Source organism: Brevundimonas sp. Marseille-Q4549, assembly GCF_976940555.1.
The window spans coordinates 2,560,563-2,614,360 of the sequence record NZ_CDRHXG010000001.1 but is presented as its reverse complement, the minus strand read 5'-3'; the positions used below and the strand labels follow the sequence as shown (position 1 = coordinate 2,614,360).

Sequence of the window (53,798 nt, the reverse complement as noted above, 5' to 3'; positions counted from 1 at the left end):
TCCTCAATCTGGCGTCCGTCCACGATGGCGACCCGGGTTTCCTCCGGGTGGGCCGCGTCGATCAGCATGGTCTTTGACATGGAAAGTCTCTCTCTGGCGCGCGCAGGCCGACCGTTCCGGATCACGGAACAGGGTCATGGCGGCTCGCCGAATAAGGGGAAGGGCCGGCGCGTGCGGCATCCCTTCGCCGAGAACGGCGAAGAAGGCTTGATCAAGCCGTTGGGGAGCGCAGGCGGAAAGGCCCATTGAAGTCGTCGGTCCTGAACCGGGCGCGCCAATCCTTGGGAAGGCCGCGTCCCTGGTCCGCTCTTCGAACCATCGGCAAGGCCGGGGCGGTTCTCGGATAGGTGAAAGTCAACGCCGCGAGGAGGGCGCGCCAGGCTTCGCCAGGGGCGAAATCGGCGCGATCGGTTCGCGAGCGGATCAAATCATAGTCACGCCGGACGCGAATTAAAAGCGCCTCGCCTTAACCCCCTGCATACGAGCGGCGTGCAAAGGTGCCGATCTAGTAGTTTTCGTGGGTTCGGCGTCGCAATGGGCGGTCGCGTTATGACAGATTTGCGGCGCTGGGGCGCGAAGGAATGGGCGATGACCGCCCTGGCCTTCGTCGTCATCTGCGTGGTCGGACTGTTCGCCACGCGGGGTCTGGCCTGGGGCGGGAACGGCGACGTGCTGGGCATCCGCTTCGGCGCCGACGGTGATCGGACCCGCGTGGTCATCGATCTGGAGAAGGCCGCGCAGGGGCGGGTCATCGATACGGGCGCGGACGGGCGCGTCACCCTGGCGTTGAACGGCGTATCGCCCGGGCGCGGTCTGGACGGCGGCGGATCGGGCCTGGTGCGATCCTACCAGGTGTCTTCGTCCGGCGGCGCCTCGCGGATCATGCTGGAACTGGCGCGCGGCGGCGAGATCGAGCGTCGCTTCCTGCTGCCGCCCGGCGACGGGGTGACGCACTATCGCTATGTGGTGGACCTCAAGGCGACAGGCGCGGCAGCGCGGCCCGCTTCGCGTCCGGCCCAGAATCCGCCCCCCCGTCGGGCGGAGCGGCCGCTGGTGGTGATCGACGCCGGTCACGGCGGCCGCGATCCCGGTGCGCAGGGGGCCGCGGTCAACGAAAGCCAGGTGACGCTGGCCGCCGCCCTGGCGCTGAAGGCCGAACTGGAGAAGACCGGCCGTTATCGCGTGCGTCTGACGCGCGAAACCAACACCTATGTCGATCTGTATCGTCGCGTGGCCATCGCCCGTCAGGCGGACGCGGACCTGTTCATCTCGCTGCACGCCGACGCGGGCTCGGACCCGGCGCTGCGCGGCGCCAGCGTCTATACCCTGTCGGAACAGGGCGCCGGGCGCGCGGTACGCGAGTTCACACGGGGCGACAACTGGGGCCGAGACCTGCGCCTGCCGGGCCGCGATCCTTCGGTGGACCGTATCCTGCTGGACATGACGCAGCGCGCGACCCAGAACCGCTCCGCCCAGTTCGCGCGCGTTCTGCTGACGCATCTGGAGGCTTCGGAGCATCCGCTGCTGCGCCGCAGCCATCGCGATGCGGGGCTGGCTGTCCTGTTGGCGCCCGACGTGCCTGCGGTCCTGCTGGAGATGGGCTTCATCACCAATCCGGACGATGAGCGGCTGCTGACCGACGAACGCGCCAGACGGCGACTGATGAAGGCGGTCGCGGACGGAATCGACCGCTATTTCCGCGAACCGTCTGCGCCGATCATGACGGCTTCGACGCCCAGCGCCAACGGCTGAGGCGAGACCCGGTCAAGCCAGACCGGCCTTTTTCAGCGTCTTCCAGGCCTTGATGACGCGCTGCAGCTTGGCCTCGGCGCCGCGATCGCCGCCGTTGGTGTCGGGGTGGAAGCGTTTCAGCAGGTCGTGATAGCGCGCCTTGATCGCCGCCCGGTCCGCGCCCGGCTCCAGATCCAGATCGGCCAGGGCGGTCCGTTCCAGCTTGCCGACGCGACGGTCCTCCGTCGGGGATTGCGGGGCCTGATCGCCCTTGCGGCCGAACAGGCCGAAGCTGTCGCGCCACGAGCCAGAACCGGTGGTGTTGGACGTGCCCATCTTGGCGGCGAAGGCCGCGGCCTCGCGCGTGAACTTGCCGGCCTTCATTTCCCAGGTCGGGCGGCCGCCGGTCATGGCCTCGTTCTCCTGAGCGGCGCGAATCTCGCCCTCGGTCATGCCGGCGTAGAAGTTCCAGCCCTTGTTGTATTCGCCGGCGTGCGCCTGGCAGAATTCGTAGAAGTCGCTCAGCCGCTCGCGCGACTTGGGCGCCTTGGCCGTCGCTGCGCGGCGGCAGTCGGGCCATTGGCAAGGCTTTTCGCCCGGCTTCAGGTGCAGGGCGTCGCCCTGGGCGGCTTCCTCCTCGGCCTTCGGCGGCTTCACGCGAATGTCGGTGAAGCGCGGCTTGTATTGAAAGGAAGCGGTCATCACCCGAAGTGTAGTCCGGAATTGGACCTCTTCAAGGAATCGATCATGTCGAACGGCCCCGTGGCAGCGATTATCCGTGAAAAACTGACCGCCGCCCTGGCTCCCGAACGGCTGGAGCTGGAAGACGACAGCTGGCGGCACGCGGGCCACCATCATGAAGGCGGCATGGACGCCAGGGCGGGCGGCGAAAGCCACTTCAACCTGCTGATCGTATCCCCCGCGTTCGAGGGGCAGTCGCGTCTGGCGAGGCAGCGGGCGGTCAACGCCCTGCTGAAGGCCGAATTGTCCGGCCCGGTGCATGCTCTGTCCGTCAAGGCGCTGACGCCCGGTGAGGCGCAGGCGGGCGGCTGAAGGGAAAGATCAGCGTTCACTTCGTCTTAGAACCTTCGTCCTAGCGTCACGCTTCCAAACCGAACGTGGGGACGCTGGGCAATGGTGGAATCGGATGGCGTCGCAAAAGCGCTTGCTGGCGATCAACGCGCAGGCGATGCGGCCCAATCCCTGACGGCGATCCTACAGACCCAGTATCTGCGATATCTGATCATCGCCTCCTGGGCGTTGGGTCTTTTGGGCACGGTCGGGCCGTGGCAGGCTTTGGCCTGGTTCGTATTGACCATCGTGGCCGGATCGGTGCGCGGCGTCGTCGAACACCGACTTAGCCATCATGTGGAGACGGGCTGGGGGATGCTGTTTCCCATCGTCGCCACCGTGACCACGGCCGCCTGGGCCGTCGCGCCGCTGATGGCGTGGTTCTCGCACAACACCTTCGGCCAGCCCCTGGCTATCGCCCTGCTGATTTCCGGCTATGTGCTGGTGTTCACCCAACTGCGCAGTTCGCCGCGTCAGGCCATGATCATCTCCTCGCCCTACGGCGCGGCGGCCGCGATCATCCTGGCCAGCCTGTGGGGCACGGCCGAGTTCTGGTCCCTGCTGGGCGTTCTGCCGTTCACGGCCGCCGGACTGTTCGTGCTGGTGACGATGACCATGCTGCGCGAGGAGCGGATCCGGGCGTTCCAGTCGCACCAGGCCCATCTGATCGAGGAACTGGAAACTGCGCGCGACAAGGCGGATGCGGCCAATCACGCCAAGTCCAACTTCCTGGGCATCATCTCGCATGAGCTGCGCACGCCGATGAACGGCGTCCTTGGCGCCGCCCAACTGCTGAGCGCGACGCGTCTGGAGACGACCCAGCGCGAATATCTGTCGATCATCCGCAATTCGGGCGACAACCTGCTGTCGCTGCTGAACGACATCCTCGACATGACCAAGATCGAGGCCGGGAAGATGAATTTCGAGGTCGTCGACGTCGATATGGAGGATCTGCACAAGCGGGTGACGGGACCGTTCGAGGCGCAGGCCGAAGCGCGGGGTCTGGACTTCGTCTCGACGTTCGAAGGCGAGATTCCGACGGTGGTGCGCGGCGATCCGCTGCGGGTCTGCCAGGTGTTGCAGAACCTGTTGTCGAACGCGGTCAAGTTCACAGAGAGCGGCCAGATCCAGTTTCTGGTGCGGGGCGAGCGGATTTCCGACAAACGTGTCCGGTTCGACTTCGTCGTGACCGACAGCGGCTCCGGCATTTCCGAAGAGGATCTGACGCGCCTGTTCCAGCCCTTCACCCAGGTCGACGCCTCTTCCACGCGTCGCTTTGGCGGGACGGGCCTGGGTCTGACCATCGCGCGGCGCATGGCCAACATCATGGGCGGCGATATCGGCGTCACCTCCACCCTTGGCGAGGGGTCGTGCTTCACCCTGTCGATCGAAGCAGAAGTGGTCGAATGGGCCAGGCCGGCCTCGACCCAGAAGGCCGACGCCGAGGTGCAGGAGGCGGACTCCCTGCGTGTGCTGGTGGTCGAGGACCATCCGGTGAACCGCATGATCCTGGAGGCCTGGATGGCCTCGGCGGCCCACGTCACTGTCGCCGCCGAAAACGGTCAGCTGGCGGTGGAGGCGGCCGATGCCCAAGGTTTCGATCTGATCATCATGGACGTGAACATGCCGGTCATGGACGGCTTGACGGCTACGCGCCTGATCCGGGCCGGCGACGGACCCAACAGCGACACGCCCATCATCGTCCTGTCGGCCTCGGCCCGCAACGAGGATCACGAGGCCGGCATGCTGGCGGGCGCCGACGCCTATCTGAACAAGCCGATCGATTTCGGCGCTCTGGCCGAACTGATGGCGCGGGCGGCGGGCGGCCGCGAGAGCCTGCGCGAGGGCGAGCACGCGGCCTGTTCGGCCGCCGCCTGATCGAAACCAATGAAGGCGCCGACGCTCCGAAGGGAAACCTCCGGGGCGTTCTTCGTTGAGAGACGGCGCGCGACGGTCGCGCCGGATGGACCCTGAATGCGCGCCTTCGCCGAACTTCTGGACCGATTGTCCCTGACGGCCTCGCGCAACGCCAAGCTGGTGCTGGTGCGCGACTATCTGCGGGCGACGCCCGATCCGGATCGGGGCTGGGCGCTGGCTGCCCTGACGGGCGACCTGACCTTCGACGCCGCCAAGCCCGCCATGATCCGAAAGGCGGTGGAGGGGCGGGTGGACGGCGTGCTGTTCGGCTGGTCCTACGACTATGTCGGCGACCTGGCCGAGACGGTCGCCTTGATCTGGCCCGCGCCGCAGGGCCGCCGCCCGAACCGCGAGCCGGAACTGTCGGAGGTGGTCGAGGCCCTGCGCACCGCTTCCCGCGCCGAGGTGCGGGGGTTGTTGGAAGGTTGGCTGGACGCGCTGGAGCCCAAGGGACGCTGGGCGCTGCTGAAGCTGATGACGGGCGCGCTTCGGGTGGGACTGTCGGCGCGGTTGGCCAAGACCGCGGCGGCCCTCATGCGGCCCGAGACCGCGCCCACGCCGCCCTCGCCGCAGGGTCGCGAAGCGGAGACGGCGCTGGCGCCCGTCGACGTGTCGGATATCGAGGAGGTGTGGCACGCGCTGAAGCCGCCCTACGCCGATCTGTTCGCCTGGCTGGAAGGACGGGCCGAACGCCCCAGTCCGGATGCGCCAGGCCGTTTCCGGCCGGTCATGCTGGCGACCGCGATCGACGAGACGGCTGATTTCCCCAAGCTGGAGCCGACCGACTTCGCCGCCGAGTGGAAGTGGGACGGCATCCGCGTGCAGGCCGTGCTGGAAGGCGAGGCGCGCAAGCTATACTCCCGAACCGGCGACGAGATTTCGCACGCCTTTCCCGATCTGATGGAGGCGCTGGCGTTCGAGGGGGCGCTGGACGGGGAACTGGTGGTGTGGCGCGACGGCGCGGTGGCGCCGTTCGGCGATCTGCAGCAGCGGCTGAACCGCAAGACGGTGGACGCCAGGACGATGGCGGCCTTTCCGGCGGCGATCCTGGCCTATGACATCCTGGCGGACGGGGCTGAGGACGTGAGAGGCCGATCCTTGCGCGACCGCCGCGCGCGACTGGAGGCGGTGGTGGCGAGCCATGCCGGGGGGCGGCTGCATCTGTCGCCCCTGATCGACTACGCAGACTGGGACCAGTTGGCCCGACTGCGCGCCGATCCGCCGGTCGGGGCGGCGGCGGAGGGGATCATGCTGAAACGGTGGGACAGCCCCTATCTGGCCGGGCGCCCCAAGGGCCCCTGGTTCAAGTGGAAGCGCGATCCGCATGTCATCGACGCGGTGCTGATGTACGCCCAGCGCGGGCATGGCAAACGCTCCAGCTTCTATTCGGACTACACTTTCGGCGTCTGGACGGAGGAGGGGGCGCTGACGCCGGTCGGCAAGGCCTATTTCGGCTTCACCGACGAGGAGCTGAAGCAGTTGGACAAGTTCGTGCGCGACCACACGGTGGAGCGTTTTGGGCCGGTGCGGTCGGTGCGGGCCGAGCGCGATTTCGGCCTGGTGCTGGAGATCGCCTTCGAGGGGCTGAACCGATCCACGCGGCACAAGTCGGGGGTGGCCATGCGGTTTCCGCGCGTCAGCCGCATCCGCTGGGACAAGCCGGCGCGCGAGGCCGACACCCTGGAGTCCGTCATGGACCTGCTGGACGCCATCGAAAGCGGCGGCGGGCGTATCGCAAAGGCGTAAAATCGGCCCGGCCGGGGGTTCCAATCGGCGCGTCAGGCGTTAGACCCGGCCCATGTCTTCCCCGATGCCCCTCGACGCTGCTTCCCTGGACCAGGCGGTCGCCGCCGGCCGCAAGGCCATTGCGGTGGACGCGGTGATGCTGACCAAGTTGACCGAATTGGCGGGCGAGTTCGCCGTCAACCTGACCATCGCCATCCTGATCTTCATCGCCACCCTGTTTGCGGCGAAATGGGCGTCAGGCGCTGCGCGAAGGGCCTTGTCGCGGGTGCGCGGCTTCCGTCACGACCCCACGGTGCTGAGCTTTGCGGTCCAGGTGGTGCGGGTCGTGGTCATCATCGTGGGCATGATCGCGGTGTTGCAGCGTCTGGGCGTGCAGACCACATCCATCATCGCGGTTCTGGGGGCGGCGTCCCTGGCGGTCGGTCTGGCGCTGCAAGGCACCCTGTCGAACGTGGCGTCGGGGATCATGCTGCTGGTGCTGCGGCCCTATCGCGTGGGGGACGTGGTGGATGTCGGCGGGATGTCGGGCACGGTGCAGCGGCTGGACCTGTTCACGACCCAGTTGTCGAACGCCAACAACCACAAGATCGTCATTCCCAACTCCAAGGTCCTGAGCGATTCCCTGACCAATCTGACGGGCCAGCAGACCCGCCGGATCGAAATCAAATTCACCGTCGGCTACGGCGACGACCTGACCCAGGCCCGCAAGGTGCTGGCCGGCGTCGCCGCCGCCCATGACAAGGTGCTGGCCGATCCTAAGCCCTGGACCGGGGTTACGGCCCTGTTGGACAGCGCGGTGGAGGTGACGCTGCACGCCTGGGTCAAGGTCGGCGACTGGTGGCAGACACAGGCCGATCTGATGCAGGGCGGCAAGGAGGCTCTGGACGCCGCCGGGATCGAGATCCCGTTTCCGCATCAGGTGGCCGTGCCCTACGACGACGCCAAGGACGACCCCATCGGCGCGACGACGCCCGCTGATCCGCGCGAGGCTGGCTGATGCGTTACGACTTCGGGTCCGACAATACGGCGGGCATGGCGCTGAGCGCCATCGAGGGGCTGGTGCGCGCCAACAAGGGCTTCGCCCGGGCCTATGGCGCGGACGACATCACCGCGCGCGCCGCCGATCAGATACGCCAGCGGCTGGATGCGGACGCCGAGGTGCGGTTCGTCTTCAGCGGCACGGCCGCCAACGCCATCGCCCTGTCCATGCTGGCCCAGCCCTATGAGGCGGTGCTGGCGCACCATGCGGCGCACATCTGCACCGACGAGACCGGGGCGCCCGGCTTCTTCGGCCACGGTCTGGGCCTGATCGGCCTGCCGGGCTTTTCCGGCAAGATCGATCCTGTGGCCCTGCAGGCGCAGCTGGCCGAGGCCGAGGTCGGTCATCGCCAGCCACCCGCCGCCCTGTCCCTGACCCAGGCGACGGAATATGGCGCGGTCTATACCGAGGAGGAGGTGCGCCACCTGATCGAGCCGACGAAGGCGCTGGGCTATGGCGTGCATATGGACGGGGCGCGGCTGGCCAATGCGGCGGCGGCCGGGTTCGACCTGAAGGACATTCCGCGCCTGGGCGTGGATGTTCTGGTGTTCGGCGGGGCCAAGGCCGGGGCCAATTGCGCCGAGGCCATCGTCCTGTTCGACAAGACCCTGGCCCGGCGGCTGGACAATCGGCTGAAACAGGCCGGGCAGACGGCGTCCAAGACCCGTCTGCTGTCGGGGCCGATGCTGGGCCTTCTGGAAAGCGGCGACTGGGAGGCGGGGGCGGCCCACGCCAATCTGATGGCCCAACGGCTGGCGGCGGGGATCGCCACGCGCTCCGCCTTCGTTCTGGCCCATCCGGTCGAGGCCAACGCCGTCTTCGTGCGGATGTCGCCCGAGGCGCATGGCCGTTTGAACGCGCTGGGCTGGGCCTGCTATCCATTTGACGACGGATCGGTGCGGTTCGTCTGTTCCTGGGCCACGCAACAGGCGGCGGTGGACGAACTGATCGAAGCGATCGTCGGTCTGGACTGAACGACGAATTCCCGCCGCCGGCCAGCGTGGCCTTTCCCTGGTCGCATTGGGTTTCCATATGCGGATCATGGCGATGCGTGGTGAGCGCTCAGGCGGCCGGCGCGACCCGATGGTCAAGGCGCAGCAGGCCGGGAGCATGGATGACAAGACAGACGGCCCGGCGACGCTGAAGGCGCTCGTGGACCTGGCGCGGCTGGTGGGACGCTCCGGCGCGCCACAGTTACGATTGCGGCTGATCTCGGCCGTCGCCCTGACCCTGGCGGGCAAGGGGTTGGGCGTGCTGGCGCCGCTGGTGCTGGGTGCGGCGGTCAATCGACTGGCGGCGGGGCAGGGCGCGGCGGCGGCCGTGGGCTGGGGCTTCGCCGCCTTCGCGGTCGGCTGGGCCCTTGTGCGGCTGCTGTCGGCGCTGTCGCCGCTGGCGTCGGACGTTGTGTTCGCCCCCGTCCGCGCCGCCGCCCAGCGCGCCACGGCGGCGGAAGCCTTCGCCCATGCGCTGAGCCTGTCGCTGGACTTCCACCAAACCAAACGCTCGGGCGCCCTGTCGCGGACGATGGATCGCGGATCGCGGGCGGTGGACTTCCTGCTTCGCATCCTGGCCTTCAACCTGGTGCCGACGGGGGTGGAGCTGGTGCTGGCGGCGGCCGTTCTGGGCGGCAAGTACGACTGGCGCTTCGCCGCCGTCGCGGTGGTGGTGGTCGTCATCTACACCGCCGCCACCTTCGCCATGTCCAACTGGCGGCTGGAGCATCGACGCATCATGAACGCCGCCGATTCCGAGGCGGCGGGCGTCTCGGTCGACGCGCTACTGAACTACGAGACGGTCAAGTCGTTCGGCGCCGAGGCGCGGGCGGCCCGCACCTACGACCAGGCGCTGGGCGACTACGCCCAGGCGTCGCTGAAGGCCAACAGTTCGCTGGCCATGCTGAACGGGGCGCAGGCCCTGATCATGAACCTGGGCCTGGGCGTCATGGCGGTGATGGCCGGGTTCGAGGCGGCGGCCGGCCGGATGGGGCCGGGCGACGTGACCGCCGCCGTCCTGATCATGATTTCGCTCTACGCGCCGCTGAACATCCTGGGCTTCGCCTATCGGGAAATCCGCCAGTCCTTCATCGACATGGAGGAGATGCTGAAGGTGACGCGCCAGACGCCGCAGGTCGCCGATGCGCCCCACGCCGTCGCCCTGCCGCGTCCCGCCGATGCGCGCGGCGCCTCGGTGGCGTTCGAGAATGTCGGTTTCCGGCACGACGCCCGGGCCAATGGGCTGGAGAACGTCAGCTTCTACGCCGCGCCCGGGACGACGACGGCCCTGGTCGGTCCGTCGGGGGCGGGCAAGTCCACCATCGTCAAACTGGCCCTGCGCCTGCTGGACCCGCAGGAGGGGCGGGTGCTGATAGACGGTCATGACGCGCGCGACGTCACCCAGGCCTCGCTGCGGGCGGCGGTGGCCCTGGTGCCGCAAGATGTGGCCCTGTTCAACGACACCCTGGCCGCCAACATCGCCTTCGCCCGCCCCGACGCCGACGAGGCCCAGGTCTGGGCGGCGGCCGAGGCGGCGGAACTGGCCGGCTTCATCCGGGGCCTGCCCGACGGGATGCAGACCAAGGTCGGCGAGCGCGGGCTGAAACTGTCGGGCGGCGAGCGCCAGCGCGTCGGCATCGCCCGCGCCCTGCTGGCCGATCCCTGCATCCTTATCCTGGACGAGGCGACCAGCGCCCTGGACAGCCGCACCGAGGCGGCGATCCAGAAGACGTTGCGCAAGGCCAGAAGCGGCCGCACGACCCTGGTGGTGGCGCACCGGCTGTCGACCGTGGCGGACGCGGATCAGATCCTGGTGCTGAAGGCCGGGCGGATCGTCGAACGCGGGGCGCACCACGAACTGGTGGCGCGACAGGGCGGAGAATACGCCGCCTTATGGCGGAAACAGACCCGAGCCGGAAAGACGGGCCAGGCCTGAGACGGCTTGCCCCAAGGCCGGGTCAGCCCTGAGGCTGGCCCGGCAGCTTGCGCTTCAGCACCTCGTGCAGATTGGTCAGTATGGCCGAGCGCGCCGCCGCCTCTTGCGGGGGCAGGGACAGCAGCACCTTCATCGCCTGGGCGTGGACGGTGGCGATGCGCCAGTCGAAACCGCCCTGGCGCGGCGCGGCGTCCAGCAGGTCGCACAGCCCCTTGGCCGCCGTGCACAGGTCGTCCATCTCGAACGGGCTGGCGGCGTCGATGATCTGGCTCGAGGCGGAATAGGCCATGTCCAGCCGCATCGGCTCGATCATGCCGGGAACCGGCTCGGCCAGCAGGGCGGCGATATTGTCGGCGACGATCGTCCTGGCCTGATCCTCCAGCACGGCCAGATTGGCCTTGGCCTGGGCCAGGGCGACCCCGACGCTGACGCCGCCGGGTTTGTCGATCATCTCGGCGAGACGTGACTTGCGCTGCATGTGAGTGATGACGGTCATGCCGCATTCTCCCCGTTCGCACGCCGACGGATCAGGTCGGCCCGACGCTCCTCGCCCTCGTAGTCCTCGTTCCGGAACCGGCGGTCCGGTCCCAGATAGTCGCCCACCTCCAGGAAGGGGCGGCTGTCGCGCGCGACCCACAGGATGCGCTCCAGAAGCAGGGTCGGGCTGAACGGTTTGGTGACGACGAAATTTGCGCCGCAATCGCGCGCCTCGGCCACGCGACCGCGACGGATATGGCTGGCGGTCATGATGACCGGGGTGAAGGCGTTGGGGTTCGGACTGGAACGTCGCAGCCAGCGAACCAACTCATAGCCGTCGATGTCGGGCATGTCGGTATCGATCACCAGGAGGTCGATCGTCTTCTCCTGGAGCAGGCGTTTGGCCTCGACGCCGGCGCCGACGGCGTAGGTCGGCCGGATGCCGAATCCCGCCAGGGCGTTGGCGGTCAGCGTCAACGAGAACGGCGAATCGTCGACGATCATCGTCACCGCGTCGTTGAAGTTGAACACGGCGCTCTCGCGCAGAGACGAGGCGGCGTTCATGTCCGATCAGGCCCGATCATCCGGCCGTTCCGATCATGGCTGACCGTCCGCTGCTGCAAATCCCGAGAATCGAGCATGTCAGCCGAGGATGGACGCGTCGTTAACGCGCCGTCGGTCGATCAGCCGCCCAGGGCGCCGATGGCGTAGAAACGGTCGGCCCGATCCTTGCGGATCTGTTGGGGGGTCATGCCGTCGAACCGCTTCAGCTCGTCCGCCAGCACGTCGCCGACATTGGCGACGGCGGCCTGGCGGTCGGCGTGGGCGCCGCCGACGGGTTCCTCGATCAGGCGATCGACGATCTTCAGCTGCATCAGGTCAGGACCGGTGATCTTCATGGCCATGGCGGCGTCCTTGCCGCGCGAGCCGTCGCGCCACAGGATGCCCGCCGCGCCTTCCGGCGAAATGACGGAATAGATCGAATGCTCCAGCATGATCACCCGGCTGGCGGCGGCGATGGCGATGGCGCCGCCCGAACCGCCTTCGCCCGTGATGGTGGCGATGGAGGGCACGCCCAGCGTCAGGCAGCGTTCGGTCGAGCGGGCGATGGCCTCGGCCTGACCGCGTTCCTCGGCGCCCAGCCCCGGATAGGCCCCGGCGGTGTCGATGAAGCTGAGGACCGGCAGGCCGAACTGCTCGGCCATGTCCATCAGGCGAACGGCCTTGCGGTAGCCTTCGGGGCGCGCCATGCCGAAGTTGTGGGTCAGGCGGGTGGTGGTGTCGTGGCCCTTCTCATGGCCCATGATCACGACCGGCCGGCCCCGGAAACGGGCCAGACCGCCCAAGATGGCCTGGTCGTCGCCGAACTGGCGGTCGCCGTGCAGTTCGTTCCAGTCGGTGAACAGACCCGCGACATAGTCGACGAAGTGCGGCCGCTGCGGATGACGCGCGACCTGGGTCTTCATCCACGGGTCCAGGCCCGCATAGGTCTTCTTGCGAAGCTGGGCCGCCTTCTTGCGCAGACCCGCGATTTCGGTCTCGAAACCGCCCGTGGTTTCGGACAGGGCGGACAGCTCGTCGATCTTGGCTTCCAGATCGGCGATCGGCTTTTCGAAGTCGAGATAGTGCGTGGCCATCAAGGCGTCCGGGACTGCAAACGGGCGAAAGCGCCCTTGGGGAAGGCGGGCGAAACTAGAGAGGTCAACGCCGCCGGGCAAGCGGGGGTTCAGAAGGCCTTGGGCAAACCGGCCTGTTTGAGGACCGAGTTGGCGGTGTGTCGGCTTTTCGAGCGCGGCACGATGACCCCATGCGGCTGATCCGGGTGTCTCCACTTCTCGTGACTGCCTTTGGCGTTGCTGACGCGACGCCAGCCAGCGGCGAAGAGAAGGGCGGTCAGTTCGGGATAGAAGTCCCTTGGGCCTATCCAGATCACGCGTTGTTCTGGAATGTTGATGGCGTCACGATACGAATGAGAGAATGCACCGCTTGTTGTGCGGTACGGCTCTGACAACACCAGATCATGTCAGGCGGCGATGACGTCAAACCCGCCTGCGGCCTCAAAGCGAACCGGAACAGCGCCGTGAATGCCGAGGTTTTCCGCCAGAAGCTCGGGCGCGAAATGGCGCGCGAGGTTCTCGAACTCGCCGAGCGTCGCCGTTTCCAACACCAGCCCCACGATATTCGACTCGCTGCACCAGACCCCCGCTTCGGGGTCCCAGATCGCCTTGACGTAGAACTCTTGAGCCATTGCCCGAATATGCGCCGTCAGTCCTCGCGCGCCAAGGGGTGGTTTTGCTGGACGACCTGGGTCAGGCGGTCGGTGGCGACGTGGGTGTAGATCTGGGTCGTGGCGATGTCGGCGTGGCCCAGCAGGGTCTGGACGACGCGAAGGTCGGCGCCGCCTTCCAGCAGGTGGGTGGCGAAGGCGTGGCGCAGGACGTGGGGGCTGACGCGGGCCGGGTCGATTCCGGCCGTGATCGCGGCTTCGTCCAGCAACTGGGCGAAGCGGCGCGGGGTCAGGTGGCCGGTGCGGCCGGAGGAGGGGAACAGCCAGGGGCTGTCGGGCGCCTCGGGTTTGCGCCCGTCCTTGCCCTTGAGTTTGGCGTCGCGGGCGGTCAGCCAGGTCTTGATCGCCTCGCGGGCGGCGGGATTGAGGGGGGCGAGCCGTTCCTTGCCGCCCTTGCCGCGCACGATCAGATAGGCGGGGTCGCGGCGGACGGCCTCGACCTTCAGCCCCAGCAGTTCCGACACCCGCAGGCCCGAGGCGTAGGCCATCTCCACCAGGGCGACCAGACGCAGGCCCGCCGCCGCGTCGCGCGCGGCCGAAGCGGCCAGAAGGGAGTCGATCTCGGCGCGGCTCAGGACCTTGGGCAGGGATCGGCCCTGTCTGGGCGCGTCCAGGCGACGCGAGGGATCGTCCGTGCGCCAGCCCTCGGCCAGGGCGAAGCGGTAGAACTGGCGTGCGGAGGAGCGTCGTCGCGCGGCAGTGGCGGCGGACAGGCCGCGCCGCGACAGGTCGGCGAACCAGGCCTCCACGGCTTCGGCGTCCGCGCCCATCAGGCCGCCGGCGTCCGAAAGGGCGGTCTCGGCGTCGGCCAGATCGCGGCCATAGGCCGACAGGGTATGGGGCGAGGCGTCGCGCTCGACCGCCATCATCTCAAGAAAGGCCTCGATCTGGGGCGTCATCGACCGAACCTGCCTTCGGACGGATGGCGCACGGTCTGGCTTGGTGTAGAGGTTTCAGGGATCATGCCTGCCTGCGCCTTCGCCTTCGCCGTTCCTTCGACCGTCCGTTCCGCCGGAGCCGCCGGATGAGGCGGCGCGCGAATCCGGCGCCCAGCCGCACCATAGCCCTGGTCGGCCTGATGGGGGTGGGCAAATCGTCGGTGGGGCGACGGTTGGCCAACCGGCTGAAGCTGCCGTTCGCGGACGGGGACGTGGAGATCGAAGAGGCGGCCGGAATGACGGTGTCTGAAATCTTCGCCGCCCTGGGCGAGGAAGAGTTCCGGGCCGGAGAGGCGCGGGTAATTCGACGCCTGCTGGAAGGGCCGCCCATCGTGCTGGCCACCGGCGGCGGGGCGATGATGAACCCCGAGACGCGGGCGCTGCTGAAGGAACGGGCCGACACCGTGTGGCTGAGGGCCGATCTGGCTGTGATCGCCGAGCGGGTGGCGCGGCGCGACACCCGGCCCCTGCTGCGCGGCAAGGACCCGCTGCAGGTGCTGACGACCTTGGCCGAGGCCCGCTATCCCATCTATGGCGAGGCGGACGTGACGGTCGATGTGGGCCAGGGCTCGCACGGCCAGGCGGTCGACGCCATTCACAAGAACCTGCGTCGGCACTGGCGCAACCGACGACGCGCGGAGACCCGGACATGACCACCCTTCCCGTGAGCGGCGGCGCCTTCGCCGCCTATGACGTCGTGGTCGGACGCGGCCTTCTGGCCCAGGCGGGGGCGCGGATCGCGCCGCTGGCGAAGGGGCGCACGGTGATCGTCACGGACGAGACGGTGGCGGCCATCCACGGCGCGACCCTGGCCGGATCGCTGGCGGCGGCGGGGGTGAGGACCGAGATCGTCGCGGTTCCGGCGGGCGAAGGATCCAAGTCTTTCGCCGAGCTTGAGCGCGTGCTGGACCGGTTGCTGGAGATCGGGCTGGACCGCAGGGACGTGGTCGTGGCGCTGGGCGGCGGGGTCGTGGGCGATCTGGCCGGTCTGGCGGCGGCGCTCTACATGCGCGGGATCGACTTCGTGCAGGTTCCGACGACCCTGCTGGCCCAGGTGGATTCTTCCGTCGGCGGCAAGACGGCCATCGACACGCCGCGCGGCAAGAACCTGGTCGGCGCCTTCCACCAGCCGCGTCTGGTGCTGGCCGATATCGACGTGCTGGCGACCCTGCCGGAGCGTCAGGTGCGTTCGGGCTGGGCCGAGGTGCTGAAGCACGGGCTGATCTGCGATCCGGCCTTCTTCGACTGGCTGGCGGACGAGGGGGCGGCGGGCGCGCGCGGCGATCCGGCGGCGCTGGAGCGGGCGGTGATCCGCTCGGTCGAGATCAAGAGCGCGGTGGTCGGCGAGGACGAGAAGGAGGCGGGGCGGCGCGCCCTGCTGAACCTGGGCCACACCTTCGGCCATGCGGTCGAGACCGAGGTCGGGTTCGACGAAAGCGCCCTGGCGCACGGCGAGGCGGTGGCGCTGGGGTGCTGCATGGCCTTCCGCTATTCGGCGGCCGAGGGGCTGTGTTCGGCCGAGGACGCCGCGCGGGTCGAGGCGGTGGTCGCGGCGGCGGGCCTGCCGACACGGCTGGATCAGGCCGGGACGTTCGCGGCGGATCGGCTGCTGGCCCTGATGGCCGGGGACAAGAAGGCCGAGGGCGGGGCGCTGACCCTGATTTTGGCGCGCGGCATCGGCCGGGCCTTTGTGGCCAAGGGCGTGGATGCGGCCGGGGTGCGCGCCTTCCTGATCGCAGAGGGCGCGACGGCATGATGCGGATCGGCGTCGGGCCACTGGAGGACCGTTTCGTGCGGCTGGAGCCGTTCGAGGACGGGCTGAAGGCCGAGGTGCGGGCGGCGCTGGACTGCGATCCCGAGGCCTGGGCGATCATGGTCGGCTCGGCCCAGGGCGAGCATTTCGACGGCTGGTGGACGGCGGCGCTGGCGGCGATGCGGGCGGGCACGCGCATCGCCTATGCGGTGCGGCGGCGGTCGGACGGGGCGGTGGTCGGCACGACCAGCCTGTACGAGATCAATCCCGCCCATCGCCGCTGCGAGATCGGCTCGACCTTCTATCGGCCCGAGGCGCGAGGCGGGGCGATCAATCCGGCGTGCAAGCGGCTGTTGCTGGGCCACGCCTTCGACGCCGGGGCGGTGCGGGTCGAGATCATCACCGACGCCGTCAACGCCCAGAGCCAGGCCGCTATCCGCAAGCTGGGCGCCAGGGCCGAAGGCGTGTTGAGGAAGCACAAGACCACCTGGACCGGCCGCGCCCGCGACACCGCCATGTTCGCCGTCATCGACGACGACTGGCCTCAGGTGCGCGAGGGTTTGGACCGGCGGCTGGCGGCGTTCGGCTGAGCGAGGCCGATTAAAGGCGTATCGCTTATCAGCGCGGCCCGGAGAAGCCCTGATCCGTGCCGACCCGGGGGTTCAAAGGTGCAGTTTCGAGTCCCCACCTCGGGTCTTCCACAGGCTTTGCAGCAGCAAACTGATTTGTGTTCGAGGCGGCGCAACCCGAAAGGGCCAGAACACCGAGAACCAGGGTCGAAGCGGCAACTAACTTGGGGTTGATCATCTACCTATCCCTCTAAGACTGCCGATACGTCACATTTTCATGCGGCAAATTCAAGGTTGTCGTCACTTCTGTCTTGGGTTGTGGTTCGGCAAAAAGCTGCGCCCTGACGTCTTACTTCTGGCAGGTCCAATGCGGCTGCATCTCCGCAACCAAGGCTGCGATCACGTCGGCGGCGGGGAGGGGCCGGGGCAGGGGCGCGTCTTGACCGGCCCAGTGTGCCGCCGCGAAGCTGGATCAATCGACGGCGCGGCAGTCCGTGGGCTGTCGGCCCTCGACGGACCAGGTGGCCAGGACGCCCTTGCCGCGCAGTTCGACGTTGGAGGCGCGATACCAGATGCCGTCGGCGGCGCGCTCCTGATACAGGTCCACGGCCTCGCCGGACGAGTTGCGGACGGTGGCCATCTGGCGCGGATTGTCGAAATCGACCGACAGGCGCTCGCCGTTGTCGCACAGATAGACGGTGTGGACGACGCGGTTCAGGGTGCGGTCCTGGATCTCGGCGCCGGTGCGCTGGCGGGCGGTCTGGGCCTCGATGGCGCGTTCCTTGACCTCGTCGCCGGTGCGGGGGGCCTTGTCGGGGTTGGGGCCGCAGGCGGTCAAAAAGGCCAGGGCCGCAAGGCCGCTGAACACGATGGATTGCGGCAGATCCAGTTTGGACAAGGTCTTTCCCTCCTCGGCGTCGCCCAACGGCGCCGCTTTCGCGGCGGTCTAACGTGCGCGACCCGCCGCCGTTCCCCTCCGTTGACGGAAGAAGGACTTGAGCAGGGCGGACGCCTCCTGGGCCAGAGGACCCGAGTCGGTCGCCGGACGCCAGTGGCATGTGGGTTGTTCGAACAGACGCGGACCGTGGATGACGGCGCCGCCCTTGGGATCGTCGGCGGCCCAGACCACGCGGCCGATGCGGGCGTGGCTGATGGCGCCCGCGCACATGGCGCACGGCTCCAGCGTCACATAGAGGGTCAGGTCGGTCAGGCGATAGTTGCCCAGCGCCGTCGCCGCTCGCCGCATGGCCACGATCTCGGCATGGGCCGTGGGGTCGTGGGCGGCGATGGGGCCGTTGGCGCCGGTCGAAATCACCTCGCCAGAGGCCGGATCGACAAGAATTGCGCCCACGGGCACCTCTCCTGCGTCCGCCGCCGCTTGCGCTTGGTCCAGCGCCATGCGCATGAACCGCTCATCATGGTCCGCCATACAGACGACAACGACAAGAAGCCCCGCGCCCGTCAAGACGAACGGTCGCCCCGGCCCTTTAAATCCTCCGGTCCCCGCAAGAGCGGCGACGGGACGAGATCATTCGGCGACAAGCCGCGCGGCCCTCGCGAAGACGGCGCCAAGCGGTTCGGCGACAAGCCTGATCGGCCCCGCAGCGACAAGCCGCGCAGCGACCGAGGCGGCAAGGACAGCAAGTCCAAGACGCCGGAAACGCCCCTGCGCGCCGAGCGAATCGCCAAGACCATGGCCCGCGCGGGCATCGCCTCGCGCCGCGAGGTCGAACGACTGATCGGTCTGGGCAAGGTGGCGGTCAACGGCCGCATCCTGGACACGCCCGCGACCTTGGTGACGCGCGACGACGTGATCACGGTGGACGGCAAGCCCATCGGTTCGACCCAGGCGACGCGCGTCTGGCGCTATCACAAGCCCGCCGGCCTGTTGACCAGCCACAGCGATCCGACGGGACGGCCGACGGTGTTCGACGCCCTGCCGGCCGGTCTGCCGCGCGTGATCTCGGTCGGACGGCTCGACCTGGCGACCGAAGGCCTGCTGCTCCTGACCAACGACGGGGAGCTGAGCCGGGCGCTGGAGCTGCCTTCGACCGCCCTGGTGCGCCAGTATAGGGCGCGAGCGCGGGGCAAGATCACCCAGGAACAGCTGGACGCGCTGAAGGACGGCGTGGTCGTGGACGGCGTGTCCTATGGTCCCATCGAGGCCAAGCTGGACAAGGCCAAGGAGTCCAAGTCCGAGGACGGCAAGGCGCCGGCGAACCTGTGGATCTCGGTCTCGATCACCGAGGGCAAGAACCGCGAGGTCAGGAAGGTGCTGGAGTCCGTCGGCCTGACGGTCAACCGGCTGATCCGCCTGGCCTATGGCCCGTTCCGCCTGGACGTGCTGCCGGTCGGGTCGGTGGAAGAGGTCGGGCCGCGCGTGATCCGCGAGCTGCTGGCCGACTACATCCGGCCCGAGAACCTGCCGACCGGCAATACGGTCGAGACGCCCGCGCCCATCCCCGGCCGTCGGGTGTCGACGCCCATCGTCAAGGGCCGGTCGGGTTCGGCCATGTCGGACCCGTCGAGGAAGCCCAGCCGCGTCCGCGCCGCCGAAACGGCTCAGGCCGATGCGGTCGAGCGCCGCGAACGTCCGCCCAAGAAGGAAGGCTGGGCCAAGGCCGCGCCCAGGTTCGAGCATTCCAAGACCTTCAAGCCGCGCGAACGCACCGCGCCCGCCGGCGACCGCCCGGCGCGTGAGGCCAACTCCGTGAGGGATGGAGATCGGCCCAAGCGCGCCTTCAAGCCGCGCGATGACCAGTTCATCGACGACCGGCGCGGCAAGCCCGGCGCCAAGCCGACGGGACGCGCCGGTTCCGGCCCCCGCGCAGGCGGCGGAAAGCCGAGCGGCGGCCGCGACTTCAAGCCTCGCACGGGCGGCGGCAAGCCGGCCGGTCCGTCTGGAACGAGCGGACGCGGACCCGGCGGCAAGCCCCGTTCGCCGCGCTGAGGCCAGAGCGAGCGAGGGGACATGACCGACCAGACGGCGGACGTTGTTCCGCACAAGGATCACAGCCTGGAACGGCTGCTGCTGTTCTCGGACGGGGTGTTCGCCATCGCCATCACCCTGCTGGCCATCGAACTGCATGTGCCCGAAGGCTGGAACGGGCAGTGGGCCAGCCTGTGGGCCGAGCGGTGGCCGATGTTCACCGCCTTTGCGCTCAGCTTCGCCATCATCGGCGTCTTCTGGAACACGCACCGGCGGGTGTTCGCCCGCATGACCGGGTTCAGCAACGGGGTGATGCTGTTCAACATGCTGGCCCTGGCCGGGGTGGTGCTGATGCCGTTCGCCACGACCCTGCTTTACGAACAGCCGCGCAACGGCGAGGGGGCGTGGATCTATCTGAGCCTGGTGGCCCTGGTCGGCGTGATGCACGCCGGCGCCTATGGCTGGGCCGCCTTCGTCACCGATGCGATCCTGCCGCGGCCGCACTGGGCGGTGCGCGCCACGGTGGTCGTGACCCATGCCCTGATGCCGGGGCTGGCCTGCGCGCTGAGCTTCTTCCTGATGGCGCGAGGCGTGGGGCTGCTGGCGGCCGTGACGGCGCTGGCGCTCGGGCTGCTGATCGCCGGCCGGGTCTGGGTCGGACGCCGCTTTGGCGGAGCGGCCTGATGCGGATCGTCGCCGGCAGCCTGAAGGGCCGCGCCATCGTCGCGCCGGAGGGGCAGGGCACGCGCCCGACCTCGGACCGCGCGCGCCAGGCCGTGTTCAATGTGCTGGAACACGCCGCCTGGGGCGAGAGCCTTCAAGGGATGCGGATCATCGACCTGTACGCCGGATCGGGCGCCCTGGGGTTCGAGGCGGTCAGCCGGGGCGCGGGCTTCTGCCTGTTCGTCGAGACGGACGACGCGGCGCGCGGCGCCATCCGCGAGAACGCCGACGCCTATGGGCTGATGGGCCGCACGCGGGTGCATCGCAGGAGCGCGACGGACCTGGGCGTGCGGCCCGGTCCGATCGCCGAGGCGTTCGACCTGGCCTTTCTGGACCCGCCCTATGGCAAGGGGTTGGGCGAACAGACTCTGGCGCGGCTGATCGAGGGAAGCTGGCTCAAGCCCGGCGCCCTGGTGGTGTTCGAGCGCGGATCGGACGAGCCGGAGATCGACACCCCCGGCTATGAACGGCTGGACGCGCGCGACTATGGGGCAGCCAGGGTGCTGTTCCTGAAGGTGGCGGACCCCGCCGCCTGAGCGGAAAATGGGCACTGTGAACTTTTACAGTGCACTTTCGTGCAGATTTTTGCGAGCGGATCGCAATCAGTCCTCGGGCGGCGGTCCCAGCAGGGCCTCGTCTTCTTCCTCGATCTCGCGCCGCATGTTTTCCATCGAAGCGGCCACCTCCTCGCGGCTCATGCCCCTGAAGAAGTCCCGGTCGAAGGCGCGCGCCGCGCGGGTCAGTTCGTCGGCCAGGGCGCGCCAGCGGCGGGCGTCCGACGCGCGTCCGCCCTCGACCGCCTCGGCGAAGCGCAGGCGCGCGGTGCGGGCCAGGTCGTCCATGTCCAGGTCGGCATAGAGGTTCAGGTCCAGCTCTCCGGGCGGCGGTTCGACCTGATCGCTGCGCCGCCAGCCGTATTTGCGGGCGCGGCGGCGAAAGGCGGACAGGCCCAGGTCGTGGCGACGACACACGGCCTCGGCGCTGAGACCCGACAGATAGTCGGTGCGGGCCTGGGCCCAGATGCGGGCTTCACGGATGCGATAGGCGTCGGTCATGACCGCAGCCATAGACCGGCGCTACGTCAGATTCGGGCGGGGCTCAAAGTTTGGCGACCAACGCCTTCGCCGCCGCCGTCACCTCGCCCCAGGTGGTCTCGAACCCGGCGTCGTCGCCATAGTAGGGGTCGGCGACGGCCTGACCCTCGCGGCCCGGGACGTGGTCGAGCAGCAGGCTGAGCTCGGCGGTCGCGTCGGCGGGGCGCAGGCGGCGCAGGTTTTTCAGATTGTCGTGGTCCAGGGCGATGACATGGGTGAAGCGGCGAAAGTCCGCCGGCGTCACCTGCCGCGCCTTCAACCCCGAAATCTCCACCCCATGCCGCCGCGCCGTCGCCTGCGCCCTCGGGTCCGGCGCCTCGCCCGCATGCCAGTCCCCGGTCCCGGCGGAATCGACGATCAGATCGAGACGCAGCCGTTCGGCCTCGGCGCGCAGGGCGGCCTCGGCGAGGGGCGAGCGACAGATGTTGCCGAGGCAGACGAAGAGGATGGAGGGCATGGGGAGGTTGGTGTGTTGGTTCTGGTGCTGGCTCGTAGCGGCCTTCTACTAGTCCGCTGTCGGCTCGGTTCAACGCCGCCGATCTTAACAGGCTATCAAGTGTCAATCTAGCGACTGAACGTATGGCGTTCAGTCGAGGTGTTGACTTTCCCACTCGAATCCCTTAGACCAGTTCGTGATGAAGATCGAGTTCGCCGACAAGCGCTTGGCGCTCATTCGGACAGACCGAGCCCATGAGCTCGGCCTGCCCTTTGCAGTGATCAAGGTCGCACGTCAGAAGTTAGTTTTCCTCGAGGCAGCTCCGGACGAACGAACAATACGGAATTGGAAAAGCCTGAACTACAAAAAGCTCGAAGGGTTTTCCGACGGTCGTCGGCAAATTCGGATCAATGAACAGTATCGCATTGTGTTTCTAGTCGAAGAAACTCATCCACCGGTTCTTCAGATTATAGAAATTGGCGACACACACTGAGAATGCCCATGAACGACGCAGCATACATGGATATCGATCATCCCGGCGTCTTCATCAAAGAAGAGCTGGAGGCGCGAGGCTGGAGCCAACGGGACCTCGCTTACATTCTCGGGGTCCCTGAGCAGGCGGTGAACCTGATCATCTCAGGCAAGCGCGGCGTAAGCCCGGAAATGGCAAAGGCGCTCGGCGAGGCGTTCGACGTCACTCCCGACCTTTTCGCCAATCTCCAACGAATGTTCGAGATGGCGAAAGCGCGTGAACCTGACCCCGCAGTTGGACGACGGGCCCGTCTTCAGTCAGCATATCCTATTCGGGAAATGATCAAGCGCGGCTGGCTACAAGATACGGATGCAGCCTTGCTGGAAGCTCAGATGGCGAAGTTCTTCCTGGTTGCGAACTCCAACGAGATCCCCCACCTCGCTCATGCCGCCAAAAAGACCGACTACAGCGACACTCCGCCTTCTCAACTCGCTTGGCTGTTCCGGGTACGGCAGATCGCCAGCGAGATGGTCGTACCGAAATATTCGGAGAAAGCACTCCGGGAAGTTCTGCCGCGGCTGCAGCAGCTTCTGGTCGATGTGGAAGAGGCACGGCATGTGCCTCGCCTCTTGGCGGAATGTGGGGTCCGCTTGGTCTTCGTGGAGTGCCTCCCTACCGCGAAAATCGACGGCGCTTGTATGTGGTTGAACAAGCAATCCCCCGTAATCGGCATGAGCTTGCGCCACGATCGGGTGGATAATTTCTGGTTCGTTCTCCGACATGAAATCGAACACGTCCTCAACAAAGACGGGCAGGACAAACCGATTGTTGAAGACTTGGACGCTGCGCCGGAGGCTGGCGAGTTACCGCCGCACGAGGTCGCTGCAAATGACGCAGCCGCGAACTTCGTTGTCGCGCGTGCAGAGATGGAATCTTTCGTTGCCCGGAAGGCGCCGTTCTTCGCCGAGAGGGACATTCTCGGTTTTGCCCGCCGCCTGCAGATTCATCCTGGCTTGGTCGTCGGACAGATTCAGCGTCGCACTGGACGTTGGGATCTTCTCCGCAGGCACTTGGTCAAGGTCCGGCCCCACGTGCTGCCTGGGGCGATGGTTGATGGCTGGGGACACGTCGCCCCAGTCTCTCTTTAGGAGCTAGTCGATGGCTACAAAGAACGAGCAGTTTCAAAAGGTCTGGCGCCTCTATGAGCGCGCGCACGGCAGCCTACCGGCCACCGCTCGCGAGGCGAGCGTTTGGGGTGTCAACCAAGGACTTCTCAGCCTGCCGGATATCGACCCGTATGACGCTCTCTCGGAGGAGATGGCGCGCGCGCTGAGAGAGGAATACGCGACCGACGCCCAAGGCCGGCGCTATCGTGTCAACCATGCTGTGAGGGTTACCAAGGGCGGAGTGCAGCACACTTTCTGGGCTATTCTTGGGGATGCCCCGCTGCAGCATATGCAGAAGGCATTCACTCAACGGCGGGAGCAGATTGTTGGCGACTGCTTGCAGCTCAAGATCGATGTCGATGCGTACAACGCTCTCAACGACGATCAACCTGCCATCCAACTGGAACTCGACTTCACCTACGATGTCGAGGAACGGCTCGTGATAACCGACCGCGCTGCGTAGCGGTGACGCTTCTTTCCAGCCATCCCATGGAATGGCGCACTGCGCCTCAGCCGAGAACGGGTCCAGATACAAACGCGTCCGTGGGGCTGTCTGGAATGACCGTTTGGATGGATGGTCTATGACTGCTCCTAGAGCGAAGCCGACCAATCGGTCATTCCTCACCGCCGCCCGAACAGCTTCTCCAGATCGTGCAGTTTCAGCTCCACATAGGTGGGGCGGCCGTGATTGCATTGGCCGGAGTGGGGGGTGGCTTCCATCTGGCGGAGCAGGGCGTTCATCTCCGGCGCCGAGAGGACGCGGCCGGAGCGGACGCTGCCGTGGCAGGCCATGGTGCCGCAGATGGCGGCGAGGCGTTCCTTGAGCGACAGGGCCTGGCCGTGTTCGGACAGGTCGTCGGCGATGTCGCGGATCAGGCCCTGGACGTCCGTATCGCCCAGCATGGCCGGGGTTTCGCGCACCAGGACGGCGCCGGCGCCGAAGGCCTCGACGATCAGGCCCATCTCGGCCAGTTCCTCGGCGCGAGAGGCGACGCGTTCGGCCTCGGCGGGGTCCAGATCGACCACCTCGGGCGTCAGCAGGGCCTGGCGGGTCACGGCCCCCTCGGCCATCTGGGCCTTCATCCGCTCATAGACCAGACGCTCGTGCGCCGCGTGCTGATCGACGATGACCAGGCCGTCGCGGGTCTGGGCGACGATATAGTTGGCGTGAAGCTGACCCCGCGCGGCGCCCAGGGGGTAGTCGAGGGGATCTTGAGGAGGTTCGAGGTTCGAGGTCCGAGGTTCGAGGGGCGCCGGCTCGACGCGGGCGCTGCGTTCGTTGAGGCCGGGGATGATCTGGGCGGCGGCCGTCGCAGGGCGAGCCCAGGCGTCCCAGCCTGACCAGCCGGCGGCGGAGCGGTCGCCCTCGAACCTCGACCCTGATCCCTCGACCCTCGCCACGCCGGTGTGGGGCTGGAAGCCAGACAGGGCGTCGGCGGCGACGGTGGTGGAGGCGCGGTGGCCCGCCGCGTGCAGCGCGTGCCTCAGGGCGCCCACGATCAGGCCGCGCACCAGGGCCGGATCGCGGAAACGGACCTCGGCCTTGGCCGGGTGGACGTTGACGTCGACATACATCGGATCGATGTCGATGAAGAGGACGGCCGCCGGGTGCCGGTCGCGCGCCAGGAAGTCGGCATAGGCCCCGCGCAGGGCCCCTTGCAGCAGCCGGTCCTTCACCGGGCGGCCGTTGACGAACAGATACTGATGCGCCGCATTGCCGCGCGAATAGGTGGGCAGGCCCGCATAGCCCGACAGGCGCACGCCGTCGCGCTCCTGATCGATCAACAGGGCGTTGGCCTCGAAGTCGCGGCCCAGCAGGGCGGACAGGCGGCGCAGACGGCCCGCGTCGCCGGGGTGTTCGGCGGGCAGGCGCAGCGTGACCTTGCCGTCCAGCGACAGGGTGAAGGCGACGGCCTCGTGCGCCATGGCCTGACGCTTGATCTCTTCCGAAATGGCCATGGCCTCGGCCCGTTCGGACTTCATGAATTTGAGCCGGGCGGGGGTGGCGTAGAAGAGGTCGCGCACCTCGACCCGCGCGCCGTGCGGGCCGGGGAAGGGGGCGGGGGCCAGCGGACGGGTCTCGCCGCCCTCGACCGCGATGGCCCAGGCGTCGTTCTGATCTCGGGCGCGGGTCGTGATCGACAGGCGGGCGACCGAGCCGATGGAGGGCAGGGCCTCGCCCCTGAAGCCCAGGGTGTGGATGCGCAACAGGTCCACGTCGCCGGCGTCGTCGGGCTCCAGCTTGGACGTGGCGTGGCGTTCGATGGCCAGGGGCAGTTCCTCGCGCGGAATGCCCTTGCCGTCGTCGGCGATCAGGATGCGCGACAGGCCGCCGCCGTCGGCCTGAATCTCGATGTTCGTCCCGCCCGCGTCCAGGGCGTTCTCGACCAGCTCCTTGATGGCGCTGGCCGGGCGTTCGACCACCTCGCCGGCGGCGATGCGGTTGACGGTTTCGGGGGAGAGGCGACGGATGGGCATGAGCAGGCCAAGATAGGGGCTGCGACGGATTCGCGCCATGTCGCAACGGACGCGGTTATTCGGCACTGAAACTGTTGCAAAATGCGGGAGGTGCAGCCTAGATGGCGGCCTTCATCCGTATCGAGGAGACGCCGAATGACGTTCCGAACCGCCGCCGCATCGGGCCTGATCCTGGCCGCCGCCGTCGCGACCCTGGCCGCCTGCAACCGCCCCGGCACGCCCCCGGCCGCCGAGGGCCAGGCCCCCGCCCAGGCCGAGGCGCCCGTGACGCTGAAGGCGCCGGCCGGCGACTACGCCCTGGATCCGACCCACGCGACCCTGCAGTGGTCGCTACTGCACAATACGATCTCTCACTATACGGCGCGCTTCGACAAGGTGGAGGCGACCCTGACGCTGGACCCCGCCGATCTGAGCAAGTCCAAGGTGACGGCGACCATCGATCCCGCCTCGATCAGCGCCGCCTATCCCGCCGATTACAAGGCCTCGCACCCGGGTTCCGCCTATTCCGGCTGGGACGACGACATGGCCAACAACCCGACCTGGCTGAACGCCAAGGCGTTTCCGAAGATCACCTTCGTCTCGACGGCGGTGCAGCCGACCGGACCGCGCACGGCCAAGGTGACGGGCGACCTGACCTTCCTGGGCCAGACGCATCCGGTGACGCTGGACGCCACCTTCAACGGCGAGATCGAACGCCATCCGTTCGCCAATGTCCCGGCCGTCGGCTTCGCCGCCGAAGGCAGGTTCAAGCGGTCGGACTTCGGCATGGCCGTGGGGCCGGTCGGGGACGAGGTGACGATCCGCTTCGACGGCGAATTCATCAAGACGACGCCGACCGTTCCGGCGAACTGAGCCGACGGCCCCTGGACGGCGGGCCTGTTAGGGGGCCGCCGTCTTCAATCCGACTATCAAGAGACGACCATGACCGCCGACCGCCGCCGCTATTCCGCCGTCGCCATCGCCCTGCATTGGGCGATAGCGCTGTGCATCCTGTCGATGATCCCGATGGGGCTGTGGATGTCGGCGGCCATCGAACGGCCCGAGAGCCAGGCCCTGGCCTATCGGGTGTTCCAGATCCACAAGTCGATCGGTTTCCTGATCCTGGGGCTGACGGTGGTGCGGATCGCCTGGCGGCTGACGCATCGGCCGCCGGCCCTGCCGCGCGACATGAAGGGGTGGGAGGCCTTCGCCGCCCACGCCACCCACATCGCCTTCTACGCCCTGATGCTGGCCCTGCCGCTGACGGGTTGGCTGTATGTCTCGGCCGGATGGGCGGTGGCCCAGGATCGGGCGCTGGAGGTGGCGACCAGCTGGTTCGGCCTGTTTCCGATCCCGCACCTGCCGGGCGTCGCGGACCTGCCTGCCGGGGTGAAGCGGGCCCTGGCCTTCCAGGCCATGGGGGCGCATTCGCTGATGGCCTGGGGCGCGACCGCCCTGATCGTCCTGCATGTCGCGGCCGCGTTGAAGCACCAGTTCTTGGACCGCGACGGGGTGCTGTCGCAGATGGTTCCCGGACTGAAGGGCGGCCATGCGGCCGGAGCCGACAGGTCGCGCGCGCCCTGGGCTGAGCGGGCCGTCGGCGTGGGGCTGGTGGCGGTGATCGCCGCGGCCGGGGCCATCGCCGGGCGGCCTTACGCCCAGCCGGGCCTGCCCATGACCCATCAGGCCGAGACCGCGACGCCCAAGCCGGCGACGCCCCCAGCCGTCCCCGAGGTGGCCGTGACGCCGGGAACCGCCGCAGCCTGGACCATCGACAGCGCCGCCTCACGCATCGAATTCAGCGGAACCCATGCCGGCGCGCCCTTCAAGGGGCGGTTCGACCGCTGGCGGGGGCAGGTGTGGTTCGATCCGGCGGACCTGGCGGGGTCCAAGGCCGTGGTGACGGTGGAGACCGCCAGCGCCCGCACCGGCGACCCCACGCAGGAAGGTTCGTTGCAGGGCGCCGAATGGTTCGATCCCGCCGCCTATCCGACCGCGCGGCTCGAGGCGGACCGTTTCCGCGCCCTGGGCGGCGATCGCTACGAGGCGACGGGCACGCTGCGGATCAAGACGACGACCGTGCCGGTGGTCCTGCCCTTCACCTTCGTGGAGAAGGACGGGGTCGCCACGGTCGACGGGCGACTGGAACTGGACCGCACGGCCCTGGACCTGGGCATGGCGTCCGACGCCACGGCCGACTGGGTGTCCAGGATGATCGAGGTGCGGATCAAGGTCGCGGCGCGGCGGGCCGGTTGAGAGCGCGACGCGCGGACGCTTGCCCTTGCGGAAGTCAGGGATTAGGGCTCCGCGCCTTGATCAATGATTCAGGGAGCGGTCGATGACCCTCGCACTTCTGTTTCCCGGACAGGGCAGCCAGGCCGTCGGCATGGGCGTGCAACTGGCCGACGCCTTTCGGTCCGCCCGCGACGTCTTCGCCGAGGTGGACGAGGCTCTGGGCCAGAAGCTGTCGGTCCTGATGCGTGAAGGCCCCGAGGATCAGCTGACCCTGACCGAGAACGCCCAGCCGGCCCTGATGGCGGTGTCCATGGCGGCGATCCGGGCGCTGAAGGAGGAATTCGGGTTCGACGTGGCGACGGCGGCCTATGTGGCCGGTCACTCGCTGGGCGAATATTCGGCCCTGGCGGCGGCGGGCGCGATCAGCCTGTCGGACACGGCGCGGCTGCTGAAGCTGCGCGGTCAGGCCATGCAGCGGGCCGTGCCGGTGGGGCAGGGGGCGATGGCCTCGCTGATCGGCCCCAAGACCGATCTGGCCCTGGCCGAGGCGGCTGCGGCGGCGGGCGCCGAGATCGGCGTCTGCGTGGTCGCCAATGACAATAATGCGGGCAACATCGTCATCTCGGGCGAGAAGGCGGCGGTGGACCGCGCCATCGAGAAGGCCAAGGAACTGGGCGCGCGGGCGATCCCGCTGAACGTCTCGGCGCCCTTCCACTGCCCGCTGATGCAGCCCGCCGCCGACGAAATGGCGGACGCCCTGGCCTCGGCGACGATCCTGGCGCCGGTCGTGCCGGTGGTGGCCAATGTGCTGGCGCGCCCCGAGAGCGACCCGGAAGTCATCCGCCGCCTGCTGGTCGAACAGGTCACCGGCCGCGTGCGCTGGCGCGAAAGCATGGAATGGATGGCGGGTGAAGGCGGCGTGACCCGCTTCGTGGAGGTCGGATCGGGCAAGGTGCTGACCGGCATGGCCAAGCGGATCGCCCCGGACGCCGAGAGCGTGGCGCTGAATACGCCGGAAGATCTGGAAGCCTTCGCCAAGGGCGTCTGAACACGCACATGCCGTCATCCTCGGGCTTGACCCGAGGATCGGACCATCCGCACTTCGGCGTTGAATACGAGCGCTGACACAGACATCGGCGTCGCACGGCGCCTGATCCTCGGGTCAAGCCCGAGGACGACGGAAGAAGGAGAGGACGAATGTTCAATCTTGCAGGCAAGACCGCGCTGGTGACGGGCGCGACGGGCGGCATCGGCGGGGCGGTGGCGCGGGCGCTGCATGCGCAGGGCGCGACCGTGGTGATGTCGGGCACGCGCGAGGCGGTGCTGGCGGACCTGGCCAAGGAACTGGGTGAGCGGGCGCATTTCGCCACCGCCAATCTGTCGGACCCTGAGTCGGTCGACAATCTGGTCAATGCGGCCGAGACGGCGGCGGGTTCGCCGCTGGACATCCTGGTGGCCAACGCCGGCATCACCAAGGACGGCCTGCTGATGCGGATGAAGGACGAGGACTTCCAGTCGGTCATCCAGATCAATCTGGAATCCTATTTCCGCCTGACCCGCGCGGCGGTGAAGGGGATGATGAAGCGCCGTTCGGGGCGAATCATCGGCGTGACATCGGTGGTCGGCGTGACCGGCAATCCGGGCCAGACCAACTATTCGGCGTCCAAGGCGGGCATGATCGGCTTTTCCAAGTCGCTGGCCCAGGAAGTCGGTTCACGCGGGATCACGGTCAATTGCATCGCGCCCGGCTTCATCGCTTCACCGATGACGGACGTGCTGAACGACCAGCAGCGCGAGGCCATTCTGACGAAAATCCCCGCTGGACGGCTGGGCACGGGCGACGAGATCGCCGCCGCCGCCGTCTATCTGTCGTCCAACGAAGCCGCCTATGTGACGGGCCAGACCCTGCATGTGAACGGCGGCATGGCGATGATCTGATCGTCATCACGTCACGCAACAGACTATTTCCTGCCCGAAAGCCTGTGCTAAAGGGCAGGGATGCGTTGTCGATCACGGCCTTCGGGCTTGCGTCGCCTTCGCTGCCGTGAGACGGCGATTTCTAAGCTACCCCCGCCTCTACGGCGATTTCAAACAGGCAGAGAGACACTCATGTCCGACACCCTCGAGCGCGTTCGCAAGATCGTCATCGACCACCTGGACGCCGATCCGGACAAGGTCACGGAAAAGGCCAGCTTCATCGACGACCTGGGCGCCGACTCGCTCGACAACGTCGAGCTGGTGATGGCCTTCGAAGAAGAATTCGACATCGAAATCCCGGATGACGCCGCCGAGCACATCCAGACGGTCGGCGATGCGGTCAAGTTCATCGACGAAAAGTCGGCCGGCTGATCCCAGCTACCGACGGAAAGCCGAAAGGCTGACGGTTCAAAAGGCCGCCCGGCGCTCCTAGCGGAGAGGCCCGGCGGCCTTTACTGTTTCTGACCCAGACGAATCTCCGTGTGATTCCGTAGGGGAAGGTTTGGAGCTGAAGGAGCACGCACCATGCGCCGCGTCGTCGTTACGGGCATCGGTCTGCTGACCCCCCTGGGCTGGGGCGTCGAGAAGAGTTGGCAGGGCATCGTCGAGGGACGTTCGGGCATCGGCCCGATCACCGCCTTCGACACCGAAGGCTATGGCTGCACCATCGCCGGCGAAGTGCCGAGCGTCGACGGGCGCGGCGGCGGCGGCGAAGGCGACTTCGATCCCGACAAGATCATGTCGCCCAAGGACAGGAAGCGCGTCGACGACTTCATCCTGTACGCCATCGCGGCGGCGGACGAGGCCCTGGAGGACGCCGGCTGGAAGCCCGAGACCGAAGAGGACCGCGAGGCCACCGGCGTCATGGTCGGCTCCGGCATCGGCGGCCTGGGCCCCATCGCGGATACGGCCATCGTGCTGAAGGAACAGGGCGTGCGTCGGGTCAGCCCCTTCTTCATTCCCTCGGCCCTGATCAACCTGGCGTCGGGCCAGATTTCGATCCGCCACGGCCTGAAGGGGCCGAACCATTCCGTCGTGACGGCCTGCGCCACCGGCGCCCACGCCATCGGCGATGCGGCGCGGATGATCGCCCTGGGCGACGCCGAGGTGATGGTGGCGGGCGGGGCCGAAAGCTCCATCGTGCCCATCGGCATCGCCGGCTTCCTGGCCTGCAAGGCGCTGTGCACCGCCTATAACGACACGCCGGAGACGGCGTCGCGTCCCTATGACCGGGGCCACGCCGGCTTCGTCATGGGCGAGGGCGCCGGGGTCATGGTGCTGGAGGAGTACGAGCACGCCAAGGCGCGCGGGGCCAAGATCTACGCCGAGGTCGTGGGTTACGGCATGAGCGGCGACGCCTATCACATCACCGCCCCGTCCGAGGACGGCGACGGGGGCCTGCGGGCCATGAAGGCGGCGCTGAAGCGGGCCGGGCTGCAGCCGTCGGACCTGGACTACGTCAACGCCCACGGCACCTCGACCATGGCCGACTGGATCGAGCTGAAAGCCGTGGAGCGGCTGGTGGGCGATCACGCCCCGAACGTGGCGGTGTCTTCGACCAAGTCGATGACGGGCCACCTGCTGGGGGCCGCCGGCGCCATCGAGAGCATCTTCTCGGTCCTGGCCATCCGCGATCAGATCGCGCCGCCGACCATCAATCTGAACGATCCCGAGATGGAGACGCCCATTGATCTGGTCCCCAACAAGGCCAAGCCGATGAAGATCGATGTGGCCATGTCCAACAGCTTCGGCTTCGGGGGCACCAACGCCTCGGTGATCTTCAAGAAGGTCGACTGAGGTGTTCGGGCGCGAACGGGTCGAGAAACGCAGCGGCAGGTCGGGGTTCACGGTCTCGCTGGTGACGGCTTCGGCCACCTTCGGCCTGTTCCTGCTGGTCGCGTTGGTGTCGGTCTGGGTGGTCTATTTCGGGCCGGGACCGTCCGCGCGTCAGGGCGACAAGACAGTGGTGACGCTGGCCAGCGGCTCGGGCGTTTCGGCCATCGGCTTGCAGTTGAAGGCGGCGGGGGTGATCCGTTCGGCCGATCTGTTCCGCGCGGCCGCGAGCCTGACGGGAGCGGACCGCAAGCTGAGGGCCGGAGAGTATGAGGTGCCGTCCGGCGCGTCCCTGGCCGGGGTGCTGAACCTACTGGTCGAGGGGCGGGTGGTGCGCCATTTCGTGACCCTGCCCGAGGGTTGGTCGTCGCTGCAAGCGGTGGACATCCTGAACAATCAGCCGGTCCTGACCGGGACCGTCGATCAGACACCCGAAGAGGGCAGTCTTTGGCCCGACACCTATGAGGTGGTGCGCGGCGAGACCCGGCAGTCGGTGATCGAGCGGATGCAGCGGGCGGCCAGCGAGAACCTGCGCCAGCTGTGGGCTCAGCGCGGGCCGGGCACGGTGGCGCGCAGCCCGGAGGAGGCGGTGATCCTGGCCTCCATCGTCGAGAAGGAGACCGGGTTGGCGGCGGAACGGCCGCGCGTGGCGGCGGTCTTTTCCAACCGACTGCGCGCCGGAATGCGGCTGGAGAGCGACCCGACCATCGTCTATGGCGTGACCAAGGGGCGGCCGCTGGGCCGGGGCATCCGGCGCTCCGAGCTGTTGCAGCAAACGCCCTGGAACACCTATCAGATCAACGGCCTGCCGCCGACGCCGATCGCCAATCCGGGCAAGGAGGCGCTGAAGGCGGTGCTGAATCCGCCGGCCGATCCGGCCCTGTTCTTCGTCGCCGATGGATCGGGCGGCCACGCCTTCGCCGCCACCTATGAGCAGCACCAGCAGAATGTGGCGCGCTGGCGCGCCATCGAGCGCCAGAAGGCGGGTCTGCCGCCCGAGGCTCCGGTCCCGGCGACGCCGGACGCCAGCGCCGCGCCCATGACCAATCCTGCAGACCAGCCCGTGTCGGGCGCGCAGGCCGTGATCACCCTGCCGCCTGGCGCCAGCCAGGGCGCGAGATGAGCCGGCTGTCGGGCATGACGGGCTTCGGGCGGGCCGACGGCGCCGGCCTGGGCTGGACGTGGGCGGTAGAAGCGCGCTCGGTCAACGGCCGTAACCTGGAGGTCCGCTTCCGCGGACCGAACGGGTTCGACCCCCTGGAGCGCGCGGCCAAGGCGGCGGGACAGGCTCGGTTCGCACGGGGCCAGGTCAGCGTCGGCCTGCAGGCGCGGCGGGTCGAAGGCGGCGAGGCGGCCGTGGTGGTCAATCAGGACGTCCTGAACCGCTATCTGGCCCTGGCCAATCAACTGGCGGAGGACGGGGCGACGCCCCCCAGCGCCGACGGCCTTCTGGCCCTGCGCGGCGTGATCGAGGCGCCGGAAGAGGAGAACGATCCCGAGGCGCGCGCGGCGCTGGAGGCCGCCATGCTGACCACGGTGGAGGCGGCGCTGGACGCCCTGAAGGCGTCGCGCGAGGCCGAGGGCGCGCAACTGAAGCCCGTGCTGGAGGATTTCATCGACCGGATCGAAGCTCTGGTCGTCCAGGCCGAGACCGAGGCCGGGGCGCAGGTCGAGGCGATCCGCGAGCGGTTCGCCCGCCGCATGGCCGAACTGGCGCCCACCCTCGCGGCGACAGGCGCGCCGGAGCTGGAGGAGCGTGTGTTTCTGGAGGCGGCGGCCCTGGCGACCAAGGCGGACGTGCGCGAGGAGCTGGATCGGCTGACGGCCCATGTCGAGGCGGCGCGCCGACTTGTGGCCTCGGCGCCAGCCGGGCGGAAACTCGACTTCCTGATGCAGGAATTCATGAGAGAGGCGAACACGCTCTGCTCGAAATCCGCTACGACCGCGCTCACCGGAATCGGCCTGGAGCTCAAGGCCGTCATCGAACAGCTTCGAGAACAAATTCAAAATGTCGAATGAAAGAACGCCCCGCCGCGGCGTCCTCCTGATCGTCGCCAGCCCGTCGGGCGCGGGCAAGACGTCGTTGTGTCGTCGCCTGATGGCGGACCATAAGGCGCTGGAGCTGTCGGTCTCCATGACCACGCGCGGTATCCGGCCGGGCGAGGTGGACGGGCGCGACTATCATTTCGTCAGCCACGAGGAATTCCAGCGGCTGATCGACGCCGACGCCTTTCTGGAGTGGGCCGACGTGCACGGCAACCGCTACGGCAGCCCGCGTTCGCCGGTGGACCGCGCCCTGGCCGAGGGGCGCGACGTGCTGTTCGACATCGACTGGCAGGGCGCCCGCGACGTGGCCGAAAAATGCCCAGAGGACGCCGTGCGGGTCTTCATCCTGCCGCCAAGCCTGGAAGAACTGCGTCGCCGCCTGGTGACACGGTCGCAGGACGCCGAGGACGTGATCGAACGCCGCGTGGCGAACGCCAAGGGTGAGATCGAACACTGCGACGCCTTCGACTATGTGTTGGTCAACGAGGATTTCGACCGATCCTACGCCGAGCTGGCCCACATCTATCACGCGGAGCGTTCGCGCCGGTTCCGCAATCTGTGGGTCGAGAACTACAAGACCGCTTTGCTGCGCGAAGCGGTCTGAACGCCAAGGTCTCGTATCGTCGGTTTACGTCCTGTTCGCGCTCTTTCCGCTAGGGTGAGGCCGAAAGGGAGGCCTCATGCGGTTTCTGGATGATATCGCGCCGATGCTGGCCATCAGCGCGAACGAGCGGGTCAAGCAGACGCCGGTACGCATGCTGTTGGCCGGGCTGATCGGCTGGATCTTGTATTCGTCCGGCATGAATGCGCTGCTGCCGGCCTGGATCGCCTGGGCGCTGCTGGTTCAGGCTTTCGAACTTCTGGCGATGGGGCCGTTTCGGCGCGCGCACGGCGCGCACAGCCGCCGCCGCGCGATCGCGGCCTTGATGTCCACCGCCCTCATGGGGGCGACCTATGCCGGGGTGGCCCTGGTGATCTGGTCCACCAACCATCCTGCGCTCGTCACCCTGTCCGCCCTGATCGTGGCCGGGGGGCTTTTGACCAATGTGGCCTCGGGCATCGAATCGCGCGCGCTGTTCTTCATCGGCGGCGGCCCCTATCTGGCGGTTCTGGCCCTGATGCCGGTGGTCAAGATCGTCCAGGGCGACACCAGCGGCCTGGTGGTCATGAGCCTGTCCAGCCTGCTGTTCGTCGGCACAATGCTGAACGTCTATTTCCGTGTTCACAAGATGCGTCGGGCCGAGATCGTCGCCCGCGCCGAGGCCGAGAGGCGGCTGGAGCAGGCCCAGACCGCCATGGCCGACCGCGCCGCCATGGCCGCCATCGTCAGCCATGAACTGCGCACCCCTGTCAGCGCCATCCTGGCCGGGGCGCACGTCATCCGGGGGGAAGGCGAACCGAGCAAGCGCGAGGAAACCGCCGATCTGATCGTGGACGCCGGGCGTCTGATGACGGGGATGCTGAACGACCTGTTGGATCACTCCAAGATGGAGGCGGGGGCCATGGCGCTGGAGGCCCGCGATTTCGAACTGGGTGAAATGGCCCGCGACACGGCGCGGTTCTGGACCGCGCCGGCGACCGAGAAGGGGCTGACGCTGGATCTGGTCTGCGACGACCAGCCCGTCTGGCTGAAGGGCGATCCCTATCGCCTGCGTCAGATCGTGAACAATCTGATCTCCAACGCCATCAAGTTCACGCCCGAGGGGACGATCCGGATCGTCGCCGGGGCGGTTTCGCAGGGCGCGTTGCGCCGCCTGACGCTGACGGTGATCGACCAGGGCGCCGGCATCGCGCCGGAGGCGATGCGCCGTCTGTTCACCCCCTTCGCCCAGGGCTCGGCCGAGGTGGCGCGCACCTATGGCGGGACGGGGCTGGGACTGACCGTCAGCCGGGAGCTGGCGCGATTGATGGGTGGAGACCTGACGGTGGACAGCCCGCCGGGACAGGGCGCGGCCTTCACCCTGTGCGTCGATCTGCCCGAGGGACAGCCGACCGAGGCCGAGGATCAGGGGGCGGTCAGCGCTCCGACCCTGACCCGTCGGATCAAGGTGCTGGCGGTCGACGACCACGAGATCAACCGCCGCACCATCGCCCTGGTGCTGCAGCCGCTGGACGTGGACCTGACCACGGCCTCGGACGGCCATGTGGCCCTACTGTTGCTGGAAGACCGGCCGTTCGACGTGGTGCTGATGGACGTCAACATGCCGGGCATCGACGGCAACGAGACGACGCGGCGTCTGCGGGCTTCGGGCGGGTTGAACGCGGATGTGCCGGTCATCGGCTTCAGCGCCGGCACCGAGTCGGAACAGGTCACGGCCTGCTATGCGGCGGGCATGACCGACTGGTTGGCCAAGCCGTTGGAGCCGAAGAAGCTGTACGAGGCGCTGAACCGCGCGACCTACGCCGGGGCGCAGGCCGATGCGGCCTAAGCCATCGCCTCTTGAGTTCTGAGCGCGAACCAGGGCGTCAGACGCGCCAGGGCCTCCTCGATCTCGGCCGTGGAGACGGCGAAGCTGAAACGGATGAAATGACGGCCCTCGACCGGGTCGAAGTCGACGCCCGGCGCGGTGGCGACGCCCGTATCGCGCAAAAGCTGCTCGCAGAACGCCAGGCTGTCTTCGGTCAGATGGCCGATGTCGGCCCAGATGTAGAAGGCGCCGTCGGGCGGGGCGATCTTCCTTAGGCCCAGGGCGGGCAGGGCCTGAAGCATCAGCTCGCGATTGCGGGCATAGGTCCGAACGTGGCCTTCCAGCTCTTCCTTCGCGTCCATGGCGACCAGGCCGGCGTGCTGGCTGAGGCTGGGCGGGGTCAGGAAAAGATTCCCGATGTGGGCGCGGGCGGCGGCGATGCGGTCCTGGGGCGCGACCAGCCAGCCCAGGCGCCAGCCGGCCATGCTCCAGTATTTGGAGAAGCTGTTGATGACGGCGGCGTCCGACGCGAACTGCAGCATGGACGGGGTGGGGCCGACATAGCTGAGGCCGTGATAGATTTCGTCCGAGATGATGGCGATGTTCCGCGCGCGGCAGACCTCGGCGATGGCGGCCAGTTCCTCGGCCGGGATGATGGTGCCGGTCGGATTGGCCGGGCTGGCGATGATGACGCCGGCCGGGGCCGGGTCCAGGGCGGCCAGTTGCGCGGCCGTCAGTTGGAAGCGGGTTTCCGGCCCGCAGGCGATCTCCACCGGCTCCAGATGCAGGGCGCGCAGGGTGTTGCGATAGGCGACATAGCCCGGACGGGCCAGGGCGATGCGGTCGCCGGGCCGGAACCGCGTCGTCAGGGCCAGGACAAGGGCTGGCGAGGCGCCGTTGGTCAGGACGATCCGCTCGGGGTCCACCGCGACGCCGTAGCGGTCGTCGTAGAGGCGGGCGATGCGGGCGCGCAGGTCGGGGCTTTCCCAATAGCCCATGGCGTCCTGGTCCAGCACCTGATGGGCGCAGGCGATGGCGGCGGCGGGGGCGCCCGTGGACGGTTGGCCGAACTCCATATGGATGATCGACCGGCCTTCGGCCTTCAATTCGTGCGCCAGGCGGCTGACGGTGATGGCGCGGAAAGGTTCGACGGTCATTTTAGGGCATCCGCCAATCTCAGGAAGCCCGCGACGTCGATGGTTTCGGCGCGGGCGTCGGGTTCGATGCCGGCGGCCTCGCACAGGGCGGCGCCGCCCAGTTGCTTCAGGCTGGAGCGCAGCATCTTGCGGCGCTGGCCGAAGGCGGCGGCGGTGACGTGCTCCAGCTTCTTCAATCGCTCGGGCGCGGGACGTTCGGCCAGCGGGTCCAGGCGGACGACGGCGGAGGCCACCTTGGGCGGCGGGGTGAAGGCGGCGGCGGGCAGGTGCATGACGATGCGCGCGGTGCAGACGGCCTGGGAGATGACGGCCAGACGGCCATAGGCGTCCTCGCCGGGGCCAGCGGCGACCCGCTCGGCGACCTCCTTCTGGAACATCAGGGTCAGGCTGTGCGGCAGCCAGGGCCCGGTCAGCCATTTGATCAGCAGGGCCGTGCCGACGTTGTAGGGCAGGTTGGAAACCAGATGGGCGGGGCCGGCGACCAGGTCCGCCTCCTTCACCTTCAGGGCGTCCGCCTCGACGATGGTCAGGCGGCCGGAGCCGTCGTCCAGTTCGGACAGCAGCGGAATGAAGCGCGGGTCCTTCTCGACCAGAACCACGGCACCGGCGTCGGATTCCAGCAGGGCGCGGGTCAGGCCGCCGGGGCCGGGGCCGACCTCGATAACGGCGCGGCCCTCGAACGGGCCCGCCAGCCGCACGATCTTGCGGGTGACGTTCAGGTCCAGCAGGAAATGCTGGCCGAAGCTCTTCTTGGCCGAAAGGCCGTGGGCGTCCAGGGTTTCGCGGAGGGAGGGAAGGTCGGTCACACGCCCTGTTAGCGCGCGGCGCGCGCCGCCGCCATCTCCGAAGCCAGGCGGATGGCGGCGATCAGGCTGTCGGGCCGGGCCAGGCCCCTGCCGGCGATGTCGAAACCGGTGCCGTGGTCGGTCGAGGTCCGGATGATCGGCAGGCCCAGGGACACGTTGACCCCGCCCCAGAAGTCCAGCGTCTTGACCGGGATCAGGGCCTGGTCGTGATACATGCAGATGGCCGCGTCATAGGTCGCGCGGGCTTCGTCATGGAACAGGGTGTCGGCGGGGCGCGGGTCAGTGATGTCGATCCCTTCGCCTCGCAGCTGCTCCGCGACAGGGATCAAGGTCTCGATCTCCTGCAGGCCCAGAGCGCCGCCTTCGCCCGCGTGGGGGTTCAGGGCGGCCATGGCCAGGCGCGGACGGGCGATGGCGAAGTCGCGTTTCAGGCTTTCATGGACGACGCGGGCGGTGCGGGCCACGCGCTCGCCCGTGACCAGTTCGGGAACCTGGTCCAGGGCGACGTGGATGGTGACGAGGCAGGCCCGCAGATCGCGCGCGGTCAGCATCATCACGGGGCCGCGCGTGCCCGCGTAAGGGGCGTCGGCCGTCAGTTCGGCGATGAATTCCGTATGGCCGGGAAACCGGAAGCCCGAGGCGTACATGGGCGCCTTGGCGATGGGGGCGGTGACGACGCCCGAGGCTTGGCCCGACAGGGCGAAGCCGACCGCCTCCTCGATGCCGTCGGCGACGGCGGGGGCGTTGGCCGGGTCGGGACGCCCGGGAACGACCGGGACGGGCAGGGGGCGGTGGATAACCGGCAGGGCGCGGGCGAAACGGTCGGCGGCGTCCAGGGGACTGTCGATCTCAACCACCGGAACGCCTTGGGCGCGCAGCAGGGCCGCGTCGCCGATCACGGCGAAGGCCAAGGACTGATCCTTCAGCGTGGTCCAGGCGGCGGCCGTGATCTCGGGTCCGACGCCGGCGGGTTCGCCCAGCGTCAGGACCAGAGGCGCGGCCGCAGCGGTCATTTGACCTCGATCAGGGCGTCGTTGCGCAGATCGCGCAGATAGCGACGGTCCAGGACCTGCAGGTTCTGGGCGCGCAGACGATTCTCGACCTGCTGCCGGGTGGGCACGTCCGGCCCGCCGACGCGACGACCGCAGACGGCGACCAGGTGCAGGCCCAACGGCGTGCGGATCGGGCTACTGACGGCGCCGACCTCTCCGGTACGGGCGAACTGCTGGAACTGGGGCGCCAGGTTCTGAACGTCGGATTCGCCCAGGTCCGCATAGGTGACGCCGGCGGTGGCGCGCGCCTGGGACATGATGTTGTCGCAGGTCAGGCCCTGACGCAGGGTCTCCAGCTTGGCGGTCGCGGCGGCGACTTCCGCCTCGCTGGCGGTTTCCGGCAGTTCGACCATGGCCTGTTTCATCGAGACCAGACTGGTGGCGGCGCCGTCGCGCTTGTCGCGCATATAGATGATGTAGACCCCGCCATCGACGGCGACGGGATTGGACAGCTGGCCGGGCTGAAGCTGGTCGAAGATGGCCTGGAGGGCGGGCTGAACCGTGCCCTTGACCACCCAGCCGGCGTCGCCGGGCACACGGGCCGAGGCGGACGGGGCCGAGGAGAACTGCTGGGCCACGGCCTGGAAGGGGGCGCCCTGGATGATCTGCTGCACCAGTTGGCGGGCGCCGTTCAGAGCCGCCTGCTGGCCGCCGACGCGCGCGGCGTCGATGTAGATTTCACCGATCAGATATTGCGGTTGAGCGGCGGCGGCGTTCAGGCGACGCAGTTCCTGGTCCACCTGAAGCGGGCTGGGCCGCGCGCGCGAGCCGAAGCGGCCGCCGGTCAGTCGGCTCCAGCCGATCTCGGTGCGCAGGTTCTCGCGGAAGGTCTCGGGCCGGATGCCGCCCTGCTGGAGGAACTCAAGATAGGCCTGGGGCGTCGCGCCGGCCTGGCGCGCCATCTGGGCGATTTCCTCGTCCACTTCCTCGTCCGTGACCTTCAGCTGGCTGGCGAATTTGGTCAGTTCCTGATTCTTGAGGCGATCCTCGATCAGGGCGTTCAGGGCCGCCTGCTGGATGGCGGGCAGGTTTTCCTCGGTCGGCTGGATCTGCGACGAAGCGATCAGCATCAGCATGCGCTGGCGCAGGTCGAAGCCGGTGATGATCTTGTCATTGACGGTGGCGACAATGCCGTCCGCCAGCTGGAATTGAGGCTGGGCGGCGGCCGGACGCGTCGGCGTGTCGCCGGCCGCAGGATTCGGCGCCCCGGCGGCGGCGGGGCCTTGCGCCGAAGGTTGGGCGGCCGGGCGAGCGGGCGCCTGAGCCTGGGCTTGGGCCGTCTGGCCATAGGCCGAACCGGCGAGGAGGAGCGCCGCGAGCGCAGCCCCCGTCGAATAACGCATCAAACCCATCGGTCGTCCTGATTCCTCACAGCGGTCCGCCGGCCAGGCCGGCAGGCGGTCGCGCCCCGTCAAGCGTCATGCTCAACGCATTTCGCCCTGTCCATAACCTGAACCTCCGAAAGTGGCGAGGTTTAGGCGCACATAAACCCCTTCGGAGGGGCCGCTGGGCCGCACGCGCGTGTTGTCGCGCCGGAAGCCCAGTTCGAACCGCAGGCAGTCGTCGTCGAACAACAGGCCGACCTCGGACCGGGTGATCTGGTTTTCTCGCAGATCGGCGATGCCCGCGACGGTGAAGCCCCAGTTGCCGTAGACGAACTGTTGGCCTGTCAGCTGGACGAACTCGTAGTTGCGGTTCAGCGGGCCGGGCAGGGGGTTGGAGCGGTCCAGAATGTAGCTGACGCTGGCCAGATTGCGGCGGCCCCAACGGCCGTCCAGCGCGGCCTCGGCTCGGCGCACATCGCCCGAGCCGTCGATGGTGGCGTGGGCCCAGCTGCGGATGCGGTCCGATGGCGAGAAGCTGCCCTGGACCACCCAGTCCGAAGTCTCCGACGCCAGGCCGCTGGGGTCGTACAGACGGGCCGGCGCGTCCGGGATGCTGGTGCGGAAGGCGTCCTCGCGGTTGAAGCGATGGCTGCGGCCGACGAACAGGCTGGCGCTGCGGCCTTCGGACCAGCGGATGGTGGCGCGGCCGCCCGCCGTCAGACGCGCCCCGCCCTCGATCAGGTCGTAGCCCGAGAAGCGGTCCATGCGGAACAGGGACGATTCGTCCAATTCGATGATCTGAGCGTCCTCGTTGGGGATGCGGGGATCCAAGTCGGCGCTGTTGGACACCGACATCTGGGCCAGGGGCTCCAGGATGATGTCGGCGCCGGCCGTGCGCTTGATCAACGGATAGCTGACGTCCACCCCGGCGCTGAGCCGCGAACGGGACACGGTCTCGTCGGCGCCGAACCCCATCATCGGCGGCAGGTCCGACAGGGAATAGAGGTCGACCCGGGTGTCCAGGAAGGGCTCGATCCGCAGGCCGACGGGCAGGATGACGGTGCGGCGCCATTCCATTTGTCCGGTGATGCGGCGGCTGTCGACGCCGCCCAGGCCCGTGGTGACTGGCGGGACCAGGTCCGGGTTCAGGATGGGCGCGCCGACGAAGTTGTCGCGGTACAGCGCCACGGCCGAGCCTTTCAGCCGCAGGCGTCCGCCGAAGACCAGTTCGTGCGGCTCCCACCGCGCCTCGACCAGGGGCGCGACCAGAGGCAGGTCGCCGTCGCTCTCGAACACCTTGTAGCCGTTCGGGTCGCGGAAGTCGGTGGCGGCGAAGCGTGGATCGACGCGCAGGCTCTGGATCGAGAAGGCCGCGACCGAGACGTAGGAGCGGTCGGTCTGATGCTCGGCGTAGACTTGGCTGATCAGACGGCGACGGTCGCCGTAGTAGAGGCCGTTGTCCTGATACGGGCTGCGGACGTCGTAACGGTCGAACAGGGTCTTGTCCGAAGTCCGTTCGGCTGTGAAGCCATAACGCCAGGGGCCGTCGGGGTCGAAGGCGCCGTGCGAGAGCAGATAGCTGCGGTGTTCGCGGTCGCCGAAGCGGACGTTGCTTTCGAAGTCGCCGTCTCCGTTCAGGTCGAAGTCGCCGAAGTTGCGTTCGTAGGTATAGCCGCCGCGCGCCACGATCATGCCGTCGGCGAAACGGCGCCGCCATTGCAGGTTCAGCAGGGGGGCGATCCGGGTGTTGATCTGGGGACTGATCAACCAGTCCTCGGACTTGGAGACGACGTGGAGATAGGGAACCTCCACCGACAGGCCGCGCCCCTGGTCGTAGTTGATGATGGGGACCAGAAAGCCGGAGGCGCGCTCCACCGATGGATCGGGGTGGGCGAAATAGGGGGTATAGAAGACGGGGACCGGGCCGACATAGAAGACGGCGTTGCGATACAGCACCGCGCGCAGCTGTTCGTCTTGCACCACCTTTTCGGCCTGGATCGAGATGGTCGGGCGGCGCGGCCCCTTCTCGTCGCAGATGGGGCAGGGGGTGAAGAGGGCGTAGTTCAGCTCGCTGACCGTTTCGGTGCGGCGCACGGCGGTGGCGGCCATCAGGCTGGCGCCGTTGCTGAGACGGGTGGCGAAGTCGACGGCCACGCCGGTCTTCAGATCCTTGTCCAGTTCCAGATGGCTGGCGTAGACGACGGTTCCGCCAGGGGCCACGGCCTCGACCCGGCCGTCGCCGGTCGCCGTGCCGGCCTGCAGATCGTAAGACAGGCTCTCTCCGCGCAGGACATGGCCGCGCGTGCGCAGATAGACGCGTTGGTCCGGCGTGCCGACGGCGGTGACGACATCGCCCTGACGCGTGGCGCTGGCGGCGTCGACATAGACCGCGCCTTCGGGCAGGCCGTCGGCTGCGGGCGCCGGCGTGCGGACCTCTGCAGCAGGTTGCGCCTGGGCGAGCGCCGACGAGGCCAGCGGCGCCCAGGCCGCAAGCGCGACTCCGGCCAGAAGCCCTTGTCGGAAATCGATGAAACGCCGGGGGCGGCGGTCACTCTGCATAGGCCATCCGTGGTCTGGGGACGGGGTTCGCGGCTTCGTCCAAGGCGATCAGGCTCTAGCCGTCTTCGGTATAGAACAGCAAGGTGAAGGCGGCGAGCGCCGTCAGAACCGGCGGCAGCCAGGCGGCGACGAACGGCGGCACCACCTCGGCCGAGCCCATGGCCGACGAGAACTGGTTCAGGAAGAAGAAGGCGAAGCCCAGCACCACGGCCGCCACGCTCATCCGCGCCATGTCGCCCAGACGCATCAGCCGAAGGGAGAAGGCCGCCGCCAGGATGGACATGGCCGCGAACACCAGGGGCGTGGCCAGAAGCTGCTGGAAACGCAGGCGGTAGGTGGTGGAGGTGAAGCCGGCGTTCTCGATGCGCTGGATCTGGTTGGGCAGCGACCAGAAGGGCGTCGCCTGGGGCCGGGCGAACCGCTCGAAAGCCTCCTTGTCCGCCAGGCTGGAGGTCAGGTCCAGGGTCGAATACGAGACCGCGCGCTGGCCGATGCTGGCGCCGATCGCATTCGTCAGACGCCAGCGTCCGGCGCTGAGGGTTGCCGACTGGGCGTCGATCCGTTCCGAAAAGGTGCGCCGCCCGTTCGGGCCGGTAGTGTAGATGAAGAAGTTGACGTCCAGCAGGCGGGCGTTGGCGCGATCCTGGCGACCGGCGCGGATGATCATCTGACGCTGGTCGTCGCCCTCGCGCAGCCAGATGGCCTGCTGCTCGCCCGCGCCGGGAACGGCGCCCGAGATGCGGGCGCGTTCACGTTGCCACAGGCCGTCGCCGGCCGACGCCAGGGGCCCCAGCGTGGTCACGGTCAGGACGCCCAGCGCGAAGGCCATGCCCGCCGCCGGCAGGACGAAACGCCAGGCTGAGACGCCGGCCGCCCGCATGGCGATCAGCTCGCTGCGCCGGTTCAGGCCGATGAAGGCGCCAAGCGTGCCGAACAGAAAGACGAAGGGCAGCAGCTGAACAATCACCGACGGCGACTTCAGCATGACCAGATAGAGGATGCGGACGGCGGACAGGTCCATGCTGGAGCCCAGGCCGCGCGACACCTCCACGAAGTCGATCAACATGACCAGGGCCGATATCACCGCCAGAGCGACGCCCAGCGAACGCAGCTGCTGGACCAGGACATAGCGTTCGATCCGGCCCAGACGGGGCAGGTGCGGCGAATAACGCCGGGGATGGAAGCCGAGGGCGGTCATGCGGTCCTCGCTTTCAGGGCGCCGGCGCGACGCCGTCTGGATCGCCGAGGCTTCAAGGCGCGGAAGAGCACCCGCATGGCCACGGCGATGGCCAGGATCGGCACGGCGTATTGCAGGATGTTCATCCAGGCGTTCCAGGCGCTGGCGGCCACCAGGCCGTAGCCGATGACCCGGACCAGCAGGAACAGGCCGGCCGCCTTGGCGATCCGCAGCGAATAGCCGGTCCGGCTGAAGGCGCCGCCCAGAATGGCGGCCAGGGCCAGGGCCATGGCGACCAGGGCGTACAGCGGCGAGGACAGGCGCGAATGGGCCTCGGCCAGCAGTTCGCCGCGAGAGCCAGCGGTTTCCAGCAGCTTGGGAGAGGGGTTCAGCAACTGGCGCAGATAGAGGTCCGACGGCTTGTAGCGGATCACCTCGGTGGTGCCGGCGAACGGCGTCAGGTCCAGGGTGTAGTTGTCGAACGACAGATAGTTCAGCACCCCGTTCGAGGAATATTGCTGCCAGGAACCGTCCGTCAGGGTCAGGACGGGCACGCCGCCGGCGCGGCCGAACCGGGCCTCGGACGCGTTCCAGGTCGTGAGCTTCTTGCCGTCGTCCAGATAGACGAACAGGTTCTTGAGCAGGCCGTTCTGCTCGATCTGCTGGACATAGACGGTCAGGCCGTCCGGGCCCTGGACGAACTGGCCCTCCTCGACCAGCAGGGCGGCCAGGTCGGTGCGGATGGCGAAGGCCTGGCGGCGCGCCTCGTGCTGGGCCCAGGGCAGCATGAACAGATTGACAAACAGGGTCACGAGCGCGACCAGCACGGCCAGGCGCGCGGCCGGAGAGATCACCTGCCAGCGCGTCATGCCGCCGGCGAAGGCGGCGGTCATTTCCTGCTCGCGCTGTAAGCGGGTCAGGGCGATCAGGGCGCCGACGAAAAGTCCGATGGGCAGGATCACGGACAGCAGCTGGGGCAGGGCCAGAAGCGTCAGCTTGACCATGACCCACACGCTCTGGCCGCGCTCGACGATGACCTCGAGTTGGTCCAGGCTCTGGCTCAGAATCCCGATTCCCGCCAATGCGGCGCACGCTGCGACCACGGGCAGTGAAATCTGTCGAAAAAGATAGCGTTGAATCAGGGTCATGGGCGGATGAACTTCGCCCGGTTGCAGGCGGCGATATTGAGGCGCATCTAGTAGCACATCAGGGCGCGTCCGCGACAACGCAGACGCGCCATTGTCTTTTCGCCGTTGCAGACGCCAGGTGGGGCCTGGCTGGAGTTCGTTGAATGAAGATCGAGTTCGTCGCCGCCGTCGACGCCGCTGAAATCCTCGCGGTCGCCGTTTATGAAGACCGCGTCCTGACGGCTGCGGGCCAGGCGCTGGACGCCAAGGCCGGCGGCGCCCTGACCAGGGCCATGACCAAGAGCCGTTTCACCGGCAAGGCGGGCCAGACCCTAGGCGTCGCCGCGCTGCAGGGCGTCGACGCCGACACGGTGCTGCTGGTCGGCGCGGGCGCGCAGGACAAGCAGGACGACCTGGCGGTCGAAGCCTTCGGCGGCGCCGCCTATGCGGCGGTGAAGCTGTCGGGCGCAGAGGTCCTGACCATCGACGCCGCGCACCTGTCGGCGGACCAGGCGGCGCGGGTCGCCTTCGCCGCGCGTCTGGCCGCCTATCGGTTCGACAAATACCGGACCACGCAGAAGGCCGACAAGATTCCGTCGGTGACGACGATCCGCGTCGTGACCTCGGACCTGCGCGCCGCCGAGGCCGCGCTGGAGCCGCTGTCGGCCGTGGCGGACGGGGTGATCTTCGCCCGCGACCTGGTGTCCGAGCCCGCCAACGTCCTTTATCCGGCCGAGTTCGCCAGGCGCGTCAAGGCGCTGGAAAGCCTGGGCCTGGAGGTCGAAATCCTCGGCGAGGCCGAGATGGAGAAGCTGGGCATGCGCACCCTGCTGGGCGTCGGCCAGGGCAGCCGTCGCGAAAGCCAGCTGGCCGTGATCCAGTGGAAGGGCGGCGAGGCGGGCGGCCAACCCATCGCCTTCGTCGGCAAGGGCGTCTGCTTCGACACCGGCGGCATCTCCATCAAGCCGGCCGACGGCATGGAAGACATGAAGTGGGACATGGGCGGCGCCGCCGCCGTGACCGGAACCATGATCGCCCTGGCCGGCCGGAAGGCCAAGGTCAACGCCGTGGGCGTGCTGGGCCTGGTCGAGAATATGCCTGACGGCAACGCCCAGCGTCCGGGAGATGTCGTGGTGTCCATGTCGGGCCAGACGGTCGAGGTCATCAACACCGACGCCGAGGGCCGCCTCGTGCTGGCCGACGCCCTTTGGTACACGCAGGAACGTTTCAAGCCGAAGTTCATGATCGACCTGGCCACCCTGACGGGCGCCATGATCGTGGCCCTGGGCCTGGACTACGCAGGCGTCTTCTCGAACTCCGACGCAGTGGCCGATCCGATCCTGGCGGCGGCGAAGAAGGTGGGCGAGAACTTCTGGCGCATGCCGATCCCCGAGATCTACGAACAGCATATCGATTCGAAGATCGCGGATGTGAAGAACACCGGCAACGGCCGCGCCGGCGGCTCGATCACCGCCGCCCTGTTCCTGCAACGCTTCACGAACGGCGTGCCGTGGGCGCACCTGGACATCGCCCCGACCGCCTGGGCGAACAAGAGCCCCAGCCCCACCGTGCCCGAGGGCGGCGTCGGCTTCGCCGTCCGCACCCTGGATCGGATGGTGGCGGATTCCTACGAAGGTTGATCGCTGGAGGTAGGGCCGGATGAGCGGCAAGCCCGAAATCTGGTTCTATCATCTGGAGCGGTCGACGCTGGATCAGGTGTTGCCGACCCTGCTCGAGAAGACGCTCGAGCGGGGCTGGCGCGCCCTGATCAAGTCGGCGCATTCGCATCGGCTGGATGCGATCGACGAGACGCTGTGGACGTTTCGGGACGAAAGCTTCCTGCCGCACGGCCGGGCAGACCAGCCGCACGCCGAGCGCCAACCTGTCCTGCTAAGCGAGACGGGCGAGAACCTGAACGCCGCTCAGGCGCTGTTCATAGTGGACGACGCAGAACTGGGTGCGACGGAAGGGTTCGAACGATGCTTCATCATTTTCGACGGACGGGACGAGAGGGCGCTGCAGCACGCCCGGGGCCGCTGGAAGGCGCTGAAGGATCAAGCCGCGGCCCTGTCCTATTGGCGGCAAACGGACGAGGGGCGCTGGGAAAAGGCGGCCTGATCGCTTTCGCGCTTCTGGCCGGCTGTTCGACGCCGGCGTCCGACGCCTCCGCCCCGCGCACCATCGAACAGGCCCAGGTCAATCCGCCCGTAGGCACGCGGATGCCGACCGGCCAGACCCAGGACTTCTGCAAGGCCGGCGAGATGCAATATCTGGTGGGCCGCTCCAAGACCGAGATCCCGGTGCCGGTGGATGTGGTGAACCGGCGCGTGACCTGCACCACCTGCCCGGTGACGCAGGATTTTTCCGCCTATAGGCTGAACATCTTCTACAACGAGCAGACAGGCGTCATCGAACAGGTTCGGTGCGGCTGATCCGCCACGCAAGGGAGACGACCATGAAGAAGATTCTGATGTCGAGCCTGCTGGCCTGCGCCGGGGCCCTGACGCTGTCGGCCTGCGCCCCGACGCAGTCGACCGAGACGCCCGGCGGCGAGACCGCCTACAAGGCCTGCAAGGTCGAGGACTATCAGAGCTATGTCGGGCGCAATCGCTCCACATTGCCCAGCGCGCCGGCCGGTCAGACCTTCCGCGTCCTGTGCACCACCTGCGCGGCGACCATGGACTATCGCGAGAACCGGGTGAACTTCGTCTATGACGAGGCGACGGGCGTGATCCGCGAGGTCAAGTGCGGCTGAGGCCTTAACGGCCCACCGTATCGCCGGGCCACAGCGGACCGCTGAAAGTCCGGGCCAGATAATCCATCAGGGCCGTGACCCGCGCCGGGCGCGGTCCGCTGCTGGGGGCGACCAGATGCAGGGCGATGGGCGGCAGGCGCCAGTCGGTCATGACCGTCTCCAACCGGCCATCGGCGATGTCCTTCCAGGCGATGAAGTCCGGCTGCGGAAACAGGCCCAGGCCGGCGCAGAGCGAGGCGGTCAGAGCGTCGGAGTTGTTGGCGCGCAAGGGGCCGCGTGGGCGCACCGCCACCTCTTCGCCCGCCGCATTGGAGAAGCGCCAGACGTCCGGTGTCGGCATATAGGCGTAGCAGAGGCAGGCGTGGCGGTTCAGATCGTCCGGATGGGTCGGGCGTCCGCGCTGCGCCAGATAGGACGGAGAGGCCACGAGGAGCCGGTTCACCGGACGGAGCTTGCGCGCCGTCAGGGAGGAATCCGCCAAGGCCGCGATCCGCAGGGCGCAGTCGAAACCCCCGCCGACCAGATCGATCACCTCGTCCGACAGGTGCAGGTCTATGGAGACATCGGGATGGGTGGCCAGAAACTGGGGCAGGGCAGGGGCGACATAGGCCATGCCGAAGGACATGGGCGCGGCCAGACGCACCAGACCGCGCGGGGTGACGGACATGTCCAGCGCCTCGGACACGGCGCCCTCGGCCTCGGCCAGCATCAGGCCGGCGCGGGCGGCCAGGCTGCGGCCCGCATCCGTCAGTGCGAAACGACGTGAGGTGCGATGCAGCAGGGTGGTCTGGAGTTGCTGCTCCAGCCGGGCGACGGCCTTGGAGACGGTGGCCTTGGACAGGGCCAACTGGTCGGCGGCGCCCGAGAAGGATTGAGTCTCGGCCACCTTGGCGAAGATGGCCAGGGCTTCGAGATCGGGCAGGCGGGACATGGACGGCTCCGCGACGGAAACGATGAGTTTCAGCTGTTTCTATTTCTGTTCGGTCGTCGATCTCTATCTTGGCGTCAAGCCAATGACGCCGGGATGGCCCGGCGAGAGGACAGAACAATGATCGAGCGCAGACCTTTCGACACCCTGGGCGGCGCCAACCACGGTTGGCTGAACGCCAAACACCACTTTTCTTTCGCAAACTACTACGACCCGGCGCGGATGAGCTGGGGCAACCTGCGGGTCTGGAACGACGACGAGATCGCGCCGGGGACCGGCTTTCCGCCCCATCCCCACGCCGACATGGAGATCATCACCTATGTGCGCGACGGGGCCATCACCCACGAGGACAGCCTGGGCAACAAGGGCCGCACGGTCGCGGGCGACGTCCAGGTGATGAGCGCGGGCACCGGCATCCGTCACGCGGAATACAACGCAGAGCCGGAACTGACCCGGATCTTCCAGATATGGATCGAACCGACCAAGCGCGGCGAAGCGCCCAGCTGGGGCTCCAAACCCTTCCCCAAGGGCGAGCGTTCGGGCCAGTTCGTGGTCCTGGCCTCTGGCTTCGACGGGGACGACGACGCCCTGCCGATCCGCACCGATGCGCGGATCGTGGCTGCGACCCTGAACGCCGGCGACAGCGCTGACTATCCGCTGGGCGTCGCCCGTCGCGGTTATCTGGTGCCCGCCAAGGGCGAGGTGGAGGTCAACGGGGTTCGGTTGAACGCCCGCGACGGCGTCGCCATCGCCCAGGAGGAAGTCGTCACGGTCAAGGCCCTGTCTGACGCCGAGATCGTGCTGGTGGACGCCGCCTGAGTTTTCGGATCATCCTGCTGCCCGGTCGGACATCGAGCCGACCGGGCGAACCGTATCGTGCGGGGTCCAGTCTCAAGGAGGGAAGCGAATGTTCAATCAGGCGGGGCGGTGGTCGCCGCAGTTGCTGGCGGCATTGCGAATCGTGGCGGGTCTGTTGTTTCTGGCCCACGGGGTGGTGAAGGTGTTCGGCTTTCCAGCCGGCGCCGAACCGGGGCAGCAGGCGCTTGCGTCCCTGTTCGGAATCGGCGGCGTCATCGAGATCGTGACCGGCGGATTGCTGATCCTGGGCCTGTTCACGCGGCCGGCGGCCTTTATCGCCTCGGGCCAGATGGCGGTGGCCTATTGGATGTTCCACGCGCCGAAAAGCCCGTATCCGGCCGTGAACGGCGGGGATGCGGCCATCCTGTTCTGCTTCGTCTTCCTGTACATCTTCGCGGCCGGGCCTGGCGCCTTCAGCCTGGATCGTCAGACGGTTCGCCGCTGAGGCGGATCAAGGGCTGCGGCGCGTGACGCGCGGCGGCCCTTTCGCTTTTCAGACGACGACCGCCCAGTCGGTGGCGCGGACCAGGCTGTCCACGATGCCGGGCTCGGAGGAGGCGTGACCGGCGTCACCGACGATGTCCAACCGGGCCTCGGGCCAGGCGCGGTGCAGGGCCCAGGCGCCTGAAATAGGCGTGACCACGTCGAACCGGCCCTGGGCGATCCAGCAGGGGATATGGCGCATCCGGTCCACGTTCTTCAGAATCCAGTCGTCGGAGTCGAAGAAGCCGCCGTTGGTGAAATACCAGTTCTCGATCCGGGCGAAGGCGACGGCGAACTCGGGTTCCGCGAACTTGTCCGGGCGGGCGTTCGGACCCTCGACGCTGACGGTTTCACCTTCCCAGCTGGACCAGGCGACGGCGCAGCGTTCGCGCTCGGCTACGTCCTCGCCGATCAGACGCTTGTAATAGGCCGCCATCAGGTCGCCGCGCTCGGCCTCCGGGATGGGGGCGACGAACCGTTCCCAGGCGTCGGGGAAGATCATCGAGGCGCCGTCCTGGTAGAACCAGTGCAGTTCCTTTTTCGTCAGCAGGAAGATGCCGCGCAGCACCAGGGCCAGGCATCGCGCGGGATGGGTGATGGCGTAGGCCATCGACAAGGTCGAGCCCCAGGAGCCGCCGAACACCACCCATTTGTCGACGCCGCACAGCTCACGCAGCCGCTCGATGTCGCGGATCAGATCCCAAGTGGTGTTGTCCTCCAGCGAGGCGTTCGGACGGGATTTGCCGCAGCCGCGCTGGTCGAACATGATGATGCGATAGCGGGCGGGGTCGAAATAGCGCCGCATCCCCGGATTGACCGCGCCGCCGGGGCCGCCGTGAAGGACGACGACGGGACGTCCGTTGGGATTGCCGCTTTCCTCGTAATAGATCTCATGCACGCCGTCCGTCTTCATCCAGCCCGACGCATAGGGTTCGATCTCGGGATAGAGTTCGCGGCGCGGTTCAGCAGACGTCGGGAAGGCCATGGATCGTAGAGTCTTTCTCAGCGGCCGAAGGCGGCCGAACGGGGCGTCAGGAACGCAATGCCGCAAAGGCCAGGCAAAGCCAACCGACGATCATCAGCAATCCGCCGATCGGAGCGACCGCGCCCATGGCCGGCAGGCCGAGCAGACCGATGGCGGCCAACGCCAGGCTGAAGACCAGGCCGCCGGCCGCCCCCAACCAGCCCGCCAGTCGCGCCAGGCCGCCGCCGCCCGTCCACAGGGCGCAGGCCAGGGCGAAGACGGCGTGGCCCAGCTGATAGTGCGAGCCGGTCTGCAACAGCGTCTTGATCTGGGGACCGGCGCCATGCGCGGCGAAGGCCCCCAGGGCCACGGCGAGGGCGCCGTTCAGGGCGGCGAAGACGATCAGATTGCGCTCTGCGGTCATGGAGCCGACCCTAGGGCCTGAACGTCGTGCAGGGAAGCGGCTTGGCGGGCGGCGAAGTCTGCTAGGACGGCGCGGATGAGGATCGAATCTCGGACACGCGCGGCGCTGCAATACGCCCTGATGTTCATGGGGACGGGGGTCAGCCTCCCCTATGCGGGCCTGTGGATGCGGGCGCAGGGGCTGAGCGGGGCCGAGATCGGGGTGCTTTTGGCCGCGCCCATGCTGGCGCGCCTGATCACCGGCCCGGCCATCGCCGTCTGGGCCGACGGGTTCCGCTTTCGCCGCACGCCCATCGCCCTGCTGGCCGTGGCGGCGGCCCTCGGCTATGGCGCGGCCGGATTGGTCGAGGGATTCGCAGCCTGGGCCATATGCTGGTTCATCGGTGCGACGAGCGCGGCGGCCCTGATCCCTCTGACCGACGTCTTGACCCTGAGATTGGCGCGGCGCGAGGCCTTCACCTTCGCCGTGCCGCGCGGTTTCGGCTCGGCGGCCTTTCTGATCACCAACATCGTCGTCGGCTTTCTGTTGCGTTTGACCGGAGCAGAGGCGGTGATCGTGATCGTGACCCTGGCCTATGTCGGGGTGGCGGTCGCGGCCTGGCGGGTTCTGCCGCCCGAGCCGGTCAACGATGGCGCTCCCCTGGCCGGATGGGAGCGGTTTCGCGGACTGGGGCGATTATTGAGACAGCCGGTTCTTATGACGGCCTTGATGGCGATCGGCGCCGTTCAGGCGGCCCACGCCTTCTACTACGGCTTTTCCGCGATCCTGTGGCGGGCGCAGGGGATCGAGTCGTCCACGACCGGACTGTTGTGGGCCTTCGCCGTGGTGATCGAGATCGGCTTCATGTGGGCGGTCGATCCGTGGCGACGGCGGCGCGGGATCGGGCCGGAGACGCTGCTGACCGTGGCGGCGGGGGCTGCGGTCCTGCGCTGGACGGCGATGGCGGCCGCGCCGCCGCTGTGGCTGCTGTGGCCGTTGCAGGCCCTGCACGCGCTGAGCTTCGCCGCCAGCTATCTGGCGGGCGTCGAACTGATCGAACGGTTGGCCCCGCGCGACAGCCATACGGCGGCGCAGACCCTGAACTCCATGCTGTCGGCCGGGGTGCTGATCGGTCTGGCGACCCTGGCTAGCGGGCCGCTGTACGATGCGTTCGGGAGCGGCGGCTATCTGGCGATGGCGGGGCTGGCCGGCGTGGGGCTGCTGGCGGTTCTGAGCCTGAAGAGCCGTCGGGCGCGGCCGGCCTAGGCGCGGGTCTGCGGCGACAGATGTCCGGCCATGGCCGAAGCGGCCGCCTTCACGCCCTTGCGCACCGCCGTCTCGTCCGCCGGGATCGGGGCGCGCAGCAGGCCGACGGCGGGGACGTGCGGGCCGTCTGGCAGGTCGGCAAGGACGCGATAGAGGATGTAGGAGCCGGCGTCCTCCTCGGCGTCCGAGGACGCATCGGCGGCCAGACCGGCCGCGTTCAGGGCGCGAAGCATGTCGGCGACAGGGGCGGTGGTGCGGGCGACGCCCGGACCGGTCAGGGACAGCCGCTCCCTGCGATCCAGCGCCCGGTTCTCGGCGCGCATCTGGACACGGAACCCTCCGGCCTTGTGCGTGCGCCCGACCAGCAGGACGGCGCGACAGTCTCCGTTCCTGAGATGATCGCCAAGGCGCGAGGCCAGGGCGTCAGGATCCCCGCCGGAGACCGGCACCGTGCGGGCGCCCGCAGGGCTCCACGGCGTGCCCGACAGATCCTCGATCAGATCCCAGCCGCCGTCCGCGTCGTCATAGGTGCAGATGGCGATGCCCGGCCGACGATCCGCACGGGCGGCGCTGGCGCTGGGATAGGTCGCATCCACCATACTTTCCCCCAATGCGTGACGGTTCCGCGACGCAAGGCAAGAGGCGTGAACTTGCGCGCCGCGTCAAGCCCCGACCGACCGCTTAGCCCAGGTCGCCGACTGCGGCG

Annotated in this window: 59 protein-coding genes (2 of these 59 cut by a window edge); 33 read left to right on the top strand and 26 right to left on the bottom strand. The window is 68.2% G+C overall.

From position 1 onward, the window contains the following. Positions 1-80: the beginning of an Rne/Rng family ribonuclease gene (locus tag ACWPV3_RS13045; RefSeq protein ID WP_453978135.1), read on the bottom strand. Its footprint begins 2,602 nt before the window's first position; only the first 80 of its 2,682 coding nucleotides appear in the window; it begins with the start codon at positions 78-80; its stop codon lies off the left edge, out of view. A gap of 508 nt (positions 81-588) precedes the next feature. On the opposite strand from ACWPV3_RS13045, the gene ACWPV3_RS13040 reads away from it, so the two are divergent. Then, positions 589-1,752 (top strand): N-acetylmuramoyl-L-alanine amidase family protein, encoded by a 1,164-nt coding sequence (locus ACWPV3_RS13040; RefSeq protein WP_453978134.1) that lies wholly within the window; start codon positions 589-591, stop codon positions 1,750-1,752. 12 nt (positions 1,753-1,764) lie between these two features. On the opposite strand, the gene ACWPV3_RS13035 is transcribed toward ACWPV3_RS13040, so the two are convergent. Beyond that, positions 1,765-2,433: a J domain-containing protein gene (locus ACWPV3_RS13035; protein ID WP_313452660.1), complete on the bottom strand. Its 669-nt coding sequence runs from the start codon at positions 2,431-2,433 to the stop codon at positions 1,765-1,767. A 45-nt stretch (positions 2,434-2,478) separates the two neighbouring features. Here ACWPV3_RS13035 and ACWPV3_RS13030 point away from each other — a divergent pair, with 45 nt between their 5' ends. From ACWPV3_RS13030 to ACWPV3_RS13005, 6 genes are all read left to right on the top strand, one after another. Beyond that, complete coding sequence (locus ACWPV3_RS13030) at positions 2,479-2,784, top strand: BolA family protein (protein ID WP_292088309.1); 306 nt, start codon at positions 2,479-2,481, stop codon at positions 2,782-2,784. 81 nt (positions 2,785-2,865) lie between these two features. Next, positions 2,866-4,680: an ATP-binding protein gene (locus ACWPV3_RS13025; protein WP_453978133.1), complete on the top strand. Its 1,815-nt coding sequence runs from the start codon at positions 2,866-2,868 to the stop codon at positions 4,678-4,680. 96 nt (positions 4,681-4,776) lie between these two features. Next, positions 4,777-6,465 (top strand): cisplatin damage response ATP-dependent DNA ligase, encoded by a 1,689-nt coding sequence (locus ACWPV3_RS13020; RefSeq protein ID WP_453978132.1) that lies wholly within the window; start codon positions 4,777-4,779, stop codon positions 6,463-6,465. Between the two features lie 52 nt (positions 6,466-6,517). Then, positions 6,518-7,462 (top strand): mechanosensitive ion channel family protein, encoded by a 945-nt coding sequence (locus tag ACWPV3_RS13015; RefSeq protein ID WP_453978131.1) that lies wholly within the window; start codon positions 6,518-6,520, stop codon positions 7,460-7,462. Then, entirely contained in the window at positions 7,462-8,478 is a 1,017-nt protein-coding gene (locus ACWPV3_RS13010; protein WP_453978130.1) for a threonine aldolase family protein, read from the top strand. Before ACWPV3_RS13015 ends, ACWPV3_RS13010 begins: the two co-directional genes overlap by 1 nt. Before the next feature lie 136 nt (positions 8,479-8,614). Further along, a complete protein-coding gene (locus tag ACWPV3_RS13005) occupies positions 8,615-10,432 on the top strand; it encodes an ABCB family ABC transporter ATP-binding protein/permease (protein ID WP_453978129.1) in 1,818 nt (605 codons plus the stop codon). 22 nt (positions 10,433-10,454) lie between these two features. On the opposite strand, the gene ACWPV3_RS13000 is transcribed toward ACWPV3_RS13005, so the two are convergent. The 6 genes from ACWPV3_RS13000 to ACWPV3_RS12975 all read right to left on the bottom strand — a co-directional run bounded on the left by ACWPV3_RS13000 (position 10,455) and on the right by ACWPV3_RS12975 (position 14,095). Next, the gene (locus tag ACWPV3_RS13000) at positions 10,455-10,928 is read right to left on the bottom strand and encodes a chemotaxis protein CheE (protein WP_292088300.1); all 474 of its coding nucleotides are present in this window, start codon (positions 10,926-10,928) and stop codon (positions 10,455-10,457) included. Beyond that, positions 10,925-11,473 carry a response regulator gene (locus ACWPV3_RS12995; RefSeq protein ID WP_292088299.1) on the bottom strand — a complete coding sequence of 183 codons (549 nt, stop codon included), beginning with the start codon at positions 11,471-11,473 and terminating at the stop codon, positions 10,925-10,927. The genes ACWPV3_RS13000 and ACWPV3_RS12995 overlap by 4 nt, the downstream gene beginning before the upstream one ends. Positions 11,474-11,592: 119 nt before the next feature. Next, positions 11,593-12,546: an acetyl-CoA carboxylase carboxyltransferase subunit alpha gene (locus ACWPV3_RS12990; protein ID WP_313452649.1), complete on the bottom strand. Its 954-nt coding sequence runs from the start codon at positions 12,544-12,546 to the stop codon at positions 11,593-11,595. 89 nt (positions 12,547-12,635) lie between these two features. Next, a complete protein-coding gene (locus ACWPV3_RS12985; protein WP_453978128.1) occupies positions 12,636-12,920 on the bottom strand; it encodes a type II toxin-antitoxin system HicA family toxin in 285 nt (94 codons plus the stop codon). A 12-nt stretch (positions 12,921-12,932) separates the two neighbouring features. Further along, positions 12,933-13,157, bottom strand: coding sequence for a DUF1902 domain-containing protein (locus ACWPV3_RS12980; RefSeq protein WP_087119280.1), 225 nt, complete (start codon positions 13,155-13,157; stop codon positions 12,933-12,935). 17 nt (positions 13,158-13,174) lie between these two features. Then, entirely contained in the window at positions 13,175-14,095 is a 921-nt protein-coding gene (locus tag ACWPV3_RS12975) for a site-specific tyrosine recombinase XerD (RefSeq protein WP_453978127.1), read from the bottom strand. Positions 14,096-14,220: 125 nt separating this feature from the next. On the opposite strand from ACWPV3_RS12975, the gene ACWPV3_RS12970 reads away from it, so the two are divergent. From ACWPV3_RS12970 to ACWPV3_RS12960, 3 genes are read left to right on the top strand one after another with little or no spacing between them, the layout of a single operon-like run. Continuing rightward, positions 14,221-14,787: a shikimate kinase gene (locus ACWPV3_RS12970; RefSeq protein WP_453978126.1), complete on the top strand. Its 567-nt coding sequence runs from the start codon at positions 14,221-14,223 to the stop codon at positions 14,785-14,787. Continuing rightward, positions 14,784-15,890 carry a 3-dehydroquinate synthase gene (aroB, locus tag ACWPV3_RS12965; RefSeq protein ID WP_453978125.1) on the top strand — a complete coding sequence of 369 codons (1,107 nt, stop codon included), beginning with the start codon at positions 14,784-14,786 and terminating at the stop codon, positions 15,888-15,890. Before ACWPV3_RS12970 ends, aroB begins: the two co-directional genes overlap by 4 nt. Beyond that, the gene (locus ACWPV3_RS12960; RefSeq protein ID WP_453978536.1) at positions 15,890-16,477 is read left to right on the top strand and encodes a GNAT family N-acetyltransferase; all 588 of its coding nucleotides are present in this window, start codon (positions 15,890-15,892) and stop codon (positions 16,475-16,477) included. Before aroB ends, ACWPV3_RS12960 begins: the two co-directional genes overlap by 1 nt. A gap of 28 nt (positions 16,478-16,505) precedes the next feature. Here ACWPV3_RS12960 and ACWPV3_RS12955 read toward each other — a convergent pair whose 3' ends face one another. The 3 genes from ACWPV3_RS12955 to tadA form a co-directional block, all read right to left on the bottom strand. Beyond that, the gene (locus tag ACWPV3_RS12955; protein WP_453978124.1) at positions 16,506-16,694 is read right to left on the bottom strand and encodes a hypothetical protein; all 189 of its coding nucleotides are present in this window, start codon (positions 16,692-16,694) and stop codon (positions 16,506-16,508) included. 234 nt (positions 16,695-16,928) lie between these two features. Beyond that, positions 16,929-17,354: an MliC family protein gene (locus ACWPV3_RS12950; protein ID WP_453978123.1), complete on the bottom strand. Its 426-nt coding sequence runs from the start codon at positions 17,352-17,354 to the stop codon at positions 16,929-16,931. A 48-nt stretch (positions 17,355-17,402) separates the two neighbouring features. After that, positions 17,403-17,861: a tRNA adenosine(34) deaminase TadA gene (tadA, locus tag ACWPV3_RS12945; protein WP_453978535.1), complete on the bottom strand. Its 459-nt coding sequence runs from the start codon at positions 17,859-17,861 to the stop codon at positions 17,403-17,405. 12 nt (positions 17,862-17,873) lie between these two features. Here tadA and ACWPV3_RS12940 point away from each other — a divergent pair, with 12 nt between their 5' ends. Genes ACWPV3_RS12940 through rsmD form a run of 3 tightly spaced genes read left to right on the top strand, consistent with a single transcriptional unit; the run spans position 17,874 to position 20,644 of the window. Continuing rightward, positions 17,874-19,406, top strand: coding sequence for a pseudouridine synthase (locus ACWPV3_RS12940; protein WP_453978122.1), 1,533 nt, complete (start codon positions 17,874-17,876; stop codon positions 19,404-19,406). A gap of 21 nt (positions 19,407-19,427) precedes the next feature. Then, on the top strand, positions 19,428-20,069 hold the full coding sequence (locus ACWPV3_RS12935; RefSeq protein ID WP_052247808.1) for a TMEM175 family protein: 642 nt from the start codon (positions 19,428-19,430) through the stop codon (positions 20,067-20,069). Beyond that, positions 20,069-20,644 (top strand): 16S rRNA (guanine(966)-N(2))-methyltransferase RsmD, encoded by a 576-nt coding sequence (gene rsmD / locus ACWPV3_RS12930; RefSeq protein WP_453978121.1) that lies wholly within the window; start codon positions 20,069-20,071, stop codon positions 20,642-20,644. The genes ACWPV3_RS12935 and rsmD overlap by 1 nt, the downstream gene beginning before the upstream one ends. 66 nt (positions 20,645-20,710) lie before the next feature. Here the strand turns inward: rsmD and ACWPV3_RS12925 are convergent, their stop codons facing one another. Both ACWPV3_RS12925 and ACWPV3_RS12920 read right to left on the bottom strand, forming a co-directional pair. Then, the gene (locus tag ACWPV3_RS12925) at positions 20,711-21,163 is read right to left on the bottom strand and encodes a hypothetical protein (RefSeq protein ID WP_453978120.1); all 453 of its coding nucleotides are present in this window, start codon (positions 21,161-21,163) and stop codon (positions 20,711-20,713) included. A 43-nt stretch (positions 21,164-21,206) separates the two neighbouring features. Then, positions 21,207-21,659 carry a low molecular weight protein-tyrosine-phosphatase gene (locus ACWPV3_RS12920; RefSeq protein WP_453978119.1) on the bottom strand — a complete coding sequence of 151 codons (453 nt, stop codon included), beginning with the start codon at positions 21,657-21,659 and terminating at the stop codon, positions 21,207-21,209. Between the two features lie 175 nt (positions 21,660-21,834). Here ACWPV3_RS12920 and ACWPV3_RS12915 point away from each other — a divergent pair, with 175 nt between their 5' ends. Genes ACWPV3_RS12915 through ACWPV3_RS12905 form a run of 3 tightly spaced genes read left to right on the top strand, consistent with a single transcriptional unit; the run spans position 21,835 to position 23,739 of the window. After that, on the top strand, positions 21,835-22,131 hold the full coding sequence (locus tag ACWPV3_RS12915) for a type II toxin-antitoxin system RelE/ParE family toxin (RefSeq protein ID WP_453978118.1): 297 nt from the start codon (positions 21,835-21,837) through the stop codon (positions 22,129-22,131). A gap of 8 nt (positions 22,132-22,139) precedes the next feature. After that, positions 22,140-23,258, top strand: a complete 1,119-nt coding sequence (locus ACWPV3_RS12910; protein WP_453978117.1) for a HigA family addiction module antitoxin — start codon at positions 22,140-22,142, stop codon at positions 23,256-23,258. A 10-nt stretch (positions 23,259-23,268) separates the two neighbouring features. Then, positions 23,269-23,739, top strand: coding sequence for a hypothetical protein (locus tag ACWPV3_RS12905; RefSeq protein ID WP_453978116.1), 471 nt, complete (start codon positions 23,269-23,271; stop codon positions 23,737-23,739). Between the two features lie 158 nt (positions 23,740-23,897). Here ACWPV3_RS12905 and mutL read toward each other — a convergent pair whose 3' ends face one another. Beyond that, complete coding sequence (mutL, locus tag ACWPV3_RS12900; protein WP_453978115.1) at positions 23,898-25,754, bottom strand: DNA mismatch repair endonuclease MutL; 1,857 nt, start codon at positions 25,752-25,754, stop codon at positions 23,898-23,900. A gap of 135 nt (positions 25,755-25,889) precedes the next feature. Between mutL and ACWPV3_RS12895 the strand changes: the two genes are divergently transcribed. The 10 genes from ACWPV3_RS12895 (at position 25,890) to ACWPV3_RS12850 (ending at position 36,253) form a co-directional block, all read left to right on the top strand. Next, positions 25,890-26,606, top strand: a complete 717-nt coding sequence (locus tag ACWPV3_RS12895) for a YceI family protein (RefSeq protein WP_453978114.1) — start codon at positions 25,890-25,892, stop codon at positions 26,604-26,606. Between the two features lie 69 nt (positions 26,607-26,675). Continuing rightward, positions 26,676-27,989 carry a cytochrome b/b6 domain-containing protein gene (locus tag ACWPV3_RS12890; protein WP_453978113.1) on the top strand — a complete coding sequence of 438 codons (1,314 nt, stop codon included), beginning with the start codon at positions 26,676-26,678 and terminating at the stop codon, positions 27,987-27,989. 82 nt (positions 27,990-28,071) lie between these two features. Beyond that, complete coding sequence (gene fabD / locus ACWPV3_RS12885; protein ID WP_453978112.1) at positions 28,072-29,016, top strand: ACP S-malonyltransferase; 945 nt, start codon at positions 28,072-28,074, stop codon at positions 29,014-29,016. Between the two features lie 149 nt (positions 29,017-29,165). Beyond that, positions 29,166-29,906: a 3-oxoacyl-[acyl-carrier-protein] reductase gene (gene fabG, locus ACWPV3_RS12880; RefSeq protein WP_453978111.1), complete on the top strand. Its 741-nt coding sequence runs from the start codon at positions 29,166-29,168 to the stop codon at positions 29,904-29,906. 171 nt (positions 29,907-30,077) lie between these two features. Next, positions 30,078-30,317, top strand: coding sequence for an acyl carrier protein (locus tag ACWPV3_RS12875; protein WP_008264317.1), 240 nt, complete (start codon positions 30,078-30,080; stop codon positions 30,315-30,317). A gap of 153 nt (positions 30,318-30,470) precedes the next feature. Beyond that, a complete protein-coding gene (fabF, locus tag ACWPV3_RS12870; RefSeq protein WP_453978110.1) occupies positions 30,471-31,742 on the top strand; it encodes a beta-ketoacyl-ACP synthase II in 1,272 nt (423 codons plus the stop codon). 1 nt (position 31,743) lies between these two features. Further along, the gene (mltG, locus tag ACWPV3_RS12865) at positions 31,744-32,901 is read left to right on the top strand and encodes an endolytic transglycosylase MltG (RefSeq protein WP_453978109.1); all 1,158 of its coding nucleotides are present in this window, start codon (positions 31,744-31,746) and stop codon (positions 32,899-32,901) included. Further along, positions 32,898-33,797 carry a YicC/YloC family endoribonuclease gene (locus tag ACWPV3_RS12860; protein ID WP_453978108.1) on the top strand — a complete coding sequence of 300 codons (900 nt, stop codon included), beginning with the start codon at positions 32,898-32,900 and terminating at the stop codon, positions 33,795-33,797. The genes mltG and ACWPV3_RS12860 overlap by 4 nt, the downstream gene beginning before the upstream one ends. Then, a complete protein-coding gene (gmk, locus tag ACWPV3_RS12855; RefSeq protein WP_292088276.1) occupies positions 33,787-34,428 on the top strand; it encodes a guanylate kinase in 642 nt (213 codons plus the stop codon). Before ACWPV3_RS12860 ends, gmk begins: the two co-directional genes overlap by 11 nt. Before the next feature lie 76 nt (positions 34,429-34,504). Further along, positions 34,505-36,253 (top strand): ATP-binding protein, encoded by a 1,749-nt coding sequence (locus tag ACWPV3_RS12850; protein ID WP_453978107.1) that lies wholly within the window; start codon positions 34,505-34,507, stop codon positions 36,251-36,253. On the opposite strand, the gene ACWPV3_RS12845 is transcribed toward ACWPV3_RS12850, so the two are convergent. The 7 genes from ACWPV3_RS12845 to ACWPV3_RS12815 form a co-directional block, all read right to left on the bottom strand. Then, a complete protein-coding gene (locus ACWPV3_RS12845; RefSeq protein ID WP_453978106.1) occupies positions 36,250-37,389 on the bottom strand; it encodes a pyridoxal phosphate-dependent aminotransferase in 1,140 nt (379 codons plus the stop codon). The genes ACWPV3_RS12850 and ACWPV3_RS12845 overlap by 4 nt on opposite strands. Continuing rightward, positions 37,386-38,195 (bottom strand): 16S rRNA (adenine(1518)-N(6)/adenine(1519)-N(6))-dimethyltransferase RsmA, encoded by an 810-nt coding sequence (gene rsmA / locus ACWPV3_RS12840; RefSeq protein ID WP_453978105.1) that lies wholly within the window; start codon positions 38,193-38,195, stop codon positions 37,386-37,388. Before rsmA ends, ACWPV3_RS12845 begins: the two co-directional genes overlap by 4 nt. A gap of 8 nt (positions 38,196-38,203) precedes the next feature. Continuing rightward, positions 38,204-39,208, bottom strand: coding sequence for a 4-hydroxythreonine-4-phosphate dehydrogenase PdxA (gene pdxA / locus ACWPV3_RS12835; RefSeq protein ID WP_453978104.1), 1,005 nt, complete (start codon positions 39,206-39,208; stop codon positions 38,204-38,206). Continuing rightward, the gene (locus ACWPV3_RS12830) at positions 39,205-40,590 is read right to left on the bottom strand and encodes a peptidylprolyl isomerase (RefSeq protein ID WP_453978103.1); all 1,386 of its coding nucleotides are present in this window, start codon (positions 40,588-40,590) and stop codon (positions 39,205-39,207) included. The genes pdxA and ACWPV3_RS12830 overlap by 4 nt, the downstream gene beginning before the upstream one ends. Positions 40,591-40,671: 81 nt before the next feature. Continuing rightward, entirely contained in the window at positions 40,672-43,131 is a 2,460-nt protein-coding gene (locus ACWPV3_RS12825; protein ID WP_453978102.1) for an LPS-assembly protein LptD, read from the bottom strand. Between the two features lie 55 nt (positions 43,132-43,186). Next, complete coding sequence (gene lptG / locus ACWPV3_RS12820; RefSeq protein WP_292088267.1) at positions 43,187-44,329, bottom strand: LPS export ABC transporter permease LptG; 1,143 nt, start codon at positions 44,327-44,329, stop codon at positions 43,187-43,189. Continuing rightward, complete coding sequence (locus ACWPV3_RS12815) at positions 44,326-45,456, bottom strand: LptF/LptG family permease (protein WP_453978101.1); 1,131 nt, start codon at positions 45,454-45,456, stop codon at positions 44,326-44,328. Before ACWPV3_RS12815 ends, lptG begins: the two co-directional genes overlap by 4 nt. A 143-nt stretch (positions 45,457-45,599) precedes the next feature. Here ACWPV3_RS12815 and ACWPV3_RS12810 point away from each other — a divergent pair, with 143 nt between their 5' ends. The 4 genes from ACWPV3_RS12810 to ACWPV3_RS12795 are packed head-to-tail and all read left to right on the top strand — an operon-like array spanning position 45,600 to position 48,190. After that, on the top strand, positions 45,600-47,075 hold the full coding sequence (locus ACWPV3_RS12810) for a leucyl aminopeptidase (protein ID WP_453978100.1): 1,476 nt from the start codon (positions 45,600-45,602) through the stop codon (positions 47,073-47,075). Positions 47,076-47,094: 19 nt separating this feature from the next. Next, the gene (locus ACWPV3_RS12805) at positions 47,095-47,553 is read left to right on the top strand and encodes a DNA polymerase III subunit chi (protein ID WP_453978099.1); all 459 of its coding nucleotides are present in this window, start codon (positions 47,095-47,097) and stop codon (positions 47,551-47,553) included. After that, positions 47,511-47,867: a hypothetical protein gene (locus tag ACWPV3_RS12800; RefSeq protein WP_453978098.1), complete on the top strand. Its 357-nt coding sequence runs from the start codon at positions 47,511-47,513 to the stop codon at positions 47,865-47,867. Before ACWPV3_RS12805 ends, ACWPV3_RS12800 begins: the two co-directional genes overlap by 43 nt. Before the next feature lie 23 nt (positions 47,868-47,890). After that, entirely contained in the window at positions 47,891-48,190 is a 300-nt protein-coding gene (locus tag ACWPV3_RS12795; RefSeq protein ID WP_453978097.1) for a hemolysin, read from the top strand. Between the two features lie 4 nt (positions 48,191-48,194). Here ACWPV3_RS12795 and ACWPV3_RS12790 read toward each other — a convergent pair whose 3' ends face one another. After that, on the bottom strand, positions 48,195-49,121 hold the full coding sequence (locus tag ACWPV3_RS12790; RefSeq protein WP_453978096.1) for a LysR family transcriptional regulator: 927 nt from the start codon (positions 49,119-49,121) through the stop codon (positions 48,195-48,197). A gap of 117 nt (positions 49,122-49,238) precedes the next feature. Here ACWPV3_RS12790 and ACWPV3_RS12785 point away from each other — a divergent pair, with 117 nt between their 5' ends. Continuing rightward, on the top strand, positions 49,239-49,937 hold the full coding sequence (locus tag ACWPV3_RS12785) for a pirin family protein (RefSeq protein WP_292088252.1): 699 nt from the start codon (positions 49,239-49,241) through the stop codon (positions 49,935-49,937). Positions 49,938-50,025: 88 nt separating this feature from the next. Beyond that, entirely contained in the window at positions 50,026-50,421 is a 396-nt protein-coding gene (locus ACWPV3_RS12780; protein WP_292088250.1) for a DoxX family protein, read from the top strand. A gap of 48 nt (positions 50,422-50,469) precedes the next feature. Here ACWPV3_RS12780 and pip read toward each other — a convergent pair whose 3' ends face one another. Further along, a complete protein-coding gene (pip, locus tag ACWPV3_RS12775) occupies positions 50,470-51,444 on the bottom strand; it encodes a prolyl aminopeptidase (RefSeq protein WP_453978095.1) in 975 nt (324 codons plus the stop codon). 46 nt (positions 51,445-51,490) lie between these two features. Then, positions 51,491-51,847: a DUF423 domain-containing protein gene (locus ACWPV3_RS12770; RefSeq protein ID WP_292176887.1), complete on the bottom strand. Its 357-nt coding sequence runs from the start codon at positions 51,845-51,847 to the stop codon at positions 51,491-51,493. Between the two features lie 75 nt (positions 51,848-51,922). On the opposite strand from ACWPV3_RS12770, the gene ACWPV3_RS12765 reads away from it, so the two are divergent. Further along, complete coding sequence (locus ACWPV3_RS12765) at positions 51,923-53,092, top strand: MFS transporter (protein WP_453978094.1); 1,170 nt, start codon at positions 51,923-51,925, stop codon at positions 53,090-53,092. Here the strand turns inward: ACWPV3_RS12765 and ACWPV3_RS12760 are convergent. After that, positions 53,089-53,691 (bottom strand): hypothetical protein, encoded by a 603-nt coding sequence (locus ACWPV3_RS12760; RefSeq protein WP_453978093.1) that lies wholly within the window; start codon positions 53,689-53,691, stop codon positions 53,089-53,091. The two genes, ACWPV3_RS12765 and ACWPV3_RS12760, sit on opposite strands and share 4 nt — an antisense overlap. Positions 53,692-53,773: 82 nt before the next feature. After that, positions 53,774-53,798, bottom strand: partial view of a tipN gene (locus ACWPV3_RS12755; protein ID WP_453978092.1) — the 3' end only. 2,534 nt of this gene lie beyond the right edge of the window; 25 of the gene's 2,559 nt are visible here — the last part of the coding sequence; its start codon lies beyond the right edge, outside the window — the gene reads right to left on this strand; its stop codon occupies positions 53,774-53,776.

Bases quoted from the DNA above. Each gene is read 5' to 3' on its own strand.
- ACWPV3_RS13040 (WP_453978134.1), top strand. From the start codon at position 589: ATGACCGCCCTGGCCTTCGTCGTCATCTGCGTGGTCGGACTGTTCGCC.
- ACWPV3_RS13035 (WP_313452660.1), bottom strand. From the start codon at position 2,433: ATGACCGCTTCCTTTCAATACAAGCCGCGCTTCACCGACATTCGCGTG.
- ACWPV3_RS13030 (WP_292088309.1), top strand. From the start codon at position 2,479: ATGTCGAACGGCCCCGTGGCAGCGATTATCCGTGAAAAACTGACCGCC.
- ACWPV3_RS13025 (WP_453978133.1), top strand. From the start codon at position 2,866: ATGGTGGAATCGGATGGCGTCGCAAAAGCGCTTGCTGGCGATCAACGC.
- ACWPV3_RS13020 (WP_453978132.1), top strand. From the start codon at position 4,777: ATGCGCGCCTTCGCCGAACTTCTGGACCGATTGTCCCTGACGGCCTCG.
- ACWPV3_RS13015 (WP_453978131.1), top strand. From the start codon at position 6,518: ATGTCTTCCCCGATGCCCCTCGACGCTGCTTCCCTGGACCAGGCGGTC.
- ACWPV3_RS13010 (WP_453978130.1), top strand. From the start codon at position 7,462: ATGCGTTACGACTTCGGGTCCGACAATACGGCGGGCATGGCGCTGAGC.
- ACWPV3_RS13005 (WP_453978129.1), top strand. From the start codon at position 8,615: ATGGATGACAAGACAGACGGCCCGGCGACGCTGAAGGCGCTCGTGGAC.
- ACWPV3_RS13000 (WP_292088300.1), bottom strand. From the start codon at position 10,928: ATGACCGTCATCACTCACATGCAGCGCAAGTCACGTCTCGCCGAGATG.
- ACWPV3_RS12995 (WP_292088299.1), bottom strand. From the start codon at position 11,473: ATGAACGCCGCCTCGTCTCTGCGCGAGAGCGCCGTGTTCAACTTCAAC.
- ACWPV3_RS12990 (WP_313452649.1), bottom strand. From the start codon at position 12,546: ATGGCCACGCACTATCTCGACTTCGAAAAGCCGATCGCCGATCTGGAA.
- ACWPV3_RS12980 (WP_087119280.1), bottom strand. From the start codon at position 13,157: ATGGCTCAAGAGTTCTACGTCAAGGCGATCTGGGACCCCGAAGCGGGG.
- ACWPV3_RS12975 (WP_453978127.1), bottom strand. From the start codon at position 14,095: ATGACGCCCCAGATCGAGGCCTTTCTTGAGATGATGGCGGTCGAGCGC.
- ACWPV3_RS12970 (WP_453978126.1), top strand. From the start codon at position 14,221: ATGAGGCGGCGCGCGAATCCGGCGCCCAGCCGCACCATAGCCCTGGTC.
- aroB (WP_453978125.1), top strand. From the start codon at position 14,784: ATGACCACCCTTCCCGTGAGCGGCGGCGCCTTCGCCGCCTATGACGTC.
- ACWPV3_RS12960 (WP_453978536.1), top strand. From the start codon at position 15,890: ATGCGGATCGGCGTCGGGCCACTGGAGGACCGTTTCGTGCGGCTGGAG.
- ACWPV3_RS12955 (WP_453978124.1), bottom strand. From the start codon at position 16,694: ATGATCAACCCCAAGTTAGTTGCCGCTTCGACCCTGGTTCTCGGTGTT.
- tadA (WP_453978535.1), bottom strand. From the start codon at position 17,861: ATGCGCATGGCGCTGGACCAAGCGCAAGCGGCGGCGGACGCAGGAGAG.
- ACWPV3_RS12940 (WP_453978122.1), top strand. From the start codon at position 17,874: ATGGTCCGCCATACAGACGACAACGACAAGAAGCCCCGCGCCCGTCAA.
- ACWPV3_RS12935 (WP_052247808.1), top strand. From the start codon at position 19,428: ATGACCGACCAGACGGCGGACGTTGTTCCGCACAAGGATCACAGCCTG.
- rsmD (WP_453978121.1), top strand. From the start codon at position 20,069: ATGCGGATCGTCGCCGGCAGCCTGAAGGGCCGCGCCATCGTCGCGCCG.
- ACWPV3_RS12925 (WP_453978120.1), bottom strand. From the start codon at position 21,163: ATGACCGACGCCTATCGCATCCGTGAAGCCCGCATCTGGGCCCAGGCC.
- ACWPV3_RS12920 (WP_453978119.1), bottom strand. From the start codon at position 21,659: ATGCCCTCCATCCTCTTCGTCTGCCTCGGCAACATCTGTCGCTCGCCC.
- ACWPV3_RS12910 (WP_453978117.1), top strand. From the start codon at position 22,140: ATGAACGACGCAGCATACATGGATATCGATCATCCCGGCGTCTTCATC.
- ACWPV3_RS12905 (WP_453978116.1), top strand. From the start codon at position 23,269: ATGGCTACAAAGAACGAGCAGTTTCAAAAGGTCTGGCGCCTCTATGAG.
- mutL (WP_453978115.1), bottom strand. From the start codon at position 25,754: ATGCCCATCCGTCGCCTCTCCCCCGAAACCGTCAACCGCATCGCCGCC.
- ACWPV3_RS12895 (WP_453978114.1), top strand. From the start codon at position 25,890: ATGACGTTCCGAACCGCCGCCGCATCGGGCCTGATCCTGGCCGCCGCC.
- ACWPV3_RS12890 (WP_453978113.1), top strand. From the start codon at position 26,676: ATGACCGCCGACCGCCGCCGCTATTCCGCCGTCGCCATCGCCCTGCAT.
- fabD (WP_453978112.1), top strand. From the start codon at position 28,072: ATGACCCTCGCACTTCTGTTTCCCGGACAGGGCAGCCAGGCCGTCGGC.
- fabG (WP_453978111.1), top strand. From the start codon at position 29,166: ATGTTCAATCTTGCAGGCAAGACCGCGCTGGTGACGGGCGCGACGGGC.
- ACWPV3_RS12875 (WP_008264317.1), top strand. From the start codon at position 30,078: ATGTCCGACACCCTCGAGCGCGTTCGCAAGATCGTCATCGACCACCTG.
- fabF (WP_453978110.1), top strand. From the start codon at position 30,471: ATGCGCCGCGTCGTCGTTACGGGCATCGGTCTGCTGACCCCCCTGGGC.
- ACWPV3_RS12860 (WP_453978108.1), top strand. From the start codon at position 32,898: ATGAGCCGGCTGTCGGGCATGACGGGCTTCGGGCGGGCCGACGGCGCC.
- gmk (WP_292088276.1), top strand. From the start codon at position 33,787: ATGTCGAATGAAAGAACGCCCCGCCGCGGCGTCCTCCTGATCGTCGCC.
- ACWPV3_RS12850 (WP_453978107.1), top strand. From the start codon at position 34,505: ATGCGGTTTCTGGATGATATCGCGCCGATGCTGGCCATCAGCGCGAAC.
- ACWPV3_RS12845 (WP_453978106.1), bottom strand. From the start codon at position 37,389: ATGACCGTCGAACCTTTCCGCGCCATCACCGTCAGCCGCCTGGCGCAC.
- pdxA (WP_453978104.1), bottom strand. From the start codon at position 39,208: ATGACCGCTGCGGCCGCGCCTCTGGTCCTGACGCTGGGCGAACCCGCC.
- ACWPV3_RS12830 (WP_453978103.1), bottom strand. From the start codon at position 40,590: ATGCGTTATTCGACGGGGGCTGCGCTCGCGGCGCTCCTCCTCGCCGGT.
- ACWPV3_RS12825 (WP_453978102.1), bottom strand. From the start codon at position 43,131: ATGCAGAGTGACCGCCGCCCCCGGCGTTTCATCGATTTCCGACAAGGG.
- lptG (WP_292088267.1), bottom strand. From the start codon at position 44,329: ATGACCGCCCTCGGCTTCCATCCCCGGCGTTATTCGCCGCACCTGCCC.
- ACWPV3_RS12815 (WP_453978101.1), bottom strand. From the start codon at position 45,456: ATGACCCTGATTCAACGCTATCTTTTTCGACAGATTTCACTGCCCGTG.
- ACWPV3_RS12810 (WP_453978100.1), top strand. From the start codon at position 45,600: ATGAAGATCGAGTTCGTCGCCGCCGTCGACGCCGCTGAAATCCTCGCG.
- ACWPV3_RS12805 (WP_453978099.1), top strand. From the start codon at position 47,095: ATGAGCGGCAAGCCCGAAATCTGGTTCTATCATCTGGAGCGGTCGACG.
- ACWPV3_RS12795 (WP_453978097.1), top strand. From the start codon at position 47,891: ATGAAGAAGATTCTGATGTCGAGCCTGCTGGCCTGCGCCGGGGCCCTG.
- ACWPV3_RS12790 (WP_453978096.1), bottom strand. From the start codon at position 49,121: ATGTCCCGCCTGCCCGATCTCGAAGCCCTGGCCATCTTCGCCAAGGTG.
- ACWPV3_RS12785 (WP_292088252.1), top strand. From the start codon at position 49,239: ATGATCGAGCGCAGACCTTTCGACACCCTGGGCGGCGCCAACCACGGT.
- ACWPV3_RS12780 (WP_292088250.1), top strand. From the start codon at position 50,026: ATGTTCAATCAGGCGGGGCGGTGGTCGCCGCAGTTGCTGGCGGCATTG.
- pip (WP_453978095.1), bottom strand. From the start codon at position 51,444: ATGGCCTTCCCGACGTCTGCTGAACCGCGCCGCGAACTCTATCCCGAG.
- ACWPV3_RS12770 (WP_292176887.1), bottom strand. From the start codon at position 51,847: ATGACCGCAGAGCGCAATCTGATCGTCTTCGCCGCCCTGAACGGCGCC.
- ACWPV3_RS12765 (WP_453978094.1), top strand. From the start codon at position 51,923: ATGAGGATCGAATCTCGGACACGCGCGGCGCTGCAATACGCCCTGATG.
- ACWPV3_RS12760 (WP_453978093.1), bottom strand. From the start codon at position 53,691: ATGGTGGATGCGACCTATCCCAGCGCCAGCGCCGCCCGTGCGGATCGT.